This window comes from Rhodopirellula sp. UBA1907 (assembly GCF_002337565.1).
GTDB classification, from domain to species: Bacteria; Planctomycetota; Planctomycetia; order Pirellulales; family Pirellulaceae; genus Rhodopirellula; species Rhodopirellula europaea.
The window spans coordinates 75,116-132,786 of record NZ_DDGH01000098.1; the positions used below are offsets into that span (position 1 = coordinate 75,116).

General features: G+C 54.7%; 50 protein-coding genes. 32 read left to right on the plus strand and 18 right to left on the minus strand.

Annotated elements, in window-relative coordinates; translation table 11 throughout:
• The first annotated feature begins 122 nt into the window (after window positions 1-122).
• Window positions 123-986, plus strand: coding sequence for an AraC family transcriptional regulator (locus B2R17_RS23830; RefSeq protein WP_008668088.1), 864 nt, complete (start codon window positions 123-125; stop codon window positions 984-986).
• 17 nt (window positions 987-1,003) lie between these two features.
• Here the strand turns inward: B2R17_RS23830 and B2R17_RS23835 are convergent, their stop codons facing one another.
• A complete protein-coding gene (locus tag B2R17_RS23835) occupies window positions 1,004-1,894 on the minus strand; it encodes an alpha/beta hydrolase (protein WP_286765979.1) in 891 nt (296 codons plus the stop codon).
• 175 nt (window positions 1,895-2,069) lie between these two features.
• Between B2R17_RS23835 and B2R17_RS23840 the strand changes: the two genes are divergently transcribed.
• From B2R17_RS23840 to B2R17_RS23860, 5 genes are all read left to right on the plus strand, one after another.
• Window positions 2,070-3,125 carry an ROK family protein gene (locus B2R17_RS23840; protein ID WP_286765980.1) on the plus strand — a complete coding sequence of 352 codons (1,056 nt, stop codon included), beginning with the start codon at window positions 2,070-2,072 and terminating at the stop codon, window positions 3,123-3,125.
• 43 nt (window positions 3,126-3,168) lie between these two features.
• Window positions 3,169-5,082 (plus strand): glucosamine-6-phosphate deaminase, encoded by a 1,914-nt coding sequence (locus tag B2R17_RS23845; protein ID WP_286765981.1) that lies wholly within the window; start codon window positions 3,169-3,171, stop codon window positions 5,080-5,082.
• A gap of 71 nt (window positions 5,083-5,153) precedes the next feature.
• Window positions 5,154-5,318: a hypothetical protein gene (locus B2R17_RS23850; RefSeq protein ID WP_008668094.1), complete on the plus strand. Its 165-nt coding sequence runs from the start codon at window positions 5,154-5,156 to the stop codon at window positions 5,316-5,318.
• A gap of 133 nt (window positions 5,319-5,451) precedes the next feature.
• Entirely contained in the window at window positions 5,452-5,928 is a 477-nt protein-coding gene (locus tag B2R17_RS23855; protein ID WP_286765982.1) for a hypothetical protein, read from the plus strand.
• Between the two features lie 14 nt (window positions 5,929-5,942).
• Window positions 5,943-6,482, plus strand: a complete 540-nt coding sequence (locus B2R17_RS23860; protein WP_286765983.1) for a hypothetical protein — start codon at window positions 5,943-5,945, stop codon at window positions 6,480-6,482.
• A 252-nt stretch (window positions 6,483-6,734) separates the two neighbouring features.
• Here the strand turns inward: B2R17_RS23860 and B2R17_RS23865 are convergent, their stop codons facing one another.
• The 3 genes from B2R17_RS23865 to B2R17_RS23875 form a co-directional block, all read right to left on the minus strand.
• Window positions 6,735-7,106 carry a GxxExxY protein gene (locus B2R17_RS23865; protein ID WP_286765984.1) on the minus strand — a complete coding sequence of 124 codons (372 nt, stop codon included), beginning with the start codon at window positions 7,104-7,106 and terminating at the stop codon, window positions 6,735-6,737.
• 243 nt (window positions 7,107-7,349) lie between these two features.
• On the minus strand, window positions 7,350-10,874 hold the full coding sequence (locus tag B2R17_RS23870; RefSeq protein WP_286765985.1) for a DUF1583 domain-containing protein: 3,525 nt from the start codon (window positions 10,872-10,874) through the stop codon (window positions 7,350-7,352).
• 201 nt (window positions 10,875-11,075) lie between these two features.
• Window positions 11,076-11,327 (minus strand): hypothetical protein, encoded by a 252-nt coding sequence (locus tag B2R17_RS23875; protein ID WP_286765986.1) that lies wholly within the window; start codon window positions 11,325-11,327, stop codon window positions 11,076-11,078.
• On the opposite strand from B2R17_RS23875, the gene B2R17_RS23880 reads away from it, so the two are divergent.
• The 12 genes from B2R17_RS23880 (at window position 11,326) to B2R17_RS23935 (ending at window position 24,100) form a co-directional block, all read left to right on the plus strand.
• Window positions 11,326-11,529 carry a hypothetical protein gene (locus B2R17_RS23880; protein ID WP_286765987.1) on the plus strand — a complete coding sequence of 68 codons (204 nt, stop codon included), beginning with the start codon at window positions 11,326-11,328 and terminating at the stop codon, window positions 11,527-11,529. The genes B2R17_RS23875 and B2R17_RS23880 overlap by 2 nt on opposite strands.
• Window positions 11,530-11,686: 157 nt before the next feature.
• Complete coding sequence (locus B2R17_RS23885; RefSeq protein WP_286765988.1) at window positions 11,687-12,217, plus strand: hypothetical protein; 531 nt, start codon at window positions 11,687-11,689, stop codon at window positions 12,215-12,217.
• 51 nt (window positions 12,218-12,268) lie between these two features.
• Window positions 12,269-13,231, plus strand: a complete 963-nt coding sequence (locus B2R17_RS23890) for an alpha/beta hydrolase family protein (protein WP_286765989.1) — start codon at window positions 12,269-12,271, stop codon at window positions 13,229-13,231.
• Window positions 13,232-13,346: 115 nt separating this feature from the next.
• Complete coding sequence (locus B2R17_RS23895) at window positions 13,347-13,751, plus strand: hypothetical protein (RefSeq protein ID WP_286765990.1); 405 nt, start codon at window positions 13,347-13,349, stop codon at window positions 13,749-13,751.
• Between the two features lie 172 nt (window positions 13,752-13,923).
• Complete coding sequence (locus B2R17_RS23900; RefSeq protein ID WP_008668118.1) at window positions 13,924-15,858, plus strand: cation:proton antiporter; 1,935 nt, start codon at window positions 13,924-13,926, stop codon at window positions 15,856-15,858.
• Window positions 15,855-16,514, plus strand: a complete 660-nt coding sequence (locus B2R17_RS23905) for a hypothetical protein (RefSeq protein ID WP_008668120.1) — start codon at window positions 15,855-15,857, stop codon at window positions 16,512-16,514. Before B2R17_RS23900 ends, B2R17_RS23905 begins: the two co-directional genes overlap by 4 nt.
• A gap of 743 nt (window positions 16,515-17,257) precedes the next feature.
• Window positions 17,258-18,910 carry a GumC family protein gene (locus tag B2R17_RS23910; RefSeq protein WP_286765991.1) on the plus strand — a complete coding sequence of 551 codons (1,653 nt, stop codon included), beginning with the start codon at window positions 17,258-17,260 and terminating at the stop codon, window positions 18,908-18,910.
• Between the two features lie 154 nt (window positions 18,911-19,064).
• Window positions 19,065-20,384, plus strand: a complete 1,320-nt coding sequence (locus tag B2R17_RS23915; protein ID WP_339886849.1) for a glycosyltransferase — start codon at window positions 19,065-19,067, stop codon at window positions 20,382-20,384.
• The gene (locus B2R17_RS23920; RefSeq protein ID WP_286765992.1) at window positions 20,377-21,105 is read left to right on the plus strand and encodes a polysaccharide deacetylase family protein; all 729 of its coding nucleotides are present in this window, start codon (window positions 20,377-20,379) and stop codon (window positions 21,103-21,105) included. The genes B2R17_RS23915 and B2R17_RS23920 overlap by 8 nt, the downstream gene beginning before the upstream one ends.
• Window positions 21,106-21,224: 119 nt before the next feature.
• Complete coding sequence (gene sufU, locus B2R17_RS23925) at window positions 21,225-21,659, plus strand: Fe-S cluster assembly sulfur transfer protein SufU (protein WP_286765993.1); 435 nt, start codon at window positions 21,225-21,227, stop codon at window positions 21,657-21,659.
• Between the two features lie 73 nt (window positions 21,660-21,732).
• The gene (gene xseA / locus B2R17_RS23930) at window positions 21,733-23,061 is read left to right on the plus strand and encodes an exodeoxyribonuclease VII large subunit (protein ID WP_286765994.1); all 1,329 of its coding nucleotides are present in this window, start codon (window positions 21,733-21,735) and stop codon (window positions 23,059-23,061) included.
• A gap of 40 nt (window positions 23,062-23,101) precedes the next feature.
• The gene (locus B2R17_RS23935; RefSeq protein WP_286765995.1) at window positions 23,102-24,100 is read left to right on the plus strand and encodes a Kelch repeat-containing protein; all 999 of its coding nucleotides are present in this window, start codon (window positions 23,102-23,104) and stop codon (window positions 24,098-24,100) included.
• A 544-nt stretch (window positions 24,101-24,644) separates the two neighbouring features.
• Here the strand turns inward: B2R17_RS23935 and B2R17_RS23940 are convergent.
• The 5 genes from B2R17_RS23940 to B2R17_RS23960 all read right to left on the minus strand — a co-directional run bounded on the left by B2R17_RS23940 (window position 24,645) and on the right by B2R17_RS23960 (window position 31,134).
• A complete protein-coding gene (locus tag B2R17_RS23940) occupies window positions 24,645-25,376 on the minus strand; it encodes a polysaccharide lyase family 7 protein (protein WP_286765996.1) in 732 nt (243 codons plus the stop codon).
• A 154-nt stretch (window positions 25,377-25,530) separates the two neighbouring features.
• Entirely contained in the window at window positions 25,531-26,547 is a 1,017-nt protein-coding gene (locus tag B2R17_RS23945) for a TolB family protein (protein ID WP_286765997.1), read from the minus strand.
• A gap of 200 nt (window positions 26,548-26,747) precedes the next feature.
• A complete protein-coding gene (locus B2R17_RS23950) occupies window positions 26,748-28,586 on the minus strand; it encodes a putative bifunctional diguanylate cyclase/phosphodiesterase (RefSeq protein ID WP_286765998.1) in 1,839 nt (612 codons plus the stop codon).
• A complete protein-coding gene (locus B2R17_RS23955) occupies window positions 28,583-30,538 on the minus strand; it encodes a PAS domain-containing protein (protein WP_286765999.1) in 1,956 nt (651 codons plus the stop codon). Before B2R17_RS23955 ends, B2R17_RS23950 begins: the two co-directional genes overlap by 4 nt.
• A gap of 2 nt (window positions 30,539-30,540) precedes the next feature.
• Complete coding sequence (locus B2R17_RS23960; protein ID WP_286766000.1) at window positions 30,541-31,134, minus strand: RedB; 594 nt, start codon at window positions 31,132-31,134, stop codon at window positions 30,541-30,543.
• A gap of 417 nt (window positions 31,135-31,551) precedes the next feature.
• On the opposite strand from B2R17_RS23960, the gene B2R17_RS23965 reads away from it, so the two are divergent.
• A complete protein-coding gene (locus tag B2R17_RS23965) occupies window positions 31,552-32,367 on the plus strand; it encodes an HPP family protein (protein WP_339886851.1) in 816 nt (271 codons plus the stop codon).
• Between the two features lie 295 nt (window positions 32,368-32,662).
• On the opposite strand, the gene B2R17_RS23970 is transcribed toward B2R17_RS23965, so the two are convergent.
• A complete protein-coding gene (locus B2R17_RS23970) occupies window positions 32,663-34,084 on the minus strand; it encodes a sigma-54-dependent transcriptional regulator (protein WP_286766002.1) in 1,422 nt (473 codons plus the stop codon).
• Window positions 34,081-35,313 carry a two-component system sensor histidine kinase NtrB gene (locus tag B2R17_RS23975; RefSeq protein ID WP_286766003.1) on the minus strand — a complete coding sequence of 411 codons (1,233 nt, stop codon included), beginning with the start codon at window positions 35,311-35,313 and terminating at the stop codon, window positions 34,081-34,083. The genes B2R17_RS23970 and B2R17_RS23975 overlap by 4 nt, the downstream gene beginning before the upstream one ends.
• 554 nt (window positions 35,314-35,867) lie before the next feature.
• On the opposite strand from B2R17_RS23975, the gene B2R17_RS23980 reads away from it, so the two are divergent.
• Together B2R17_RS23980 and nhaA are read left to right on the plus strand one after the other, a co-directional pair.
• A complete protein-coding gene (locus tag B2R17_RS23980; protein ID WP_039961913.1) occupies window positions 35,868-36,155 on the plus strand; it encodes a hypothetical protein in 288 nt (95 codons plus the stop codon).
• Between the two features lie 50 nt (window positions 36,156-36,205).
• Window positions 36,206-37,528 carry a Na+/H+ antiporter NhaA gene (gene nhaA / locus B2R17_RS23985; RefSeq protein ID WP_286766004.1) on the plus strand — a complete coding sequence of 441 codons (1,323 nt, stop codon included), beginning with the start codon at window positions 36,206-36,208 and terminating at the stop codon, window positions 37,526-37,528.
• 96 nt (window positions 37,529-37,624) lie between these two features.
• Here nhaA and B2R17_RS23990 read toward each other — a convergent pair whose 3' ends face one another.
• Window positions 37,625-37,807: a hypothetical protein gene (locus B2R17_RS23990; RefSeq protein ID WP_008657045.1), complete on the minus strand. Its 183-nt coding sequence runs from the start codon at window positions 37,805-37,807 to the stop codon at window positions 37,625-37,627.
• Between the two features lie 198 nt (window positions 37,808-38,005).
• Between B2R17_RS23990 and B2R17_RS23995 the strand changes: the two genes are divergently transcribed.
• Complete coding sequence (locus B2R17_RS23995; RefSeq protein WP_286766005.1) at window positions 38,006-38,602, plus strand: c-type heme family protein; 597 nt, start codon at window positions 38,006-38,008, stop codon at window positions 38,600-38,602.
• Between the two features lie 132 nt (window positions 38,603-38,734).
• Here the strand turns inward: B2R17_RS23995 and B2R17_RS24000 are convergent, their stop codons facing one another.
• On the minus strand, window positions 38,735-39,577 hold the full coding sequence (locus B2R17_RS24000; RefSeq protein ID WP_008657049.1) for a transglutaminase-like domain-containing protein: 843 nt from the start codon (window positions 39,575-39,577) through the stop codon (window positions 38,735-38,737).
• Window positions 39,578-39,932: 355 nt separating this feature from the next.
• Here B2R17_RS24000 and B2R17_RS24005 point away from each other — a divergent pair, with 355 nt between their 5' ends.
• Both B2R17_RS24005 and B2R17_RS24010 read left to right on the plus strand, forming a co-directional pair.
• Window positions 39,933-40,490 carry a carboxymuconolactone decarboxylase family protein gene (locus tag B2R17_RS24005; RefSeq protein ID WP_286766006.1) on the plus strand — a complete coding sequence of 186 codons (558 nt, stop codon included), beginning with the start codon at window positions 39,933-39,935 and terminating at the stop codon, window positions 40,488-40,490.
• A 110-nt stretch (window positions 40,491-40,600) separates the two neighbouring features.
• A complete protein-coding gene (locus B2R17_RS24010; RefSeq protein WP_286766007.1) occupies window positions 40,601-41,350 on the plus strand; it encodes an SDR family oxidoreductase in 750 nt (249 codons plus the stop codon).
• Window positions 41,351-41,413: 63 nt separating this feature from the next.
• Here B2R17_RS24010 and B2R17_RS24015 read toward each other — a convergent pair whose 3' ends face one another.
• Window positions 41,414-42,214 carry a sigma factor gene (locus B2R17_RS24015; RefSeq protein WP_286766008.1) on the minus strand — a complete coding sequence of 267 codons (801 nt, stop codon included), beginning with the start codon at window positions 42,212-42,214 and terminating at the stop codon, window positions 41,414-41,416.
• A 313-nt stretch (window positions 42,215-42,527) separates the two neighbouring features.
• Between B2R17_RS24015 and B2R17_RS24020 the strand changes: the two genes are divergently transcribed.
• The 4 genes from B2R17_RS24020 (at window position 42,528) to B2R17_RS24035 (ending at window position 47,019) form a co-directional block, all read left to right on the plus strand.
• The gene (locus B2R17_RS24020) at window positions 42,528-43,817 is read left to right on the plus strand and encodes a 3-keto-disaccharide hydrolase (RefSeq protein WP_286766009.1); all 1,290 of its coding nucleotides are present in this window, start codon (window positions 42,528-42,530) and stop codon (window positions 43,815-43,817) included.
• 82 nt (window positions 43,818-43,899) lie between these two features.
• On the plus strand, window positions 43,900-44,649 hold the full coding sequence (locus tag B2R17_RS24025; RefSeq protein WP_286766010.1) for a rhamnogalacturonan acetylesterase: 750 nt from the start codon (window positions 43,900-43,902) through the stop codon (window positions 44,647-44,649).
• Entirely contained in the window at window positions 44,646-46,664 is a 2,019-nt protein-coding gene (locus B2R17_RS24030) for a lactonase family protein (protein ID WP_286766011.1), read from the plus strand. Before B2R17_RS24025 ends, B2R17_RS24030 begins: the two co-directional genes overlap by 4 nt.
• A 157-nt stretch (window positions 46,665-46,821) precedes the next feature.
• Window positions 46,822-47,019: a cold-shock protein gene (locus tag B2R17_RS24035; protein ID WP_037198672.1), complete on the plus strand. Its 198-nt coding sequence runs from the start codon at window positions 46,822-46,824 to the stop codon at window positions 47,017-47,019.
• A gap of 332 nt (window positions 47,020-47,351) precedes the next feature.
• Here B2R17_RS24035 and B2R17_RS24040 read toward each other — a convergent pair whose 3' ends face one another.
• Complete coding sequence (locus tag B2R17_RS24040) at window positions 47,352-48,692, minus strand: Gfo/Idh/MocA family oxidoreductase (protein ID WP_286766012.1); 1,341 nt, start codon at window positions 48,690-48,692, stop codon at window positions 47,352-47,354.
• A gap of 506 nt (window positions 48,693-49,198) precedes the next feature.
• Between B2R17_RS24040 and B2R17_RS24045 the strand changes: the two genes are divergently transcribed.
• The 4 genes from B2R17_RS24045 (at window position 49,199) to B2R17_RS24060 (ending at window position 54,601) form a co-directional block, all read left to right on the plus strand.
• Window positions 49,199-50,167, plus strand: a complete 969-nt coding sequence (locus tag B2R17_RS24045) for an FAD:protein FMN transferase (RefSeq protein ID WP_286766013.1) — start codon at window positions 49,199-49,201, stop codon at window positions 50,165-50,167.
• Between the two features lie 198 nt (window positions 50,168-50,365).
• Window positions 50,366-50,887: a hypothetical protein gene (locus B2R17_RS24050; RefSeq protein WP_286766014.1), complete on the plus strand. Its 522-nt coding sequence runs from the start codon at window positions 50,366-50,368 to the stop codon at window positions 50,885-50,887.
• Between the two features lie 43 nt (window positions 50,888-50,930).
• Complete coding sequence (gene speA, locus B2R17_RS24055; protein WP_037252186.1) at window positions 50,931-52,937, plus strand: biosynthetic arginine decarboxylase; 2,007 nt, start codon at window positions 50,931-50,933, stop codon at window positions 52,935-52,937.
• Between the two features lie 89 nt (window positions 52,938-53,026).
• Entirely contained in the window at window positions 53,027-54,601 is a 1,575-nt protein-coding gene (locus B2R17_RS24060; protein ID WP_286766015.1) for a bifunctional GNAT family N-acetyltransferase/carbon-nitrogen hydrolase family protein, read from the plus strand.
• A gap of 138 nt (window positions 54,602-54,739) precedes the next feature.
• Here B2R17_RS24060 and B2R17_RS24065 read toward each other — a convergent pair whose 3' ends face one another.
• The 3 genes from B2R17_RS24065 to B2R17_RS24075 all read right to left on the minus strand — a co-directional run bounded on the left by B2R17_RS24065 (window position 54,740) and on the right by B2R17_RS24075 (window position 57,570).
• A complete protein-coding gene (locus B2R17_RS24065) occupies window positions 54,740-55,498 on the minus strand; it encodes a hypothetical protein (protein ID WP_286766016.1) in 759 nt (252 codons plus the stop codon).
• A 170-nt stretch (window positions 55,499-55,668) separates the two neighbouring features.
• Window positions 55,669-57,063 carry a beta-ketoacyl-[acyl-carrier-protein] synthase family protein gene (locus tag B2R17_RS24070; protein ID WP_286766017.1) on the minus strand — a complete coding sequence of 465 codons (1,395 nt, stop codon included), beginning with the start codon at window positions 57,061-57,063 and terminating at the stop codon, window positions 55,669-55,671.
• 87 nt (window positions 57,064-57,150) lie between these two features.
• Window positions 57,151-57,570: an OsmC family protein gene (locus tag B2R17_RS24075; protein ID WP_008657073.1), complete on the minus strand. Its 420-nt coding sequence runs from the start codon at window positions 57,568-57,570 to the stop codon at window positions 57,151-57,153.
• Between the last annotated feature and the right edge of the window lie 101 nt (window positions 57,571-57,671).

Genomic DNA, 57,671 nt, shown 5'->3' on the forward strand with positions numbered 1-57,671 from the left:
GGCTTTGGCGGGGGAGTTGAAATGAAAAAGGCCGTCGCGAAGAATCTATACACCTAATTTCTACACAAATTGGGTGACGGAGCACACTTTAATGTGAGTTTCGATCACTCAGGGACAACGTGATGGAAGATATCCAGACTCCGGAATTCGTCTCCAAACAAACGGTCGAAGCCTCGCATTTCTACTTGGATCTGGATCCAGATAGTTCGAGTCGTTTCACCGTCGTTTGTGGTGGGGTGGAGCGGACGTCCCTGGATTACGTCGTCGAACGCAGCAATTTCCCGTTTTGGGGGCTGGAGATCGTCGACCAAGGCGAGGGCAAGCTGCAACTCGAGAATGAGTGGTTTGATTTGAAGCGAGGCACCGTGTTTGCCTACGGCCCCGGGGTTCGGCACCGAATCGAAAACAGCTCGAAGACCGGTATGCGGAAGTACTACCTGGACATGTTCGGTACCGATGCGAAGAGCCTTTTGCTGGAAGCGAACCTGCTTCGCGGATACCCGTTGCAGGTCCGGAACGTGAAAGAGTTGACCGATCTGTTCTCGATTATTTCAACGGAAGGCAAGGACGATCAATTTCGATCTCGCGACATCGTTTCGTTGATCACTCGAGCAATGATCATCAAGATCGCGCAGCGGAAGTCGACGACCGAAGGCGATTCGCCCAAAGCGTTCGAAGTTTACGAAGACATCCGCCAGTACATGGAAGACAACTTTCGTGATCTAACATCGATCGCCCAAGTCGCCGAACAGTGCGGCTACACGACCGTTTACGTTTCGCGGCTATTCAAGCGATACGCCTCACGAGGTGCGTACCAGTACTTGTTGCGACTGAGAATGAACTACGCCGCGGACCTGTTGTTCACCCAAGGAATGAAGGTCCGCGACGTTGCCGAGATGCTGCAATTCGCCGATGCGTTTCAGTTTTCACGAGCGTTCAAGCGTGTCTATGGCGTGCCGCCGAGTCAGTTGAAACGCTCTCGTTGAAGTGACGACGCTTGGCATCATTTTTGAGTCAGTAAATCACGGTCGGTCAACCATTCCAGCATTCGTTCCGGCCAACGTCCCGCGGCGGTGTTGTTGTTCTCGCGGAAACCAAACCCGTGACCGGCTTCGCTGTAGACGTGCATCTCGCAAGGCACGTTCGCTTCCTTGTACTTCAAGTAGACCTTCGCCATCCCGAATGCGATGTCTTCCCGATCGTGAAAGCCAAACGCGATGAACGCCGGTGGCATGCCTTCCGAAACAGTGAACGTGTCGGATTTGCCCGGGTAGATCAACCCTTGGAAATCGGGGCGGCTGCTCACACGTTCGATCGGATCAGATGAATCGGGGTTCCCGGACTGCGGATGCATCGCCGAGTATGCGGCCAACTCTCCGCCGGCGGAAAAGCCAAGGATCCCGATGCGGTTTGGATCCAAGTTCCATTCCTTTGATTTGGAACGAATCAATCGGATGGCTCGACGAGTGTCGTCCATCGCATGGCCTTCCAGCGTGTAGTCGGAATTGGGCTCGCGGCAAAGTCGGTATCGCATCACGAAGGCGGCTACCCCGCATTCGGCAAACCACTTCGCCAGCGAATCGCCTTCGTGGCCGAGGCATAGTTTGCTGTGACCTCCGCCCGGCGCGATCAAAATTGCGTTTCCGGTGGAGGCTTCTTTGCTCGGCAGATAGGGAGTGATTGACGGATGGTGAACGTTGGAGACGTTTGTGCCGGTCACGACTTCGGGTTCATGCATGCGGTCTTTGGATCCCGGCGCCCCGTCTTTCCACAACGGAATCCTTTGAGGTGCTTCATCGGCAAAGGCAAACGAGGTGAAAACAACGCAAACAGCAATCGTTGCGGCGATGGCGGTTCGCAACTGCGGTGTGGATGATTCGGGGAAACGATTCATCAGCTTTCCTGCACAAGGTGGGGCATCGGAAGGACAAAGGAGGGGATCGAGATTGTAGTCCACACAAAACTCGCCGATCCAGCTTGACGTTCAATTAAACTGTTAGCCACAGAAGTTTCGACCGTCGCATTTTGCAGTCTTCACAAGCATTCCAATTGGGGCCCAGCCCTCGCCAATGAATTTCGCGTCCACCAAAGAATCGAACCACAACAACGGCGATGATTCGGATAGAGGAACGTGGGTGCTTGGCATCGATCTTGGCGGAACCACGATCAAGTTCGGTCTTTTTCGCGGCGACAAGCTGATCTGGCGAAATCACATCCGAACGGATGACTTTGAATCGCCCGAGGCCGCATTTCAGTCATGCCGAGACAGTGTCGAACGCACGCTCAAGGAATCCTCGCAAACGTTGGAGGATTTGCATGCGATCGGATTGGCGATGGCGGGTGTGCTGGATCCAAAAGCGGAAGCCTTGGCGGAAACCGCGAATTTGCATCGTTGGCATCATCTGAATTTTCGCCAGCAACTTGCCGATGTTTTTCAGAAACCGGTTGCTCTATTGAACGATGCTGACGCGGCGGCATTGGCTGAGTCGGCCCATGGATTGTGCCGTGCGAACTCATTGGTGTTGCTGACGCTCGGCACCGGAGTGGGAGGCGGCGTCATCCTGGATGGACGTCCCATCCGTGGTGCGAATGGATGCGGTGGAGAGATTGGTCACGCAACGATTGATTTTTCCAACGACGCTCGAATGTGTGGTTGCGGCTTTCCTGGGCACCTGGAAGCCTATGCCGGATCGGCCGGCGTGATTCAAACGGCGAACGAGATTCTGAAGCAAACCGACGCCGCAAGTGCGCTTCGGGGAATGAAGTCACTGACGCCACTTGCGATCGCGAATGCCGCGGCCGATGGGGACGCGGTTGCGATCCGTGTCATTCACCAAACCGGAGTCGTGATCGGTCGAGCGATCGCGATGTTTTCCCACGTCGTGGATCCCGACGTTGTGCTTTTGGGCGGAGCGATGACGTTTGGTGGCCCGGGAACTGATACGGGCAAGCAGCTTTTGCAGTCGATCCGGGAGGAGTGTTTCCCGCGGACCTTGGTGCAAATCAGCTCGCATCTGAAGATCGAATTTGCCACCTTGGGCAACGATGCCGGGATCGTCGGTGCGGCTCACTATTCTCGGCAAGTTGCCGGCGAGACCTCTTGGCCCGGAACCGCTATAAGATAGCGTCGCCGAATTCCACTTCGCTGAACCGACCAAGAGAAACATCATGTCTGGAACGGACGCCACGCACCTGGTTCCACAATCGCCCAAGAACAAAATTGCCTACCGGGTTTATCCCGAGTCGACCGACGCGAGTGCCGCCGTCGCTCATGAGATCGCCGACCTGATCCGTAAACGTGCCGCCGAATCGCGAATGGCGGTGTTGGGATTGGTCGCCGGCTCATCTCCCGTCAACGTGTACGCCGAGCTGATTCGGCTTCACCGCGAAGAAAACCTGTCAATGGCGAACGTGATCACGTTCAACTTGGACGAGTACTACCCGATGAGTCCGGATTGCTTGCAGAGCCATGCCCGCTTCATGCAAGAGCACCTGTTTGACCACGTTGACATTCGCCCTGAGAACATCCATTTGCCCGATGGCACTCAGCCCGTCGAGACCATCGCGGATGGGTGTGCCGCTTATGATCAAGAATTGATGGACGCCGGTGGCATCGACATCCAATTGCTCGGGATCGGACGGACCGGGCACATTGGTTTCAATGAACCTGGGTCGGGCACCGATTCTCAGACGCGAATGATCACGCTCGATGGAATGACTCGGATCGATTCGGCCAGCCATTTCTTTGGCGTTGAAAATGTGCCTCGGCGAGCCATCACGATGGGTGTCTCCACGATCCTGCAAGCTCGCAAGATTTTCCTATTGGCGTTTGGCGAAGGCAAATCATCGATCATCGCACGAACCATCGAAGGTGAGCTCGCTCCTTCGGTTCCCGCGACTTCGTTGCAAGAACACGCCGACGCGGAATTGATACTCGACCGAGCGGCGGCGGCTCAGTTGACTGTCATTCAATCACCATGGTTGGTCGGTAAAGTCATTTGGGATGACACCATGGTCCGCCGTGCTGTGATTGATCTGTCTCAGTCGTTGCAAAAGCCCGTCTTGATGCTCGTTGATGGAGACTACAACGAGAACGGATTGCAGGATCTTCTCGCCGAACATGGATCGGCCTATGAAATCAATCTTCGCGTCTTCCGACATTTGCAAAGCACAATCACGGGATGGCCAGCCGGCAAACCAGACCAGCCCGGCGTGGTGTTTCCCAAGCGGATCATTCTGTTCTCACCTCACCCCGATGATGACGTGATCTCGATGGGAGGCACTTTGACTCGCCTCGCCGGTCAGGGACATGAAGTGCATGTTGCGTATCAAACGTCCGGCAACATCGCCGTGTTTGATGGAGATGCGATTCGATTCGCCAAGTTTGCTCACGAATTTTGCAAAGAGTTCGACTTGCTCACACCGCCGGTGGTCAACTTGACCAAACGGATGATCGAGTTCTTGGGAACGAAGGATCACGGCGAGGTCGACATCCCTGAGATGCAGCGACTGAAAGGATTGATCCGCCGTGGTGAAGCCGAAGAGGGAGCGATTGTTTGTGGTGTTCCTGCCGAGCGATTGCATTTTCTGGAGTTGCCGTTCTACGAAACCGGTGTGGTTCGGAAGAGTCCCATCAGCGACGCCGACATTCAGATCACCGTGGACCTCCTTCGCGAAGTCCAGCCTCATCAAATTTATGCCGCGGGAGATCTGAGTGACCCGCACGGAACGCACCGAACCTGCCTGGACATCCTGCTGGCCGCTTGTGAACGATGCCAAGACGACGAATGGATGAGCGAGTGCGTGGTTTGGCTTTACCGCGGTGCTTGGCAAGAATGGGCACCTCATGAGATTGAAATGGCCGTGCCGTTGAGCCCTCAAGAAGTCGATCGAAAGCGTGCGGCCATTTTCAAGCACGAATCGCAAAAAGACCGAGCCCTGTTCCCCGGTGCCGATGCTCGTGAGTTCTGGCAACGAGCCGAAGCTCGCAACGCCCACACCGCCCGCACCTACGATCAACTCGGTTTGGCACAATACCAGGCCATCGAAGGTTTTGTAGAATACAAGCGGCCCCAGGGTTGAGGTTTCAAGCGGAGACGCACTACGAACCTCGCCTCTGATGACTCTTGCCGAGTGAATACGCAGAAAACCGCATGCTTCTTCGAGACATCAATCGATCTTACGTGGGCCAAATTCTGGTCGTCGCCATTGGCGGCATCACCTACCTCCAATTCGGATCCATGGCTGGTCTCTTGGTTGCGTTGATCGGGTTCGTTGTTGTGGTAATTCGGCTCATTCAGCAATTCCTGCGTGTGTGAGGATCCGATTTATGCCGGAGGCTTCGATTTCGATGCTGAATCTACAAAGGCGGTTTCGTGATGGAGACCTGCAGCCAAGCGAGACCCTCCAGGTAGATCAAGAAGGTTGCTCCTGCGGTCATGTGACTGATCCATGACTGGACGAGCAAAGCGACGTCTGTTTGTTTGGACCGCGAATGCGATTTGCGTTTGCGTCGCAATCCTGCTCATTTCGGCGTTGTTCCTGACATCGGCACGATGGAGCGGCCGATTCATGCTTCGGATCAATGTCAAATTGCCACCTGCGATCGAACGGGATTCGCTGATGTACATGCCGTGCCGGGACAAGCAGACTGCGGAGTGGCTTTGCAGACCTGGCAATCAAGTGACAGAAGGATTTGAACTGCCGTATCAGCGAACGGCGGACTATGACGTCGTTTCCGTGTCGATCGGGGGAAAGTCCAGTGTCCTTCGAATCTTCGATACTTATCACCAGCCTGACTCGGTCGTCTTGCAGTATGACCAGGAAACAAAATCTGGCTTAAAGGACTCGTGTCGAATTCACTTTCCGGTCCCGATGGGACGCGGTGATCGTTCCGTCTCGATCGATTTGACGCAGGCAGACAAGTGATCCGATTGCTTTCCGTGCCTGTCTTTCTGTTATTGGCTTGTGCGCTGTCTGGCGTCTACGGGATGATTCACAATCAGGTTTCGTATTCGATTTCGCCGGAGTATTTCACGAAGCTCAAATTCGAACAATTTGGAGTTTCGCACAGTACGCCAGAGCGACTTGGAGCAGCCGTTGTCGGATGGCACGCATCATGGTGGATGGGGCCCTTCATCGGGCTCTTCCTGATCCCGGCTGGAATGCTTGTCCGCAGCGATCGTGGATACGTGCTCGCGGTGCTCCGTGCATTCGTTGCGGTGCTCGCGACAACAACGCTGGTTGGTGCGGCTGGGTTGCTACTCGCGGTTGTTTTTGCGAGGGCCGACCCGGAACTTGATTCAATGCTGCGTGATGCGATGATCGCTGATCCAATCGCATTCCGTCGAACCGCGGCTCTTCACAACGCGAGCTATATCGGCGGGCTTCTCGGAATCTTTGCAGGTTGGGCAAGCATTCTTAAGTCTTTCCTGCGTGAGAACGTTCGACTGAACTTTCGGCCGCGAAAGGTTGAAGGATGAAGCGGAAGAGTTGTTCGCTTCGAACGCTGTTTTGGTGCGTGACACAGACGGTGTTTGTATTTGCACTTAAACAGTTTGCATCGCCGGTGCATCTTCGAAACTCGGAACGCGACACCGATTTCACCTTCTGTAATCGGTGTTCATCCCATTCATCTGTGGCCGAAACACACGAACGCCTGTCACGTTTGGAATCCGAAAACGTTGCTGTTCATGCGATCGTTTTTGCCGCAGATGAATTGAGATGAACACGGATTAGAGGCGGAATCGTTTGATTTCTACGCGGGGTTTCCCAAAATTCAGCAGCAGGCAAATTGGCAATCCTGTTGCCTTCAAGTAGTTCAGGCACTGGGCGGTGAATGCGGCGTTGATCTCCTTGACCGCTTTGAGTTCCACAATCACCGCATTGGAAACGAGCAGGTCTGCGAAATACTCACCGACAACGACTTGCTCGTAATGCACTTTGATTGGGGCCTGCTGAATCACATCAAGACCATGTTTCCGCAGTTCGTAAGCGAGGGCGTTTTCGTACACCTTTTCCAAGAATCCGCACCCAAGAGTGTTCGAAACTTGGAACGCGCAGCCGATAATGTCCGCGGTCAACGCATCGAGTCGATCATCGATCATCTGTGTTCATCCCATTTATCTGTGGCCGATATTCACGACCGCTGTCCAGTTTCGTATTGAAATAGCTGGTTGTTGTACGAGCGTTTTTGTCACAGATGAATAGGATGAACACGGATCAGAGGCGGAAGTTCCTGCGGGAGCATGGCGGCGAAAATAGGTTGGATCGCGGCGATTGGGGTTGAGTAGCGATCTTGAATGATCGATGCAGGATACGAATTGCTGCGGTGCGAGAATTGCGCTGCTTTATCGAACCGGGGACTGGTTTGATGGTGTGCCTGATTCGTATTCCCAAGGGACAAGACGAGGGTCAGGTCTGGCGGTGATGGCGAGCCATTTTCCGTCTTGGGATACATTGACGCCTGAGATTTGCCGATTGGTGGGTTGATTAGGCCATGGCTTTGGATTGCCGGGGTTGGTGATGTCGACCGCATGCAATTCGTTACGCCGCGTTTCGACGGACAACATCGGGAATAGGAGATGACGACTGTCGGACGTCCATGCAAAATCACCGCCGACTTTTGCGGGCGTTGGGATGACCTGAAGGCGGCTTGGGTTGGACAATGTGACGACGGCGAGTTCGTCGTTCGAGTTGTCGCGGCGTCGTCCCTTGATCGCGATTTGCTTGCCGTCCGGTGACCAACTCATGTTCCAGTAGATGTAGCTGTACCGAGTCGCATCTGGACCTTGCAGAATGGATTTGCTTGACGACGTGTTGAGATCCCAAATGAAAAGACTGCCACGTCTGCTGTAGGAGAGGAGGTTTGGAATCGGTGACCACTGGATTCCCCAACCGCTCGGATCCAGGATGGTGCGATTGGAACCATCAGCGTCCATGATTCCAACGCCCTGACGAGCAGCCGAAAACGCGATTCGTTTTCCATCGGGGGAAAACGTCGGCATGGAACCGAATCCTAAGTCCACCGGATCGCCGCCGACTTTTTCGACTCGCATCAACCGAGCGGTCAAGGTGCTACTGGCCTGTTGATCGTAGGCGATTTGCGTTCCATCGGGTGACCATTCTGGTGACCCAACATGCAATAGCGTTTCATTCGGCTCTGCCAGATCTCGAAGCTCTGTTCCATCGATGCGAACAACTGATAGAACCGGTTTTGGATCCGACGATGGCGAAACCAATAACTCCTCGGCCCGAAGGGTGAGACTCTTCCATTTCGCCGACGTCGTCCCGCCGCCTTTCGCGATGCAAACGAGCTGGACGCCACCGATGGGAACCTCCTCCGCTGATGCGGTCTCTTGATGAAGCAACTGCCAATGATCGGATTCTTCCTCGGCAAACAGAAAGTAGACATCGTCATCACGCCTTGCGATTCGCAACCTGCCAGAGATCGATTCGTTGATGCGCCTGTCCGTTTGGAATCGCATCGTCCCATCTGGATGAGTCAGGTTGATGGAACCCATCAGGTGCCTTCCGTGGCCATCGGCATATCCCGTCGCGGCGATCAGTTTTCGGGACATGGAATCATCCAACGAAATCGCAACCGCCACACGAGCGATGTCGGCCGTCTTGGGGATCACCGCTTGGGTAAACTCCGCAACGACGTCGAAATCCCCACGCATCGAAAATCTTGGGGCGGCGGCAAGTTGCTTCCAGGGCCCCACGGACGCCGCAGTTAACCGCAAACCACCATCCGCTTCTGTTGCTCCGGCACTTTGGCGAATGGTGGTCGCATTGAAATAGCGGGTCGTCGCATGAACGTCTTCAAAGTCATGATGAAAGGCGGAGGTCATCTCATTCAGTGACGCGTGTAGCTGGTACGGAACTGGATCGGCCAACTCTTGTGGCTCGGACAATTGTTTCGGCCAATTGCCTCGTAGCGTCAGCCCTTGTGCTCTAAGCTCCTCGCGATCGGCAAAGTGAAACAAGCCGAAGGTGCGATCACTTTCGGTGTCCAATGGACGCAGGTAGATGAGCTGGTCGTTCAGTGAAAGCTTGATCGTTTGATCGACCAATTGCAGTTCGACGTGGTTCCACTGCGACGGCATCAATGGGACGGTTCCCCCGTGACGCTGGTAGTCTGACAAAAACTCCATGTTGTCGGGACGCAGCTGAGTGCGATCGAAGCATCCGTCGGTGATCCAGTGTTCGGCGACGCCTTCGTCTGAAATGAGAAACGCAAGGCGATCGAGTGCGGGATACGCACTCACCTGCCCCGGATCGTAGAAGAATTCGTATTCCACGCGATCACCATCCAATAGCGGGCGGAAGTATCGAAGCAAGCTCTCGCAGTGGGACTGGTCCAAGTCCTCTCGCTTTGGATCAACAATCAGCGTGTCGCCGCGTGCAGTGTCGACGCGTTTCCACTGGCCTTTGTATTCAGGGCGTGAGGCACCGTAGTAGTCGGTCCATCCAGCCAGGCCTCGTGATGTCAGCATGGGGACAGCGTCTGGAATTTCGGGAGCACCGCCGATGTGAAGGTCCCTGAAATGTGCATTGGCCGTGTACCAGCATCGCATCGCCAACCAAGGTGCGGCGTTGGTCGCGACGGATTCCATCTGCACTGGGCGACCATTCAAGTGGACGGTTTGAATTTCGTCTTTGATGATCGATCGATAGTGAATCCAACGATCAAGTTTCTCAAAGGGCTCGTTCAGTTCGATTTCGTCGAGTCCCCAACTGAATACACCGCTTCGAAAGTGAGTGTTCCGCAGACCGGGACCGACAAACCGTCCAGCCACCAAAATTTGACCCAGCTTGTTCGCGGCAAGGTTTGCCTCGATGCTGTAGCTGCCTTTCAAAGGTGTCGCTAACGCCAAGAACTCGTTGTGGCTGCCACCGCGGTTAGAAACGACGCCTGATTCGTCTTGAACCCACTCAGCGAGGAGATCTCCGTTTCCTCGGGTGGACGCGGTCGCTTCGTGAATCGGAATCCATTCTTGTTGATAGTCCGCGGTCCACTTGTAGGTCTTTCGAACCGCCTCGTCGGTCGATGCCCATTGCTTGTCGAAGAGTTCTGTCCGGATGCGTCGTATTTGGCCGACGAATGAATTGGGAAGATCCGATTGATTGCGAGCAACGCAGGTTTGATAGAGAAGAGAAACCAGTTCTCCCAATGCTGGAGATTCAGAAAGCTGGCTGGTTCCTCGATGAGCCACCAAAGCGGCCGGCCAAAGTTCAGCGAGTGAATTCTTGGTCGCTTTGGACATGAGTTCGTGGAGCACGACGATGGACTCTTCGGTCCGGGGGCCGTTGCCTCGCTCCATATCAATCAGTGCCAACATCGCTTGACGCGCACGTTCATCGTTTGGCGAATTCACAGCGGCCAACTCCACTCGCTGACGCAATTCAGGCAACTTCTTTTGCTGCTTGGCTAGGTTCAACGCGTCGTAGACCGGCGAGACGATCTGGGATTCGTGAGTTTGAAAGCCGGAATCGCTTCGGACCCTCGGAGAAGGGTTGGTTGGGGACGATGCACCCGATACCCGAAAGCTCGCGTGAGATCGCGAAGGCAAAATCCACTCAAGGAGGGAATCCAAGCGCTCCTGGGCTGGAAGTGCTGACGTGATTCTTCGGATTTCCAACACATCTTCGGCAAACAGGTCTGATCCGAACAGCAATTCTCGGACGTGTTCGTCCAGTTTGGTGATCGAGGTTCCTGGTCTAGGGTTCTTGTCCGTAGACGTTGATTGGAACGACGCCGATTGGTTGGTGCGTTGTCCGAAAGCGTCGGATAGAAAGCAGACTTGAGCCACCGCAAGCACCGCGAAGATGACAAGTCGGGCGAGCACAAACGCTTGAATCGCAAAACGCATGTTATTGCCAAATGAAGGTGGGAAATGATTCAGCGATTGAACCAATGAACGGTTCGGTTGCGGGGATTCATCGTACCACCTGCTTGTTTCTGTCGCTCAACTCGAAGATTTTGTTGTAGCACCGCATCGTTTTGCTGTACGTACGGCTAGCTTCACGATCGGCTAAGTTGTCGGTCGCTGCTCAACGCCATTCTCTAGGAATCAGTCGCTAACAACTCCACTGCGATCCTTGCATACCAAGACCAATCCGTATCGTACGCCGGAAACAACGCCGGTCGCTTCGCCTGAGTCGGGAAGCACGAAGTGTCCTGTCTGCGACCATCCGATCGCACGATTGCGATTCGTCTTTCCTCGATGCAAATGTGATGTGTGCGGAAGGCGTCTTCGGCTGAAGAATTCATGGAAGGCAAGTTCGCTATCGACGCTGACCGCAATCGCTTGCTTTGTATCCATGCTCTACTTTCGAGCGTTGCCGACAAACAAACCAATTTTGTTTGGGGTTCACGCATTCTTATTTCTATGCCTCGGCACGATTTGGTTCCATCTGTTTGGAAAGCCAGCACTCAGCACTTGGAAGGGCGCCGCATCGCGAACGGTCCTTGAGCGAGAACGCAGGCAATTCCAAGACGAGTCAGGTGCCGTCGACGCTGACTAGCCACAGAAGAGCGTCCGGCGATACTGCGCTGGTACGATTCAATACACAAAATGCTTGCGGTTGATGCTTCCAAGGTCAAAGATGAGGTAGCCAGCGTCTAGCGATTAGAATTCCAGCGATTGAATAACACGTCACCTCCATGAAGGAAGGAATCAAAATGCGACGCCCGATTGCAAACCTATGCGTTTGTTTGATGCTTGTCGGTTCTGCGATGAACGCGGCCGCCGCGCCCGTCGGTTTGATGGGCACGATTGTTCGGTGGCAGTATCCCAAAGCATCCATCAATCATGCAAAGGGTTCAGACGCGGCGACGATCGATGCGGAGGGCAATCGAACCGTGCCTTCCACTGTGTTTGAAGCAAACATGACGACGGAAGCGTCGGTGGCACAAGTCATCCAGTACTATCATGAAATGTTGACGCGAAATCCGAAGAATGATGAGAAGGTCGGCATTCAACCGGATAAGGGACGTTCGGTATTGTTCCGTGATGAGTCAAAGGGACGGCCGTTCGAACTTCACGTGATCCTGGTGAATTCAGAGACCACATCTACCACGTTGATTGTCTCGCGAGGAGCGGACGAAGAGCAAACTCAAATCACTTGGAAACAATACAGCCGTTACCCGATCTCATCCAACGCGAAAACGCCAGCTGCGCCTGCTGAAGCTAGCAACGCCGACGGCAAATAGCTTGCCTCGATTCAGTACCGACTCCGGCCTCGTCAACGTAGGAACACGAGTATGAAACTTTGGACACTGCTCGGCTTAGCCACAGTCACGGCGCTGCTTCCAGTTACTGCGCAGTGCGAAACCGAGGTGGCTGTCGAATTATTGCGTTTCGAACCGAAGGACGAGGAGCGAGACCGCGAGGTACCGATCAAGGTTTACTGGAACGGTGAACCGGAACCCAAACCGGTTGTTTTATTCTCGCACGGACTTGGTGGTTCGCGAGAGAACAATGCTTATCTCGGCGAGTACTGGGCATCGGCTGGTTACGTCGCCGTGTTCATGCAGCACGCGGGGAGTGACGAAAAGGTTTGGAAGACCGCCCGTCCGCTGCAGCGAATGGCGGCACTCAAGTCAGCGGCGAGTTTGCAAAGTTCGCAAGATCGGATCAAAGATGTTTCCTTCGTGATCGATCAGTTGACTGCGTGGAACGAGAAGGCTTCTCATCCGCTACACAATCGGATGGACTTGGAGCACATTGGGATGAGTGGTCACAGTTTTGGGGCGGTCACGACGCTCGCGGTGGCAGGTCAGAAGCTGCCGCTGAATCGGAGCTTCGAAGAAGAGCGAATCGACGCATTTGTGGCTTTCAGTCCTCAGCCGGGCAAGGGACTTCCCGCGGACCGAGGTTTCGGTCACTTGGCGAAACCGATGTTGTGCATGATGGGGACGGAGGATGCCAGTCCGATTGATCCGTCTTTTGATCCCGCCAAACGACGAGAGGTGTATTCTGCTTTGCCGAAGGGCGACAAGTACGAGTTGGTTCTGGATGGTGCGGAGCACTCGGCATTTGGAGACAACCGTGGGCTGCGTTCCAGGAATCGAAACCCGAAGCATCACCCGGCGATTCAGCAAATCAGTCTGCGGTTTTGGGACGCTTATTTGAAGGGCGACGATTCGGCGAAGCAATGGTTGCAATCCAATCGGCCGCTGTCCGCAACCGGGTTGGGTGATGTCGACGTTTGGAGCTGGAAGTGACGGCGAAGTTTTATTCTCGCTCTCCAAACGATCCGTCTTGATTTGGGGCGGTCGATTTTGCTAGCGGTGCAGTTCGAGGATTCTCGCACGTGTTCCCGCGAAATTTGGTCGCATCATGCTGGCTCGATACCACCGTTTTCTAATCGCTTCCCTGTTCGTTTGTCTTGGTTTGGCTGTCGCTGACGCACCGTCCGCTCAGGCTCAGATCACCACTCGCACTCAACTCGGAACGCAGGGCGATTCCACAGCAAAGCTGTACGAGCGGCTGGTCAATCGTTTGCACGCGACGACCCAGCCCCAGCAGGATTACTTGCTCGAGATCACGAAGCGAGTGAACGAGCGAAAGCTGGATTTGCGACTGGTCGTTGCGATCGAACGATATTCGATCCGCCGCGACTCGCATTATCCCTTTCCGTTCTTTGAGCGAGCCCTGAAATATGAAGCCGCCAAACGCGGCATCACGTTGCCTTCGATCAAGTTGTACCAGGACCAACCCATTGTGACCGTCCCGACCTATTGAGGACGGAGCTTTGGGTTGCAGGTCGGTTTTGACAGTTGGCAAGCGAATTTGGGTGAACATTCAGCCCGCAGTGGCTGATCCATCGGCGTCGGTGCTGTCCGACGCCCGCATCGGCAGATATCCTGTGAGCGGTTCACGTATCTTCTCCATCTAAAGCCGACGCATCCGCCACATGGATTTTTTGATTTACCTCGCCCTCGTGCCCGCCCTTGGTGTGACGGCACAATGGCTGGCGTGGCGAACGAAGTTGCCCAGCATTCTGTTGCTGCTTCTGTTCGGGGTTTGCTTGGGCCACTTTGTTGTCCAACCCGATAGCTTGCTGGCTGATTTAACGGGCGGTGACGAAACGGCCGGTCCGAACATCTTGTTCCCGTTGGTGTCGCTGTCGGTCGCGATCATCATGTTCGAAGGTGGGCTGACGCTCAAACTCAGCGAGCTTCGCGAATCGGGTTCCTCGTCGCTGCGACTGTGTACGGTTGGTGCCGCGTTGGCTTTCGTCGGCAACACGCTGGCAATCCACTGGATACTCGGCTTCGCATGGCACCTCAGTTTTCTGTTGGGGGCGATCTTGGTCGTGACAGGGCCAACGGTAATCGGACCATTGCTGCGACAGGTCAAACCGAGTCGTCGCGTTGCATCGACGTTGAAATGGGAAGGGATCGTGATCGATCCCATCGGTGCGGTTTTGGCCGTTCTGGTCTACGAAGAAGTGGTGCTGGCCCAATCCGCACCCCACTTTTCCAGCGCCTTGAAGTCGCTTGCCATCACGGGAGCAATTGGCGTTGGTTTGGGTGTCGCTGGTGGTGCGTTGTTGACTCAAGCCCTTCGCCGTTACTGGGTCCCCGATCATTTGCACGGAGTGACGGCACTTTCGCTGGCGTTGTTGCTGTTCGCACTGAGCAACATGATTGCTCACGAGTCCGGGCTGATCGTCGTGACGGTTCTCGGCATTTGGTTGACCAATCAAAAGCACTTTGACGTCGAGCACATCATTGAGCTGAAGGAAAACCTTCGCACGTTGTTGATCGGCTGTTTGTTCATCGTGCTAGGCTCTCGAGTCAACCTGACCGACTTGGCGACAATTGGTCTGCCGGGAATCGGGTTGATCTTCGCTTTGATCTTCATCGTGCGACCAGTGTCGGTGTATCTGTCATTGTTGCGTAGTCCGCTGAACTATCGCGAGCAAACGTTCATCGCCGGTTTGGCTCCGCGAGGGATTGTTGCCGCGGCGGTGAGCAGCGTGTTTGCGTTGTCGATGGAAAGTCGAACGGACCTGGACATCCCGGGATCGGATCAATTGGCGACGGTCACCTTCCTGGTGATCATCGGAACGGTCGCGGTTTACGGAATCGCCGCGGCACCACTGGCGCGTTTGCTGAAGCTGGCCGAAGAAACCAGCCGAGGTGTCTTGATCGCGGGTGCGGACGCTTGGGTGAGAGATTTCGCGGCCGAGTTGAAGGCGGCTGGAGTTCCTGTTTTGCTGGTGGATACCAACTACAACAAAATCAGCCAAGCTCGAATGGCGGGGCTTCGAGGCGAATGCGCCAACATCCTGAACGAACACGCCCGGGAAGATTTGGATTTGGCCGGCATCGGTCGTTTGCTCGCGATGACGCCCAACGACGAAGTCAACTCGCTCGCCCTTCGTGAATGCCGCACGTTGTTTGATTCCTCTCGTTTGTATCAGTTGACGTTTAAAAGCAAGAACACCGCCGGCCGTCGTGGGTTGACCAAGAACTTGATGGGACGGGAACTGTTCGGCGAAGGTTTGACATTCACCCGCTTGTCCGAGATGCATGCGGCGGGCGCGAGTTTGAAAACGACCAAGTTGACTGAGTCATTCTCGTTCGCCGATTTTCAGGAAAAGTATGGCGAGGTCACGACGGTGTTGTGTGCGATCACATCGGAAGGCGGCCTCAACATCAACACTGTCGACGCACCGTTGGTTCCCGCGGCGGGGCAGACGATTTTGGCGTTGGTGAGCAGCACGCCGGTCCCGGACAAACACGCAGTGAAGGCTTCCAAGAAACGTACAGAGTCTAGCCAGTCTGAGGATGCCCAAAAGAATGATGAGGCGTCGTCCAGCGACGGGGAGGCCAAAGCGTGATCGATCCGTTTGTCTTAACCGTCGTCTTTCTGCCAGTCATCGGGTATCTGTTGCTGCTCGCGTTGATTCGCGTGAGCGGCCGAGTGCTGGTGACAACTGGCGGTCGTGATCTGTCCGCGCTCTTTTTCGCGATGGCTGGCATGGTAGCCATTGGCCCGATGCAACTATTCTTTCCCGGTGCATCGGCGGCTTTGCTCGGACCGTACGTTTGGTTGCCGATGTTGTTGCTCTACGTGCTGATCTGCGGATTGGTGGTTTTGACACGAGAGCCTCGGTTGGTTGTCTACGGTCGGACCGCGAATGAGCTTTATCCTGCTTTGCTGCGTAGCGCCCAAGCGATTGATTCGTCCGCGGTCGGCGACGAGAAAAACGTTCAGGTTCATCTGCCTCAATTTGGCGCCCACCTGAGAATCGAAGGGCATCAAGGATTTGACTGCGTGAGCGTCTTGGCTTTCGAGCCGATGTTGCCGCTATCGTTCTGGAATCATTTGCTCGGCCAACTGCGTGTCCAGGTGAGAGGAATTTCGCCACCCTCACCGCGCCGTGGATGGGCAGCACTCTTTGTCGCGTTGGCAATGTTGTTCTTGCTGGCTCGGTCGGTGATGGGACGAGGCGACCAATTCGTCGAAGGTTTTCGCGAATGGCTGATTCGGTGAGCGTTTGAGTAGACGATCTTGCGCTGAAACCGGGCTCGGCGACAGCTTCTTTCGCGAGACGACACGCGTCGAAAACGATCGAGACAGTTTGGCGTGAAGCTCACAAAATCAAAGATTCGCATCAGATCCGCCAAGTAAATGGCCGATCAACCTTGCTGCATGGGCAACTGAGCCTAAAATGCACACAGCAGACCTTTTGAGGTCTGTTAGGTGCAGTCACATAACACCGGCAGAGGGTTCATTTTTCGGGCACGCCTGAATCACTCAAAGACTTGTGCAGTAGCACGTCGAGATTCACGCGTTTCTCCCAGCGGCTTCACTCTTGCCGCCGAGTGGCTGTAACCGAATTGGACCGGCAGGTCGGATCGATGGATCCAGCCTGTCGGTTTTTTTATGCGCCGACGGAAGCGAACCATTCAGATTCCCGCCGTTTTCGGCATTCGCGAGTTTGCGGGATGGCGTGGCATTCGACGCGTCATGGATGGTTTTGAAGGCAATTCGTGGTCCTTTGTCGCCGTTTGCCCGCGAGCGAGGGGCGGAGAATGATGCTTCAATCGCCTTTGATGCAGCAAAAATCAGTGTCGGGCTCGCTTGCCCCTCTCGTTACTCGCACAACGGATTAGACTGGGGCGGTCGGATTCTGGGGGTGGAATCCCATTTCGATTCCATGACGACGTTGCCCGCTGCGGCCGCGATCGTTTCGCTCTTTGCAACCGTTCCCGTATCTTGCTGCATCTCGCGACATGAATGAACGCTCCTTTTCCGAAGCCGATCATTTTCGCCCTTTGCGATTGAGTGATCTCTGGCGTGCAATCTATCGCCATCGATGGTCGGTCGTCGTTTGGACGCTGCTCTTGCTGCCCATGCTGGCGTTTTGCGTCTTCCTGATTCCGGCCCAGTTCGATTCTTATTCACAACTGCTGATCCGGTTGGGACGCGGTGCCGTGTCGATGGATCAAACCGCAACGCTCTCGCCGACCGTTTCGCTGCAAGACAGCCGAGCATCGCAGGTCAACAGCGTTCGCGAAATGTTGCAATCTCGCGCGATCGCTCAGAAGGTTGTCAGTGAAGTCGGCGTCGACCGAGTCTTGGAGCCGCACAGCTTGCTTTCCAAGTCGATGCAACGTCTCGGTTCGTTTCTACCAGGCGGCGACACCAAACCCATGGGCGACCTGTCCGCTGAACAAGTGGATGCCCAGATCGCGGAAGAGATGGCGATCAAAAAATTCCAAGAGTCAATGAACCTGTTCATGGCAAAGGATGCCTACACGATTGACTTGGAAGTTCGTACCGAGGATCCATTCCTTTCGCGAGATTTGCTGAAGGCTTTGGTTGAGGTATATCGCGAACATCATGCGATGGCCCATAGCTCGTTGGGCTCGTCAGAGTTCTTCGAAGAGCAATCCAAAATTGCTTACAAGCGAGCGATGGATGCAAAGGAAAAACTTCGCATCGCGAAAACGGAACGCGGGATCATCGACATTGGTTCGGCTCAGTCGGCGCTTCGATCTTTGCTCAGTCAAGTCGAAAGCAACCTGGTCGATGTCGAACACGAACTGGCATCGATGAGCTCCCAGCGAGATAGATTGGTAGAGCAGATCGAACAGCAACCGGAAACCCTGCAAACGCAAACCATTCGAGGAATCCCGAAGGCGACTGGGGACTCGATGCGGCAAGCGTTGTACGACCTAGAGGTGCGGTACAAAGAACAATCGGTCAAGCTCAGCGAAGACCATCCCAAGTTGAAGGTGCTTCGAGAGCAGTTGGCCGCTGCGACCGAGATTGCTCAAGCGGAACAAGGCGAGCGACCTCAGACGACCGAGTCCACCAACCCGTTGCGGCAAGCGTTGATGATGTCGTGGCAGCAAACCAGCACAACTCTTGCTGGGTTGGAATCCAAACGTGACAATTTGAAGTCGCAAGCCGAGTCGCTGCATGAAGAGCTCGAGAAGCTTAACCGCGACGAAGTTCATCTGGCTGAACTTAGTTGGGAAACCAACTTGGCCGAAGCCGAGTATCTGCGGACGGCGGAAAATCGCGACAATGCTCGGCTGATTGATCGGTTGTCGTCGGGGGCGGTCAGTGAAATCGCGGTGGTTCAGGAACCGTCACTGGGATTGAAAAAAGTCAAACCAAAACGGTCGATTCTTTTGGTCTTGTCGGCGATGTTGGCGTTCGGATTTGGCATCGTCCAGGCATTGCTCCGCGGCCTGCTTCTGTCGCCTCATTCGGCCGATCTGGACGCGAGCCGAAACCCGCCGACTCGCCGTCGAAGTGATGCGGGACACGGCCGGTATCGAAGCTCAGACAGTGGTCGCGGATTCAACAAGCCACCTGAATCGGAGCCCGCGGTAGAATCCCAGGAAAACGGTGGGTTGACGGCGGTCCCTCGTTGAACGAATTTTTCCGTAGAATGGTGAGACCTTTGCTCGTTTGCCCCAACTTCCTCGCTGACCCACGGCGCCCATCATCGCCATCCGCATCCTAGCCGTTCACAGCTATTACCGCCTTCGTGGCGGCGAGGATGTTGTATTTGATGCGGAGACTCAGCTGCTGGAATCGTTCGGCCACGATGTCACTCGATTCACGCGAATGAATGACTCGATGTCGGACGCCGGTCCTCTGGTGAACGCTCGAAAGACGATTTGGAATCACGGCATTGCTGACGAAATTCGCGACGTGGTGAAGTCCAAGGAAATCGATGTGGTTCATTTCCACAACACATTTCCCGCGATGTCACCGGCTGCGATCAAGTCCGCTCATGATGCGGGTGCCGCCACCGTGCTGACGCTGCACAATTCGCGAATTTTGTGTCCCAAAGCGGTTTGCTTCCGCGATGGGCAACCTTGCACAGTCTGCGTTTCGAAGGGCTTTGCGATGCCCGCCATTCGGAACGCCTGTTTTCATGAGAGCAGATTGGCCTCGGGCGTTGTCGCGATTCAGAATTGGCTGCATCGAACTCGCAAGACCTATCAGCGGTCACTCAACCTAGCCATCGCACCAACCGAGTTCGTGAAGAAACGATACGAGGATTCGGGGCATCCGATGCCACCGATCGTCGTCAAACCTCACTTCGTCGAATCCAATTTGCCGCTCGGGGAAGGCGACGGTGGCTACGCGTTGTTCGTAGGTCGTTTGAGCGAAGAGAAGGGATTGAAGGTTTTGTTGGACGCTTGGGATCGTTTGACCCAGCCCATTCCGCTGAAGATCATCGGCGATGGACCGCTTCAGCACATGTTGGATATGCCGCGAGACAACGTTGAGTATCTCGGACGATTGGCTCAAGACGCGGTCTACAAAACGATGGCGGACGCGGCGATGTTGATTTTGCCCTCGCACTGTGCCGAGTCGTTTGGTCGTGTCGTCGTCGAAGCCTTTGCGTGTGGAACACCAGTTGTGTGTGCGAACCAAGGCGGGCAAGCTGAGTTGGTGCACCCTGGCGTCGGTGCTTTGTTCGAAAGCGGAAACGCGAGCGAGTTGGCATCGGTGGTTGATCGTTTCGTTGAGAACGCGGAAGAAACCATTGCGATGCGTGAAACGGCTCGTTCGGAGTATGTTTCCAAGTACACCGACGAGATCAATCATGCTCAACTACTCGACATCTATCATCAGGCGTTGATCCTGCGTGGACGAACCGATGTGAGCCGGGTGACAGATCCAAATTTGCGAATCGATCCAAAGCACGCTGGGCCAACGTCACTCACGGGTGCGCCATCGAGCGAATCCGAACACGCGAATCTTCCGCTCAATCCATCATCGACCTTTGACAACGAACATGCCTCCCAATCCGAACAGCCCCATGACACCGAATCGTTGCGTGGTCACGACGAGCTGGGACGACGGGCATCCTCTGGATCAACGCTTGGCTGACCTTTTGGGACGCTATGGATTGGCGGCCACGTTCTACATCCCTCGTAAATCTCAACTGGAGACCATGCCAGAAGAGAAAATTCGTGAGCTCAGCCAGCGGTTTGAAATTGGTGCCCACACGATGGATCATCTGGCGTTGACGACGCTCCCCGATGTGGAAGCCGAACGCCAGATTCATGACAGCGGTGTTTGGGTGGCTGATGTGACCGGTCGGGCGTGCGAGATGTTTTGCCCGCCGCTTGGCAAGTTTCAACGAGAGCATGTCAACGCGATTGCACGCCATGGTTTCACTGGATATCGAACGGTGGAATTGCTGCAGTGCGATCCGCCCAAACGTCGGGTGAGAGGCGATTACGTTCGCGGCGACAAAGGATGGGAGTTGTCATCCATGACGACTTCCGTGCAGGCTCATCCACATACGAGGGCGGCGTATCTTCGCAACGCGATGAAGCGAGCCGCTTGGGGACCTTTCCAGCGAGCTTGGAGACTGGCGGGAAAGACGACTTGGGTTGGGATGGCCGAGGTGATGTTAGAAGAAGCGATCAAGACGGGCGGGGTGTTCCATCTATGGGGCCATAGCTGGGAAATCGAAGCCAACGAACAATGGCAAAACCTCGAACAAGCGTTTGAGATGTTGGCCGACGCGGTTCAATCGGGACGTGCCGTCACCGCGACCAATGGGGAAATCTGTTCGTGTGAAAACCCCGCTTCCCTTTTTTAACAACTCGCATAGAGTTAATTTGGCGTCGGGCGAAATCAGACGCTCCGCCAGGAGGTTTCATCGTCGCCAGACAATGAAGCGACTCCACCGACCGCGAACACGCGACCCATCATTCGAAAATGCCGAACGAGCAGGACATCTACGAAGAACACGTGATGGATCACTACGAAGATCCGTTTCACCGCGGGACTTTGGAATCCGCCAGCCACATGCATGAGGGGAACAACCCACAGTGTGGCGATCGGATTGTGATCACGTTGAAGTTGGACGATTCAGAGAAGCTCACTGAGGCTTGGTTCGAAGGCGAAGGTTGCGTGATCAGCCAAGCTTCCGCGTCGATGCTGCTCGAATTGATGGAAGGTAAAACAATTGAAGAGGTGAAGTCATTCACGGCAGAACAGATGTTGGAATTATTCGGTTCCAAGTTGACACCGGATCGCCAAAAATGCTGTTTGTTGTCTTGGGATGCCTTGCAGTCCGCGTTGAACTCCCAGTCCGACGATGACTTTGATTCGGTGGCGCCGAGCGGCCCATCGCTTGGGGAAGAACAGTGAACGTGAGTATCTCCTACGTGTCATTTGACATCGCGAAAAAGAGTCCTCGTTTTTGCGTGAGCCGATCGAAGGCATGAGCGATCCCACTCAGTTTTCGTTGTTTGATTCCGACGATGACAAACCCGCGAAGGTCACCGCACCGAAACGCAAAACCGCCAGGAAGAAGCGTAGTTCTTCCAGCAGCGACGATGCGATTTCGATCAGCGAACTGACGCGTCAAATCAAATCGACGGTCGAATCGGGGTTTCCGGGCGTTTGGGTCGCCGGTGAGATCACCGACATCGCACGTCCACGAAGCGGTCACCTGTATTTCACGCTGAAGGATGAACGCTCGCAAATTCGAGGCGTGATGTGGCGAAGTGTTGCCGAACGATTGCCCTTTGAACTGGATGACGGTCAAAGCGTTCTCTGCATGGGCGATGTGGAGGTCTACGCGGCGCGAGGCTCTTATCAACTGGTCGTTCGCAAATGCCAACCTCAAGGCATGGGCGCGTTGCAACTCGCGTTTGCTCAACTGCAGGCGAAGCTACAAGCCGAAGGTTTGTTCGAACCGGAGCGAAAACGTTTGCTGCCGCGAGTTCCGCGGCGTGTCGCGATTGTGACCAGCCCCACCGGTGCAGCGATCCAGGATTTCTTGCAAGCCGCCGCGCAGCGCCACGCGGGCATCGAAATTGTGCTCATCCCCGCCAGCGTCCAAGGACCGGGAAGCGTCGAGTCGTTGATTGACGGGATGCGAGCGGCCCACCGGATGCGGCCCCAACCCGATGTCTTGATTGTCTCTCGCGGTGGCGGATCACTGGAGGATCTCTGGTCATTCAACGATGAGCAATTGGTCCGGGCGATTGCGGCATCGAGAATCCCGACGGTCTCGGCGGTTGGACACGAAATCGATGTCACCCTTGCGGATTTGGTCGCCGACGTTCGAGCGTTGACCCCGACCGACGCGGCGTCGCGTGTCTTGCCGGATCGCGAATCAATGGTTGCGGCACTGGATGCACTTGGTCAGATGATGGCGACCAACTTGTTCCGGCGGATTCACTCCGAGCGTCAACGATTGGAAAACTGGGAATCTCGCCCGATTTTTCAGAACCCGTTTGAGATGGTTCATGATCGCAGCCGAGAGCTCGACGATTGGGACGAACGTGGACTATCCGCGATTTGGCGACGGCTGGAAAAAGCTCAAGCGAAACTTGCGACCGTCGCGGCGGCACAATCCGCCTTGTCACCGCTCGCCGTGCTTGCTCGTGGTTATAGCGTGACGCAAAACGATGCCGGAAAGGTTGTCCGTACCACCGACGATGTTCAGCCGGGCGAGACGCTGCGCACACGGCTGACTGATGGTGATGTCATCTCAGTCGTTTCTCGGCGCGAATCGAAAATAAACACACCCGAGTCGGCTTAGCCGTCGTCGGTCCAATCATTCCCACCAACCCAACTCGAACATGATGCGTTCATTGCTCTGCATACTGTTTCTGATTTCCTCGGCCGTGTCGCTACTCGCGGATTCGCCGGATTCGAAAAAGCGTGCTTGGGAAACCATCGAAACGAACGGCCATCCAACCGCGCGTCATGAGGCGGCGCTGGTCGGTTTTCAGAACAAGCTTTATTTGCTGGGTGGTCGCCGCATCAATCCGGTTGATGTCTACGATCCCGCGACCAACGTTTGGACGGCGAAGTCCGAAACACCATTGGAATTGCATCACTTCCAAGGAGTCATTGTAGAAGACGCGATCTATCTGATGGGAGCGATGACCGGGCCTTATCCGAGAGAGACTCCCCTTGAGAAAGTCGTTGTCTATCATCCTTCCGAGGATCGTTTCGATTTTGTTCATTCGATTCCGGAATCACGTCGCCGCGGAGGAGCGGGGGCAATCTTTTACGATGGTTGGATCTATCTGATAGGCGGGATTACCAACGGTCATGTTGATGGTTGCCGTCGTTGGTTTGATCGCTACGACCCCAAAACGGGCGTGTGGGAAATCCTGCCTGATGCACCGCATGAAAGAGACCATTTTCAAGCCGCAATCATTGGCAATCGTTTGTACGCCGCGGGCGGGCGAGTGACATCAAAACGTGATAACGCGGTTTTCTCACAAACGATCAGCAAGCTCGATGTTTATGAATTTGACGCTGGCAAATGGCTATCGCCCGACCAGTGCCCGGATCTTCCGACCCAGCGTGCGGGCAACAGCGTCATCGCGATCGATGGAAAGTTGGTCGTCGGTTGCGGTGAGAGTGCCGATCAAAAACAGGCTCATGACGAGGTCGAAGTTTTCGACCCCGAAACAAAAACCTGGTCAGCATGGCCGTCTATGAACCAAGGGCGACATGGCACAGGATTGGTTCAAATTGGCGAAGCGTTGTACACCGCATCAGGAAGTGGCAATCGCGGCGGCGGGCCCGAACTTGAATCGACCGAACGGTTGTTGCTTAAGGAGTAGACTTCAACACCGGAGGCGTATTCATTGCCTTCGCTGACGATTGCTTGCTGCATCGACTGGTTGAATCGCGGCGGGCATCTTGCCAGCAATCGGTTTGTGTGGTGCAAGCTTACCGTTCATCAGCACAGGGTAACGGCTGTGCTTTGGCATCGGTCCCACCCAACCATGCCCAATACGATTCGGCGTTGGCACTGGATCAAAGTGGACCCGATACTGAACGACCCAGTACCAGCGATCATTGTCAGATCGTATCAGAGTGGCTCCCGCGAGATCAAAAACGAATGTGTCAGTCCTGCCATCGGGTGCAATTCGTTTATGAAAATTGTACGCAATCTGAATAGCATCCGCGGCTGATACGGGGATTGGTCCGGCTCCAGGCTTCCATGCCGGTGTTGATTCCAAGGTTTCTTCGGTCACTGAGAAAACCAATTCGGAGCCAACGGGCCGAAACTGCTTTGCTTGCAACGACGAACTGGTCAACAGGACCAAAAGACAAGTGAGGGTTGGTCTCATCAGAACTACCCAATCGTGAAAGTTTCGGAGGCTATTTGACTTCGGTATCTATCTCATCGAGTTGAAGCATCGAGATGACGACCTCGCCATAGGAGTCAGCGTCGTCTCCCTTCTCCAAATTGGATTGGGTGTAGCAACCCGCTTTGAAGTAGCACCCATCACGTGATACCGTCCAATCCATCTGCTCTTCGCCGTTGTAAGAGACTCGGACGTGTCCGTCCCCAGCTTCAATCCGCAGATCGAACTTGGTTCCCAATTGGTAGTGACGATCCATCATCACTTCGCCGACATCGTTGCGTTCGACGAACAACTTCTCGCCTTCCAAACGCACCATCATCAAGTCGTCGTCCGCGTCGTGAATTTGGGCGCACACGACATGCTGCTTCTTTCGCGGGGTCGCGGTGATGGCGACCCGCATGGTCATCGTGTGGATTGTTCTGTCGTCCGTGCTCCAGTCTGCCCGGCTGACTCGGTCGGGAGCCATCTCGCGAAGCTCTGAACGAGGAAAACTGGATCCCTTCGTGGTGACGCCGCCGCAGTGAGCGCGGAAGACGACTCCGCCCCGTTCTGTGACGTGAAAATATTCCGGGTGCGAGAAACTGGCCAACTCAGGTTGGCGAATCTCCAGCGGTGTTCCCCGTTTTTTTGACTCGATTGGCAATGTCAAACGCCACCGCGAGAGATCGAGAGCGTCGGCAGGCGTCTCCGCCACAACCGTTGGCATCGAAATCACAAACAAGCAAACAGCCAGTAGCAAACGCATATGTTGACTCGGGTGAGATGACCAATTGGCGAACGAAGAACGTCCACCTGAGATCGTTCATGGTACTCAACTGAGAGTCGCGACTGATGGCGGTGATCAATTCTCAACTGCGAGAAACAAGCTGACTCGGTATGCCCGTTGTGAAGGTGCCGAGTCACTGGGATCGAAACGAAACGATCAGATGATTTCCGTCCGGCGTGTGGATCGGATCTGACGTGGAAACGTTCTCCGGGATTCCATCGAACGTTTGCGGTGTTTCAAGGAGGTCGATTGAGACCGCGATCGGAAAGATTCGGTCACCGACTGTGCCGGCCATCAGGAATGAGTCACCGTTTGGGTTCCAATTGTACGAACTTCCGTGCAGCAGCCCCGCGTCCATCGTGTCACCGGTTCGAACCACCAGGCTCGAGATACCTTCGTCGACTTGGATCACCCCGGTCGCCAGCTCATTCGTGTCTTTGAGGGGTCCGCCAAATACCACGCGACGTGAATTATCTTTTGCCCACTCGAATTGGACACTCAATTCCCCAAAGGGCGAGTCATCAGGCGAAAAGATGTTGGTGGTCGTTTCACTTTCAATATCAAATAGACGCAAGCACGATTTCGGAACTGTAAGACCGTTCTCGTTTTCGCCCCCAAAAAACACAATCGATTTGCCGTCCGGTGACCAACGTCCACCCCACGCCCCTCGATGGGCAACCATCATCCGATTGCCACCATCGATATCCATGATCCAGATTGACGTTCCCTCCGCACCATCGGTGTTCGTGTAGCGTCGCGGACGGCTGAAAACCAAACGTTTCCCGTCGGGTGAAAACGACGGCAAAGAACCGTCGATGATATTGGTTGTCTTTTGTCCATCAAAGTCGACAATGACGATCTTGGACTCTTGCCGTGTCCTCTTGGGATCGCTCGTCCACGCGTCAAAAGCAATCCATTTCCCATCGGCCGAGATCTCGGGTTTTCCCTGGCTATCGAAACGCTCTTTCAGTTCTTCGTCCAAAACCAGCGGTCGAATCGGCGTTCCGTCTGGTTTGCAGAGATGCAGGATTTGGCGTTCGGGCTGGGTTGGATCGACATCCAAAGCATCGTTTCCACTCGCAAAGAATGGCGACGCGAGCAGTCCAAACAGCGAGCAGCAAATACAGATAGACTGACGTAGGTGACGCACGGTATCCCATTCCTTCAAGTTTGAGTGCTAGGCTGAATCACCATTTCACGCAGCCCGGGGGCGGGGTGCGGAAACGGCCCTGCAGAGCCGCAGTCTATCAACTTGTGGACGTCCGTTGGGACGGGGATGTGTTTTTTCGCCCGTTTTGGCGGGTTCCGCGAATCGTCAGGCGAAATTCGCGGCGATGCCGGTGCGACTTATCAACGACTGCCTGTCAGAGCGGTTTGATCGAAGTGCGTTGCCAGGATCTCTGCTGGTGGAATAGGACGGCCATAGAGATAGCCTTGGACCTCGGTGAAGCCGTGCTCCATCACACATCGCATTTGCTGCTCGGTCTCAATGCCTTCGGCCGTGGTGGCCATGCCCAAGCATTTGCCCAGATTGGCAATGGTGCTGACGATCGCCATCGCATCGGCTTGGTTGAGGTTTTGGACGAATGAACGGTCCATTTTCAGCTTGTCGAATCGGAATTGTCGCAGGTAGCTGAGCGATGAATAGCCGGTGCCGAAGTCGTCCAGCGCGATGCGAACACCTTGGGAACGAAGTGCGTGCAGCTGATCCAATGCATCCAGGCTTTCGCCCAAGAGCACTGACTCGGTGATTTCGATTTCGAGCCGTTCGCCTGCGATGCCAGATTGTTCGATCGCTGCCGCGACGCTCTTTGGTAGCGTCCCGCCTCGAAATTGAATCGCTGACACGTTGACCGCGACTCGAATATGATCGGGCCAGTTGCAGGCTTCTTTGCAAGCTTCCAGAAGCACCCAGTCACCGATTTGTCGAATCAGACCGGTTTCCTCCGCCAACGGGATGAAGTCCAAAGGAGGAACCAGCCCGCGTTCTGGATGCTCCCAGCGAAGCAACGCTTCGAACGAGCAGACTTCATTGGTGTTCGGGACCAACAAGGGTTGGAAGTGGAGGATGAACTCGTCGTTGGCAATCGCCGCACGCAGATTCGCTTCCATCGTTTGACGCTGACGCAGCAGCTGGTCCATCCCTTTTTCAAAGTATCGAGCGCAATCACGTCCGTCCGCTTTGGCTCGATACATTGCGATGTCAGCATTGCGAATCAACTCATCCGCGTCGCAATTCTCATCCGGCGAACCGCAAATGCCGATGCTGGCCGTCACACTGAATGGCACGCCATCCAACAACACAGGCTCGGCAACCGAAGCTTGGATGCCGTCGGCGATGGATTCGATGGATCGTTGAGTCGGATTGTGGTCCAGCACAACCGCGAATTCGTCACCACCCAAGCGTGCAACCAGCCCAGCTGCTCCAACGACAGCGGACAATCGTTGTCCAACAATTCGGATCAGCTCATCGCCGGCTGGGTGTCCCAATGTGTCGTTGATCAATTTGAATTGATCGAGGTCGATGAGCAAGACGGCTGGCCGTTGCGAACCTGCATTTGCAAGAGCGTCACGCAAGCGGTCGTTGAACTTGATTCGATTGGCCAGTCCAGTCAAACCATCGTGCAGTGCAACTCGCTCCAGCTCAGCGGTGCGAACTCGTACCAGTTCTTCAAGCTCACGATGTTTCAGCCCGGCGGCGCGTGCCGAGTCCCACTTGCAGGTCAACGCGACGGCGATCTGAAGGACTTCGACATCGTCAAAGGGCTTCTTAAGAATCAACAGGTTCTCTGTATGCCCCAATACTGACACAGCGTGTTCCCAGGAATGGTCGCTGTAGGCGGTGCAAATGACGATCTGCAATTCGGAGTCAATCTTCCAAAGTTCAGCGATGGTCTGCAGCCCGTCCATTCCAGGCGGCATCCGCATGTCGACAAAGGCAAGCGAATAGCGATCGTCTTTGTCGACCGCTGACTCGACCATTTTCACGGCATCCAATCCTTGGTGCGCTGAATCAAATCGCAGCCCATCCTGCTGACCTTCCTCTGACACGTCGTCCATATCGAAGTCATCGATGTCGGGCAATTCAGTTGGCCGAGGCGTGAAGATTTTTCGAAAGTCCGCGTGGATCGAAGGATTGTCGTCAACAATCAACACTCGGTGCGACCTGCTCAATTTCAAAGTATTCATACAGCTAGCTCGGTGTTCTTGGTGCTTGTTTGTTCGTTTTGGACAATTGGCAAATTCAAATCAAAGCGGGCCCCGCATCCAGGACCTTCACTGAACGCGGTCAATTGGCCACCCATTTCGCCAGCGGTGTTCGCACTGCTGTGCAAGCCGAACCCGTGGCCTTCCGTTTTGGTGGTGTACCCGTGTTGAAAGATCTGTTGCAGGTTTTCAACTGGAATTCCAATCCCGTTGTCGATCACGGAGATTGTGTTGGAGCCTTCCTGACGGGTTGCGCGGACAATGATTTGCGGATCGGGAATCTTGTGCTCAACCAAGGAATCTTTCGCGTTCTTGATCAGGTTGATAACGATCTGCAAAAAGCGATGTTTGTCGGTCAAGATCAACCGGTCAGCCTCATCCAAATCCAACGAAATCTTGATGTCGTGATTCATCAAGGACGCCTTGTTCGCGGATAGTGCATCTTCGATCAGACCACGTAAATCGAGTTCTTGAATCATCTCGGACGAGCTGGCCATGGATTGCTGAGCGGAAACGATCTCCTTGATGTGCTCGATGTTCTTGACCAAGTCGGTCAGTTCACCATCGATCGTTTGACGCTCTCCACTGAGTGCGTGGGTGACCCGTTGGACGTAAGCGGGAATCTTCTTTCCGCGTTGATCTGATGTCACGAACTCTGGGAAGGTGCTCTCGTGTTCTGCGATCAACGCCGACACCTTCTCCAGGTTGGCCAACGCACTCTTGGAGCACTGGTTGCGAATAACCGAGACCGAAACGTTGACGCTGTTGAGAATGTTGCCGACGTTGTGGAGAACACCAGTCGCGATCTCCGCCATTCCCGCTTGCCGCGAAGCATCAAGCAATTCCTGGTTCAAGCGAACCTTTTCTTGTTCCTGTTGAACTCGCTCCGTCGCATCCGCTTCGATGGCGATGAACCGTCGAACGACACCATCTGCGTCATGAATGGGACGGACTTCGATGTCTACCCAGTACGGTTCGGCGTTCTTTCGATAGTTGATGGTTTGGACATTGAAACCGGATCGGCTCGCGATTGCATCACGCATCACCAAGCAAACCTTTGGATCGGTCTGCGGACCATGCAGGAAGTCCGAAGGGCGTTTGCCGATGACTTCGTCGGCTGAGTAGCCCGTGATTCGCGTGAACCCTTCGTTCACCCACTCGATCGTCGCGTCAGCATCCGTGATGATGACCGCGTTGTCGGTGTACCGAGCGACGAGAGCAAGCTTCTCTGTCTCCGCCGTCTTTTCGGCCAGTAAGTCATATGCTTCGGATAGCTCTTTGGTGCGTTCAGCGACCTGTTGATCGACCGACCGTTTTGCAAGTTCAATTTCCGTTTGACGAACGCAAAGCTCCCAAACTTCTTTGCGAAGTCGGTAGCATCCGGGGGCCAGAAACGCGACTTCGAACACTACCCAAGCAGCGTGTTCGATCCATCGATAGGGGCTCTCGGTCATGATGCCGAACACCGACAACGGGTAGAAGACGCCTCGGACAAAGTGATCCAAAGCGACAACCGCCGTCGCGCTGATGAGAATCCGCCAATCGCGATAAATGCTGAGGATTGCCAGCGATGCAAAGACGTGAAAATGCGTTTCGATCCGTCCACCCGAAAGGTGGATCAGAAGGGCCGACCAAAGCATTTGCACGACCGCGACAACGTGGCGTGTCGATGCTTCACGCGGAAACATCCGCATCCACAAAATCGCGAATCCGGACAAGGACATTCCGATCAAAAACGCTGCCCAAACGTGAACGTGGACTTCGTTGCGTTGTCCAATCCATGTCAGTGGCGAAAGGAACGCGGCGAATGCCAATCCCAACGCCCATTGTCCGATCATGATCCAGGTCATGAAACGGTGGACCCACAAGCATTCATGCTCGTAGCGTTTTTGGAACAGTTCGTTTGTTGCTGCGATGCCCGCTGGACTTTGCATGATCAGGCACCTTCGCTGGGGCTAACGATCGCACATCCAAAGACCGGCCATTTAACACGCTGGTTTGATTCGCCGTTGATGCTGTTCAGGAACGCGGCACCGGAGTCGCAGCTTCCCTCGTGCCCACGTGACGGTGTGATACCACCACTGAAACTCAGCCTTGCGTCGTTGTAGACGAGCACATGTCCCGATGTTGCGACATCAAACTGCCGAGATGCTTTCGCGTCATGGTCAGCAACAATGGATACATTGCCAAACGACCGCAATTTGTCTGTCGTTTCCGATTCAATCCAGCTATCAACTTCGCCGGATGGAATGAATGCGTATGCGACGATGTTTGGTTGCGACGCGAATGATGCGATCATCCTTTCCATGCATCGAATCGTCGCTCGCGTGCATGGGCAATGCGGATGATAGAAGATCAAAACCGTTGTTTGATCAGCACCTCGGAATGGTTCCTCGCCTGACAAGCTGCACGGCAACAACTCCGGCACGGACTGGCCAACTTTGCCTGGTTGGCTGGAGTACGACACCAGCTGTGTCATTCCTATCAACCCTGGCAAGAGCAGCATTGAAAGAGCAATTTTCCAACCCATGGATGCGATCGACCTAACGACGAGACACTGTTCGATTCGGGCAGGCTGACGTCCATGCTGGTCGCTAAAGATCGTTGCGTGCCCACTCTATTGAGTAAGAACTTTGCACGTGGCAAACGACGTGGTTGGTGCGGATTGCGTTGTGACTAGCAGATGGACCATTTCGGAGGCCGATCTGGACGATCATATCGACGTTGCTACCTTTGCCGCGGGACAGAACCACCCGCGATGCAGTGCGTGAATCCCGCCACAACCGATGGTTCGATTGTAGAGTCGTTTGGACTACACCTCGCTCTGCGGCTTGACGCAAAACCAGTTTCGCCTAGTCTGACTGGCCGACCAGCGCAGTGACCCACCATGAGCGGACATGGCGTGGCAATGCGTCTGGGACGTTACGCATTTGAAGCTGATTCCCACATGCTAGGAAGCAGATGGTTAGGCGTTGAACTTGTTGAAGTCAGCCTGCATGAGAAATTGATCTCGGCAGTTGGATCTGCCTGCGCGATCTACTGTGTCTTCTACGTCACCAACCTCTGCCTACCCGGCCTGGCAGCGACGGGCGTGATTGCGTCGATGGGAGCCAGCGCGGTGCTGTTGTATGCGGTTCCGCATGGACCGTTGTCTCAACCTTGGCCCCTGGTCGCGGGGCATACGCTCTCGGCATGCATTGGTGTGACGTGCTACCAATGGATCAGCCACCCGGCATTGGCGACAGCACTCGCGGTCGGAATCTCCATCGGACTGATGTACCAACTGCGTTGCATTCATCCGCCAGGAGGGGCGACCGCGTTCACCGCAGTCATGGGCGGCGAAGCCATTCACGAGCTTGGTTACATGTACGTCTTTTGCCCGATTCTGCTGAACGTGGCGTTGATGCTAACGCTTGCCGTGGTGATCAACGCACCGTTCCGTTGGCGACGCTATCCGGCCGGTTTGTTTCAGTCTGAACGTGCTGACGACGCTCAGCAACGTGTTGGCTCGGCCCCGTCGCACGAACAAGTGTTGGCAGCCATTCGTTCACTCGACTCGTTTGTCGACGTGAGCGAAGAAGATCTGATCCGACTCGTGCGTGAGTTGGGCAGTGCCGATGAATTGCTGTTCAAATTAAACGAGCATTCTCAGCACAAGGTTTCGTTGAGTGAAACAGAGAAACGCTCGATCGAACTCACCGAGCAACCGGACGAGATCCTGAAGCGAAGGCTATCCGGCAACTCGGATCAAATGCTGCGATAGCGGCCTGTTGATTTAGTCGCATACCGAATGACAACAGTTAGCCGTTGGGCGTTGGCGTTTGACTAACCGCCGCTAAGGACTGAGTCGAAAATAAGTGGCATAGGCTTCCAGCCTGTCATTGCCCGGACCGCAGGCTGGAAGCCTATGCCACATTTCAATCCGACACTTGTTCTTCGCTCGTTGCGAACGCGGTACGGTTCATGAAATCAGCAGCCCGTTCACCCCGGTTCCCAGCATTGATTTGACGATCATTCAACTTTTCTGCAATTGCCGATCAAACCCACCGACGCAAACATCACTTGCGAAAATCGTTTGCATCGATGTGGTGTCGTTTGAGAAGCTTGTTCATGCCTTGGCGTGACAGCCCTGCTTGACGTGCTGCGCTGGCGATCACGCCGTGATGCTTTCCGAGAAGCTGAATCAGGTATGCTCGGTCGGCGGTGTCGAGAGCCTCATCGCGAGAAACTTCGGCGAGATCAAGTGTTTCGGAAGGTTTCTCGTTGATCGAATCACGAAGCGGTTTCGGCAGGTCACTCGCCTCGATTACAGGGCCTTTTGCAAGAGCCAATGACCGTTCGACCACATTTCGAAGTTCACGAATGTTTCCGGGCCATCGATAGCTTCGGAAACACTCCAAAGTTTCGTCGGCGAACGAAATGGGATTGTCACCGGTTGGTTGATGTTTCTGCAGAAACGCATTGGCCAGCAGGATCACATCCTCGCCACGATCTCGCAGCGGCGGCAACTCGATGTGCACTACCGCCAAACGGTAGTAGAGATCATGCCGAAACCGTTCAGCATCAACTTCCTGCTGCAAGTCACGATTCGTGGCACAAACGAATCGGGTGTCGACCCGGATCGGTTGACTGTCACCGACCGGCGTGAAAGTTTGCTCCTGAATGACTCTCAACAGCTTGGCTTGCGACGACAACGGCAACTCGCCGAGTTCGTCGATAAAGGCGGTGCCTCCGTCGCAAGCTCGCAGTAGCCCAGCTTGGTCTTTCACGGCACCGGTGAACGATCCTTTGATATGGCCAAACAGAGCGGACTCGAACAGCGACTCTGGAATTGAGGTGCAATCGATCACCTGCATCGCATTTTCTCGCCGATGACTCCGGCAATGGATCGCTTTCGCGATGACCTCTTTGCCCGTCCCGCTTTCTCCGGTGATCAGAACGTTGGTGTCGCTCATCGCCACACGTTCAACGATCTCCAGCACTTCCAGCATCTTGGGACTCTCACCGATGATGCCGAGATCTTTCGACCAAACCGGTGAATTCGCAGACGAGTGGTCATCGCTGGGTGACGGAGCCTCGCTATCTTCGATTGCTTTCCGATTGCCCGCCTGAGAGATTGATCGCTGGACTGCCGTGAGCAATTCTTCCAGCTTCACCGGTTTCAATAGGTAGTCGGTCACACCGAGTCGAACACTTTCGATTGCCGATGGCAGTGAAGGGGCTCCCGTCACGACGATCATGGGCACGTCGGAGTGTTTGGTGCGTCCTTCTTTCAACAGCTCAAACTTCAGATTGCCCGGCATGTTGAGGTCAGAAAGAATTAAATCGAATTTGTGTTCCTCCAACACCGAGATCGCATCGTTCGCGTCTTCGACGCATAGGCATTCGTACCCTTCTTCGCGAAGGAATTCCGCCGTTGTCTCCCGAAAGAGCGGTTCGTCGTCCGCAATCAAGATGCGTTGAGCGGTTGTTGTATTCAATTCTCTTCTGGCTCCATCTTCAGGCATCTCGGTAGTTGGACGCAAAACTCAGTTCCTTCATTTGGTTGGCTAGAAACGTCAATCGTTCCTCTCATCGCCTCGATCAGACCGCGGGTGACGGACAGCCCCAATCCCATGCCTTGTCCGACGGTCGTTGTCTTGGTGCTGAAAAATGGATCAAAGATCGAATCAATCACATCATCGGCGATCCCGCATCCACGATCGATCACTCGCAAGACCAACGTGTCGTCGTTCGCGGTCACGACCAACCGGACCTCCTGGCCCGGCGATGAAGCCTGGATCGCATTGTGCACCAGGTTCAATAGGATTTGCTTCAGTTCGCCTTCACGAAGCAAGACCTCATCCACGCCAAGCTCTTTTGAGGCAGGGAGCTCCGCCCGTTCCAGCTTGACCTTCACCTTGAATTTGCGTGACATCGGCAAAGCAAGCGACATCAGCTCTTCCAAACACCGACGAGCATTGAATACGTCGGCCTTTTGTTGACTCGGGCGATAGAGCTGAAACATTTGGTGCGTGATGCCACGGATTCGTTCAATCTCACCATCGATCAAATCGAGTTTGTCGTAGTGCTTCACATTGGATGGCAGATGCCGTTTCAAAAGTGCAAATGCGTTGCGAATCCCGGCCAGCGGGTTGTTGATCTCGTGAGCAACGCCGGCCGCAAGTTCTCCCAGCGCGGCCAGCTTCTCCATCTTGAGTCGATGCTTTTCTAGCTGAGCAATCTTGGCTGTCCGCATCTGTACCAAGTGTTCCAGTACGGCGTTCTGTTCCCGCAGTTGTTCCCGCATTTGACGACGCTCGGTCACATCGCGAAAACTTGCCCGGAAGCCAAGTGAATTGCCTTCGCGGTCAGTCATGGGCTGCCAAGATACGGCGACCCAGGAGGTGGATTGATCACGATGCAAGACTTTGAACTCGACGTTGTTGCCGGTGCTGCCCTTCGATGCTTCCTCCAGGTGACGCCCCATGCGTTCGCGGTCTTCTGCGGCAATCATCGGCAACGGATAGTCATCCATCGCGAGGCATTCTTTGGGTGTGTATCCGGTGAATCGCTCGACCGCTTGGTTCACCCACACAACCTGACCGTTGGCGGATTGCCAACTTTCCCAGTCCACCGTGCTTTCGGCGATTGCACGAAAGAACTCCGGCGGGATCGATTGCCCGCGATGAGGGAGGACTTGTGCCGGTAGGTCGTGTCTTTGCGTCATGAACTCATCGTAGTTGATATCGAGTCTTCACCGGCAAAATGGCGGGTGAACAAACGCCGTCACTGGATTGTTCCACTTTGCGAGGGAACATGGTTCGCAACAACCTTTCCGCCTAGCTCAATCGCGACGTGGGGGCGAGATATAGCAATGCAAGCTGACCGAGATCTACCCGGGGCAAGCGGGATTCGAATGAACTTCTACCGCAACATCACTTCGCTAAAGCAACGAAACTGACAACCGAAGTGGACACGCCGGAAACCCCGGTTGACGCTCCGGCTTCTCTCGTTGCGTTTCGAATTTCGGCTCCGAAAAAACAACCAGCTTCCGCTCGCGTCGTCGTACGCTCTTTTGCCCGCTTATATCTATGTCAAACATCGCCACCTGGTTCAGGCGGCATCATGGCGATGCTCGGAATGGTTCTGATCGGCATCCTACCTGCATCAGAGTCTTCGAAAGTGAATCCGGGTTCGGAAATCATTTCGGGAAAGCTCTTCGTTTGGGGCCAAACCGTTTTTCGAACCGTCGGAGGGAACTCTTACTGGAGGAGAAAGCCGATGCTGCCGGCATTGATTACCAGCCCGACGTCCCCAACGAATGAGGCGAAAGACGCCTCAGAAAAGACGGTCTATTTCATCGACGAATTAGGACCTGACATGTATGACAAGCAAAACACGCCGCCCAGCCAGCTTCTGACGGACGACGATGAAAAGAACTATGTCGTCGGAGTCATTTGCACCATGCTGGTTTTGCTGTTGCTGCCAGCGGCGATGATGTTTGTCTATCTGATCTTTTCCCCTGACGCATTCACCAACGGGATGACCGTGCGTCCTGATCTGCCATAGGTCGTATTCCCGCTCCATTTCTCGCCCAAGAGACCCCTCACACTGCTTGCATGAATCACATCGAAACTAGACTTCCGCTACCGATTCAACCCATTGATCGGTGGCTGCGTCCGTTTGCACGCTTCTTACACATCGAGGCGACCAGCGGGCTGGTGCTGATTTTGTGTACGGTGGTCGCCCTTGTCGCGGCGAACTCCTCTTGGGCGGAGAGCTATCTGGCGTTTTGGCACACCGATCTGACGATTGCCATCGGGGACATTGTCTTTCACCACTCCCTGCACCATGTCATCAATGACGGTTTGATGGCGGTGTTCTTCTTTGTGATCGGTTTGGAAGTCAAACGAGAGCTTGCTCATGGTTCCCTTTCGGATTTGAAACAAGCAACTCTGCCCATCGCCGCTGCGATCGGTGGGATGATTGTGCCGGCCACACTTTATGTTTCAATGCAGTACGGCCAACCTGGAATGCAAGGGTGGGGCATTCCAATGGCGACAGACATCGCATTTGTCGTTGGCTGTTTGGCGATCCTCGGTTCTCGCGTACCACACAGCCTTCGCGTGCTCTTGTTATCCCTCGCCATCGTCGATGACATTGGTGCAATTTTGGTGATCGCAGTCGGCTACACCGAGTCGCTGGACGGCCGCTATTTGTTCCTCGCTGCGGCTGCCGTCGGCGTGGTGCATCTGCTTTCGCGAATTGGAGTGCGTCGCTTTCCGCCGTATGTGATTGTCGGAATTCTTGCTTGGATTGCTCTTCACGAATCCGGCATTCACGCGACTCTGATCGGCGTGATCCTCGGGTTAATGACGCCTGCCACACCCACATTGGTTCCCGAACGGTTTCGTGAGTACTTGCACGAGAAGGAGCACGAATTCCAACCCAAGAAGTGGCGTCGCCGGTTGCACCGCGCCGAGGTGGTTCGAGAAGTCCAGCAACTCACTCGAGAAACGGTCTCGCCGCTGGAGTACTTGGAGTCATCGCTGCATCCATGGACCGCCTATGTGATCATGCCCGTTTTTGCCCTCGCCAACGCGGGAGTGTTGATTGAACCGGCCAATCTGGGCGACTCGGTCGCTATCGCGGTCGTGATTGGCTTGGTCGTCGGAAAACCACTCGGGATCGTGCTGTTCAGTTGGTTGGTGATTCGATTGGGCGTGGCACGTTTACCGAGCGGACTGAACTGGCCCATTTTGATATCGGGTAGCTTTCTCGCTGGGATCGGATTTACGATGGCATTGTTCATCGACGGCTTGGCGTTCGGAGACGATGGACTTGATACTGCCAAGACGGGTGTATTGGTCGGGTCCGCCATCAGTGCGATCGCTGGAATGGGGCTGCTCTTGTGGACTCTGCCAAAGCCAATTCGCGAATGAGTGAAGCTGGCGTCTCGCAAGATGATTTGAAATGGCGGAACGCTGCGATCGCAGGATCGATTTGCGGTCGCAGCGTTCCTACCGAAGGTCAGAGATTTAGAATGTCAACGAACGAAGCAGGATCGCAACCAAGAACAACAGCAAGAGAACGGTTTGTCCAAACAGGTAAACCGTTGGTGACTCGCAATTGGGTGCAACCAAACTCGTTTTGGTGACAACAATTTCTTCGTGGGGGTTTCGCATCAACATGGTTTCGATTCCAAGAATGAGAGAAGGCATTGCCCCGTCCGTGGTATCAACCTATTTCATTGCAAGCGTGATGCCGTCGCCTGGTATTCTGTGATTTTGCTTGGAAACACCGTGTATTCGCGTCAGAATGCTCTGCTTGCGATTCACCGATCCTTCCAATGCGTCAATCAACGTTTCCTCGCGTCAACCTTTCGCGACGCTTCTTCCTCCATTTGTCGAGGCAATCCCTTGAGGTCATTCACTCGCACGATCACGTTTACCGGCGCAATGATGCTGGGTTGGTTGCTGACTTCTGAGTTGGCAGTCAGTCAGACAAAGTCAATCGATGCTCCAGCGAAAAATGCGACGACGGCCAGCACGTCGGACGATAAGTCTTCGCGTGTTCATCCGAAAACGACGCTGGTTGAAGCGAGAACCCGTGCGGCCATCCTGCATGAGACGTTGCACGGAACTCTCCAGGTCATGCACCGCGACTTCTTCCGCGAAGACGAAGGGCTCAGCATCCCGTCTCGTTCCCTGGAAGATGTTTTTGCGGAGCTCGAGAAGAGCCACGGGATTCAATTGCGATGGATCGCGGTCGATTTGAAAGCGATGAATGTCGACAATGAACCCGAGACAGGCTTTGAAGAGCGAGCGGTGAAATCGCTGAAGACTGGTAAGCCGAGTTTCGATGAGACTGAGAAAGACGTCTACCGTTTCGCGGGAAGGATACGATTGTCCGCGACCTGCCTCAGTTGCCACGCTTCGCGGCGATCCAGCAATGACGATCGGGCGGCCGCTTTGGTGATCAGCATCCCGCTATCTCTGGATCCAAGTGATCCGTAATTGTTGAACGAGCATTGAAGCTGAAAACGCAATCAAATCTGGCATGGCTAATAGCGGCTGTTGCAACATTGGTCGCGATGCCAGGTGTTGAGATCGATCGGCTGAACTTACTCGCGGGAAGTGTCAAGTCGCTCAAGCAGAGCTGACTCCGGTTTGCACATTGTCAGGACTCAACCTTTCGTCCGTCGGGTTTGCATCCGTTGCCCACACGCCCATTCCCGTGCAATCGACTTCACCGCGGATGGTCGCGAAAGCTACGTCGGCTGCATCACGTCCGGTGCCGATTCGAACCAAGCCACCGACTGGTGCCAACCGAGTGGCATCAAAGAGGAACCAACGTCCGTCCAAGTAGGCTTCCATGAAACCGTGGAAGTCCGGCGGGACCAGATTGACCGCGTACCCGGACACGTATCGGGCAGGGATTCCCAACGCACGACACAAGCTGATAGCGACGTGCGCATAGTCTCGGCACACGCCCGCTCGTTGCAACAAGACATCGCAAGCGGTCGTCGTGGAATTGGTGCTGCCGGGGATGTAGGCAAGTTGCTCGAACGTCCAATTGCAAATCGCTGTGACGCGTGAATATCCGGGAACGAGGTGTCCGAACTCGTCAATCGCAAAACGATAGAGCTTGTCCGATTCGCAATATCGGCTCGGGTTGAGATACGAAAGAATGTCGCCGGGCAGCTTTTCGTAATCGGTTTCCATCAAGTCATTCGAGTCGACGGATTCCGTCTGCAGGCCCACGGTCGCCGCGTAGCGAATCTGCAGTTCTCCCGGAGGAGCGTTCAATCGAACGACCCGGTTACCCAGTGGGCTGACGTCGCATTCTTCGACCGGTGAAAACGGCAGCACCTCGAGCGACTCAGAAGTCACGATTTGGTGCGGATTTTTGGCGACAGAACAGTTCAAAAGGAAGATCGAGGGCGACTTCACGAGGTAGTTCAGTTGGCACCCGACATGGACGGTGTTCATTTCAGATCTTCGACGACGTTGAGAGACATGCGGAATCGCCTTCTATCGTACGAGGTGGACGAGACCGGCGAAGGAAGAATCCACCGCGGATTTTTGGGATTCGCCCAGGCGGATGGTGTCAATCGATTGCAAGGGGCCAGTCCAGTTCAGCCGGGCTCACCGATGACGGTTTCGAGCGCACTAGCGAACCCTCATTCCACGAGGTTTTTCTCGCGACTTGGTCGTCGAATGGCGGTCCGGCCATTCAAACATGCATTTTCCTGACACAACCGCAGTGGTTCACGCCCCGGAGGAACATGTTTCCTCTGATTTCCAGATCCCATTTGGACCGAGTGGTCAAAACTGAGGCAAGACGATGACTGATTTTCAAACACACACGATCGATTCCGCTCCGGAAGCCAGCAAACCACAACTGGAACACAGCCAGAAGGCATACGGATTTGTTCCGAATCTGCACGCCGCGATGGCGGAGTCGCCTGCGTTGTTGGAAGCCTATCGAACAATCGCGGGGATCTTTGATACGAAGACCAATCTGAATGCGACTGAGCGTCAGATCATCGCGATGACCAACAACCGGCTGAATGGATGCGAATACTGCATGGCCGCTCACACGTCGATCATGCAGTCGCTCAAGGTACCGGTCGACGTGATCGAGTCCTTGCGAACGGGCACACCGATCGCCGATCCAAAGCTCGAAGCACTTCGCGTCTTCGCTGAAAAGGTCAACGTCCAACGTGGTTGGATGGAAGACGGAGACATCGAAGCTTTGTTGGCGGTGGGCTACACAAACGCAACCGTTTTCGAGGTGATCGTGGGTACGGCCTACAAAGTGCTCTCGAATTACACCAATCACATCGCGGAAACGCCACTTGATGATGCCTTTTCAAAAAACGAATGGCACGCCGAAGCGTAGTTTGTGCGGTAGCACAGCAGACGGAAGATGCAACGCAAACAAGGCTGGTGCTATCAAGTGCCGCCGATTAATCAAGCTTGACAAAAACAAACACGGAAAAGGGTTTCGAGATGAATTTTGAAGTGAAAGACAAAGTCGTGCTGGTTACCGGAGCAAACCGCGGCATCGGCAAAGTGATTTTGGAAGAAGCCTTGAAACGCGGTGCTTCCAAAGTGTACGCCGCCGTCCGCAACAGCGACTCAGCCGATGACCTTGTGAACGAACACAGCGACCGAGTTGTCCCAGTCCAAGTGGACTTGGAGGATCCGGCATCCATCACCTCCGCCGCGAAAGTTGCAACCGACGTGGACCTCGTCATCAACAACGCTGGCGTCTTGAAGGTCAAGAATGCGCTGGATGACGACGCGATCGAAGCGTTGCAGTTTGAAATGAACGTGAATGTCTACGGTCTGATTCGTATGGTGCAAGCGTTTGCTCCCGTGTTGAAAGCAAACGGCGGAGGCGCGATCGCTCAACTGAACAGTGTGGCGTCGGTCAAAACGTTCGGAGACCTCACCACCTACTGCGCATCGAAATCGGCCAGCTATTCAATCACGCAAGGCTTGCGCGAAACTTTGCGTGACCAAGGCACACAGGTGGTCAGTGTCCATCCAGGTCCGATCGCGACCGAGATGGGCAAAAACGCTGGCTTCGAAGACGTTGGTGCACCGCCGGAATTGGTCGCCACCGCAATCTTTGATGCACTCGCGGAAGGACGCTTTCATGCTTGGCCCGATCCGATGGCACAGCAAATCGGGGAAGCCTACCAAAGCTTTGCAGAAAACGTGGTGGAAGCAGACATGCAAGAGGGCGTGGCCTGAGCCACGTCCATTTGTCACTTGATGTCAGCAACTCGGGCATGCCTCGTTCGCATGCCCTGTAGCTCACTTCCTGCGGGAGGCCTCCAGCTCATCTGGCTGGATCTCGCCGTCGCCGCTCGTGTCGATTTTTTGAAACATCCGCTCCGCATTCGAGATCGCTTCCTTCTTCGAAACGATCCCGTCACTGTCGCGGTCAATCTCTTTGGCGTGTCCCTTTAGAAATCCCGCCATTGCACTACGCGAACCGCCACGGCCAGAAAGTTCTGACTGGGTGAGTTGTCCATCGTTGTCGGTATCGTATCCAGCGAACGCTTTGGTCGCTCCTGCGTCGCGACGTCCTTCACCACCGCCCCGCTGTTGTGGCGTGTAATGTTCTGTTTCAGTTTTGCGAAGAGTCACGAATTGGAACGTCGCCGCGGCGTGATAGTGACGCTTGTCATGAGGACCTTTGTGCCTGTCAAAGTAGCGGCCCCGGATGACATCCATTTGGTGAACGGGCAGTGCATCAACACATTCATGCAGAGCGGCAAGTTTGTCGTCCCACGTGTCCCCCGCCAGCATGTTGATCGCTTCGAAATGCCGATCAACGACTGACAGCACTGACTCCTGCATCGCCAACGGGATGGTTTTCTGCTTTCGGTAGTGGGCCATCACAATGCGAGAAGCAATCCCACGAAGCCATGGGCCAAATGGACGTTCTCGATCGCACTCATCCAACTTTTGCCAAGCCACAATCATCGATTCCTGGAACAGGTCATCGATGATCGCTTCATCGCGAATCAGGCTGCGCAGATAGACCATCAGCATCCGCGAATTTTCGCGGGCCAGGATCTCAAACGCCAATCGTGTTTTCTGCTCTGTCAAACCTATCGCTCCCAACGAGTGAACACCAATACTGTCGATAGGGGACCGATTGGGGACAAAAATCCCTTCCGTTTTCCCGGATTGTCTTGGCTATTTGCGGTCCGACGAACCTCGATGTTCAGGCCGCACGTCTCGACACGCGGGTTGTGTAGAATGCGATCGGCTTTGCTGGATGCGAATAAGTCCCGTTCGATTTGCGAGCTATCTCGGCCTGGCAACGCTCACGGTCAGCGAGCGTCAATCGCGATACGAAATCGCTACGGTAAAAAGTTGCCGATATCGGCGAGCACCATCACTTCATAGAGAGACAACAATGAGAACGTGTTTTGCATTGACAATCACGACTTGGCTTTGCGCCACCATTGCCGTGACTGCGACGGCGAAGGAATCAGAGGACGGATTCGTCTCCCTGTTTAACGGCAAGGACCTGAGTGGCTGGGTCAAACGTGGTGGTTCAGCGAAGTATCGCGTTGAGGATGGTGCGATTGTCGGCGAATGCGTGCCCGACACGCCCGGCAATACATTCCTGTGCTCTGAGAAAGAATTTGGCGATTTTGTCTTGAAGCTTCGCTACAAATTTTTGGAAAGCGGAAATTCCGGCGTTCAATTCCGTTCTGCGTCGCGTGAAGAAGGAGAGCGTCAGCGGGTCTTTGGCTATCAGGCTGAAATGCGGCCCGGAGGCGACATGACCGGACGGATCTACGACGAAGGCCGTCGTGGGCACAAGCACGGAATCATTTGGCTGGACGCCTTCACACCGCAAGACCGTCTCGATGTGGCTCAGGAAAGCTGCCGAGAAGGTGAGTGGAACGAGCTCGAAATCCAGTGCGTGGGGCCGTCGATCAAGAGTTGGCTGAACGGGAAATTGGTCGTCGATATTTTTGATAGTTTCTCGATGAAGGGCTTCATCGGGCTACAAATTCATTCGGGCAAATCAGGTTCGGTGGCGTGGAAGGACATCCGCATCAAAGACTTGGGCGAAAGCCGTTGGCAATCATTTTTCGTCAAGAACGACGAACGAGGATACGAACTCGATGGTGCGAGGTTCGTCCTTCCTGAAGAATGGTCATTCACTGAAGAAGGCATCTTGCATGGCGTTCATTCGAAGAGCCAGGGGAAAGACGGTTTGGTCATTTCCGATGACAACTACGACAACTTCATCGCGCGGGTGACATATCGAATGCAAGGCGGCAACAGCGCGTTGTACTTCCGAGCAGAGGAAACCAGTGCACCGTGGGTGTTGCGTGGATTCCAAAATGAAATCGCGAACAATGGCAAGGACTCTGCTCTCTGGCATACCGCCGGAATCATCGAGGGGAAGACCATCCCAGGCCGCGGCTGGATCGTCACCAATGATGAGTTGGTCGAGAGGGTGCGCAACAAGGATGACCAATGGAATACAACCTGCACCGCCGCTTACGGCGATCGACTCGTTCAAACGCTGAATGGATTCTGCACGTCGGACATCATCGATGAAGAATGTGAGAAGACAGGCAAGCTCGGATTGCAAATGCATGGTGGCACCGACTGCGAAATGTTCTTCAAGGACTTTGAAGTCATGCCAATCACGAATGAGATGGCCGAGCTGATCGAGCGAGAGTGACATAACAACTCGCAGTTCATTCGCGTCTGTATCCTTTCCCGCACCACCAAGGAATCTCACCATCTCAACTACCAATCTCAAAATGCTCGGCTTCCTTGGCATACGTTGCCTAGTGGCCGCGTCGTTGCTCGTCTCGAGCGTCGTCGTAGCCCAGACGGATCAACTCGCTGCTTCACCTTCGTCTGAAAGCGACTCGATCACGATCGCTTTGATCGGTGACTCGACCGTCGAGGACTATTCGGGATGGGGCGTGGCTTTTCGGAAGCGATTCGGCGACCAAGCGGAGGTACTCAACTTCGCAAAAGGCGGAGCGAGTTCGAAAAGCTGGTACGACGGCAATCGTATGCCGCCGGTCTTGGACGCAAAGCCGGACTACGTGCTGATCCAGTTCGGACACAATGACCAGCCAGGAAAAGGTCCGAAGCGAGAAACCGATCCCGCCACGACCTATCGCGACCAGCTGAAACGCTACGTCGCGGAAGTGAAGTCGATCGGCGCGATTCCGATCATCGTCAGTTCGGTGACGAGACGTCGTTTCGATGAGAACGACCAGATTCGAACGACGCTGGGACCATGGGCTGCCGCAGCGCAGGAGGTTGCAACGGATTTGGACGTGCCGTTCGTTGATTTGCACAAAAGAAGCATCGAACTTCACAACAAAATCGGACCGCAGGCCAGCATGAAGTTCAATTTCAAGGAAGGCGACCTGACCCACTTCAACGAAAAGGGATGCGAAGCGATGGCCGACCTCGTCATCGACGAGCTGCAATCCGAGGTGCCCAGTTTGACCAAGTATTTGAAAACGTCGTCATCCCGTACAGACAAACAATGAATCGCCAGATCCTGTTCCTTCGACCATCTCGCCGCCCGATGTTCCGAATCGTTTTGCTGCTGATTGCGTTTGTGTGCTCCGGTACGCTGCGAGCTGAGGATGAGCCGAACGGGGCGCCCGCAAATCGACCTCTGATGGCCTACGTCGGAACGTTTAGCTCACCGCTTGGCGATGTTCCACCAACGCAAGTGGATCTACCTGCCGGAAATGGCCGAGGAATTCACCTTTTTGAAGTTGATCGCAATAGCGGTGCTTTGAAGACGGCCGGGACGTTTGATTTGGGCGTCAGTCCGGATTGTTTGGTGGTCAATGCGGCTGGGAATCGTTTGTACTCAAGCAATGAAACGGATCGCTTTGGAGACGCGAAACAAGGATCCGTCAGTTCGTTCGCGATTGATCGTCGCGATGGTCAATTGACGTTGTTGAATACGGTTGCTTCGGAAGGCGACGGGCCCACGTATGTCAGCATTCATCCGTCGGGACGCTATCTCTTCGTCGCGAATTATTTCAGTGGATCGATCGCGGTATTGCCCATTCTTTCGGACGGACGTTTGGGCAATGCGACTGACGTCCAACGCGGCGAAGGAAACGTCGGGCCCACCAAGGCAACCAACGCTCCGCCGGGAAGCTTCGCAATCAGTGGTCACGATGGCTCGCATGCACACATGATTCAATCCGATGCAACGGGACGCTATGTCCTGCATGTGGATTTGGGAATGGACCGAATCTTTGTTTGGAAGTTCGACGCTACCACAGGGAAGCTATCCGCCAACACGCCAGCGAGCGTGTCCTTGCCTCCGGGAGATGGACCACGGCATTTCGATTTTCATCCCAATGGACGCTGGATGTATTCGATCCAAGAAGAAGGATCCACGATCGTGCTACTTGACTACGACTCGGACGCTGGGCGTTTGACTCAGCGTCAAACCGTATCCTCCTTGCCGCCTGGCTTCCAAGGCAGCAACTTCTGCTCCGAGATTTTGGTTTCTGACGACGGACGTTTTGTCTACGCCGGCAATCGACTTCACGACAGCATCGGAATTTTCGCGATCGAATCAGATGGAACATTGCGGCAGGTTGGCAACGAATGGACTCGTGGTGACTACCCCCGCAGCTTCAACTTTGATCCTAGCGCTCGTTTTCTTTACGTATGCAATCAACGCGCGGACAACGTCACGGCATTTCGAATCGACCGAGACTCTGGGTTGCTGGAGTTCACCGGGAACTATGCCTCGGTCGGCAATCCGTCTTGCATCACCTTTGTAGATCTCGCTGAAAATCATCAGTCGTTTCATGAGATACGCCGTGTTGCCGCACCCGAAGCCCATCAGGCGGCGGCGGTGGATGAGACTTCGTTTTATGCGATCTCCAATCGAGCGATCGCTCGGTACGATAAACAATCCGGCAAGCGTGTCGCTCGCTGGGATGCTCCTAACGGATCGGAAATCAAGCATTTCAACAGCGGAATCGTCAAAGATGGAAGGCTGTATTGTGCGAATTCCAATTGGCCGACCAAGCCGCTGAAGAATTCGATTGAGATATTTGACGCCAAACGCATGGAGCATTTGCAGTCAAAGCCATTCGCTGAAACGGAAGGAGCGATCAACTGGGTCGATCGACATGACGGAGTTTGGTGGGTTGCATTCGCGTTTTATGGCGAAACGGAAGTTCGTCGGACCAAGTTGGTTCGATACGACAAACAGTGGAAAGAAACCGGCGAATGGACATTTCCCGAATCGGTGATTCAGCGGTTTTTGCCAATGAGCAATTCAGGTGGCTGCTTCGGGCCGAATGGAGATTTGTACGTCACCGGCCATGATCACGCTGAACTTTATCTTCTCGACATTCCGACCAACGGAAGCGAACTCAAACACGTGGCGACTGTGCCAGCACCGATCGCCGGACAGGGAATTGCTTGGGATTTTGATGATTTAGGAGTCTTATTGGGGATAAATCGTGCGAGCCATGAAGTCGTCTTTATGCGTTCCACCGGGGCGATTGAACCGCTTCGGTGAGATGGCGGCCGAGGAAATTTCAATGAATTACCGATTGGTCCCCACTTTATGCCCGTTAGGTGAGCAACATCTGTTACGATGCCCGCGGCAGTCGACAAGCTAAGACAACTTCGTCTCCGGCATCGGCTGCCAAGAACTCTTTTGAATAGATTGAAAAATGGCAGAAGGTACGATCAAACGTCTCACCGACAAAGGCTTCGGTTTCATTGACGTTGGCAGCTCGAAGGACTTGTTCTTTCACTCGTCCAGCGTTGAAGGCGTGAACTTCGATGACCTCCGCGAAGGTCAACAAGTCACGTTCAACGAAGCACGTGGCGAAAAAGGGCCTTGTGCAGAAAACGTCCAAGTTCAGTAATTGACTCGGGTTAGTCACCCAGCTTCCTGTTCTGTCGTGAGCGCATTCCGCGGACGACATTCGAGCGGGAACACACCAAGACTGTAAAATACACAACGGCATTTGGCTTGATGAGCCAAATGCCGTTTTTTTTTGCGTGTTGGTTTTCTGCAGACTTCGCTGCAAACGATCGATTAAAAACAGGCTGAATGCCGCGTGTATTTGTCATGGCCGCCACAATCCATTGCCGGCCAACCAACTGTCCGTTCGTCACTCCAAGAGAATGGAAAACCCGCAGCGGTTGATTCTGCGGACACCGAGCAGCTAGTTGGGCCGATTCGTTGGAGGCTTTCCTACACGGTGTAGTACTCTTCCCAGCCTTTTCGTGGGGCATTTCCCTTCAAGAGTTCGTTGGCTCGTTCGTTGTTGGTGATCTCTCGCTTTTCAGCGTCGAACTTCAGGGTGCCGCCGAGACGTTGAGCGATGCAGCCCAGCATAAAGACTTGCGTCAACGGACCTGATACCGCGAACTTCGAGTTGCATTCCTCTTTGCCCATTGCTGCGAGCAAGAAGTTCTTCATGTGGCTGTGGTTCGTTTCGCCGGCCGGGATCTCTGGAGTTTTGACAGAGTCGGACAAAATGCTGAGCTTGGCGTTGTGAGTGCCGCCCAGGAAGGTCCGATCGTCGCTGTACATCACCTTGCCACATGCCGGCATTGATTTGCCTTCACCAAGTTCCTTTGGACGCGGTGGCTGGTTTTTGACGCCGTCGTACCAGTTGATTGACATCGCGGGCATTCCCGGACCACGTTCGGCAAACTCGAATGCGATGGTGGTAGCCATTGGGTAGATGAAATCGTTCGGGCCTTCCAACTTGTCCGCGCGGATCTCGTACGGCAGTCTCAAGTCAAGGAAACGATGGATGCTGTCCAATGTGTGAGGTCCCCAATCACCGAAGGCACCGTTGCCGTAGTCGTACCAACCACGCCAGTTGCCATTGTCGAGTCGATCACTGTAGCTCTGCATCGGTGCGGTTGCGGTCCACACATCCCAGTTCATTCCGGCGGGCATTTTCTCCGCAGCGGGATATCCGGTCACGTTTCCCCATGGATGCCAACGTCGTCCTTTGTTCATGCAAGCGTCGACACGGCGGACGTTTTTGATAATGCGTTCTTCCACCCATGTTTTGAACTGCATGCGTTGTGAAGAGGAGTGACCTTGGTTGCCCATTTGGCAGATGCCGTTGTGCTTCTTTTCAGCCGCAATCAGCAGTTCGCATTCTTCGAATGTGTGCGCAAGCGGTTTCTCGACGTAGACCGCAACGCCTTCCGAGATGGCTCGCATTGAAATTGGAAAGTGCGTGTGGTCGGGTGTACCGACCGTGCAGGCGTCAATCTTGCCACCCATCTCATCGAACATCTTGCGGAAGTCGTCATAGACCTTCGCTTCAGGATGTTGTTGTTTGAAACGATTGGTACGTGACGGGTCGGCATCGCAAAGGGCAACGACGTTGACCATGCCAGATTTGACCGCGTCGTTGCCAATGGCGGCTCCCCGATTGGTGCAACCGATGATTGCCAAGTTCACCTTGTCTTTGCTCTCAGCGGCCTGCGTCGATTGAATGCCAAGAGTCCCGATGCCGGCGGTTGCGACGGTGGCCTTTTTCAAGAAAGAACGACGGCTCGCGTTTGTCATCGTGTTGGTCACTGCAGTGGGGTCCGAATTGATGGAGAATGGTGGGACGGGAGTTCCAATTTAGTGTCGACCATGATACCTAAACGGCGACAGACTTGCTGTCGGTTGGTTCAGGGGCAAAACCGGGGCTGCGCGTGATATTTGAATGACAATTGAGCCTGCCGGAAGATTCCGGGGGCCCTTTGCCTAAACGGCGGCTGCGATAATTCGCAGTACAAATGAACCAGGTGAAGCTTCGAGACACTCTTCTCTGTGCGGAACCTCTTCTAACGCCGGAGTTGGAGGACGGCGTCCGGCGATCAAGGGGGTTTCTCAATGGGATGGTCTTGGTCGTATCATGTGCGGCCGGCGGTAGATTCGCCGGGTGTTTGCACGGTTGATCCGGTGACACGCTGAGACTGTGGTCAACGTCATGGGCTGAAGGACTTGGGAGTCTTTCCCCGCCGCTTCACTGATACGCCAAGCATTTGTGGGACTTTGAATTGTTGGAATTGAAGCATCGTGCGATGGCGTGCGACTTTGTGGTGCTGGTGCCGGACGAGAATCAACGTGTAGGCAATCGGTCTGCCGCTGATGCGGTGCTGCGTCACTTGGAAGCGATTGAAGAGATCGAGAACTCGCTGACGGTCTATCGGGGCGACAGCGAAATCGCTCGGGTCAATGCGTTGGCATATGAAAAGCCTGTTCATTTGAAGCCCGCCACGTTCAAGCTTCTGCAGAAAGCAAACGCCCTCGCTGAACGCACCCAGGGAGCGTTCGACATTACGGCGGGACCTCTCGTGGAGACTTGGGGGTTCACCAAGCGTGAAGGTCGAAAGCCAAAACCGGACGAGATCGAATCGGCTCGGGAACGCGTTGGTTGGAAGCATCTGATCCTGGATGTTGAAAGTCGCACCGCACGATTTGCCGTCGAGGGCATGTCGCTGAACATGGGGGCGATCGGCAAAGGGCACGCGATCGATGTTCTCGCCGCGGCGCTGCGGGCCGAAGGCATGCGTGACTTTCTCATCCATGCTGGGCACAGCAGCGTTCTGGCGGCGGGCGACCAACAACCATTTGCGGATCCAGAAGAGAATGAGCTTGATCATGACGCAGATAGGCCCAAGGGATGGCTGGTTGGTGTCTCTCATCCGACCCGGCCGGGGAAACGCTTGGGCGGACTTTGGCTTCGCGACGAGGCGTTGTCGACCAGTGGAAGTGGAAAACAGTTTTTCCATCATCAAGGCAAACGATACGGGCATGTCATCGATCCACGGACGGGATACCCCGCTGGCCAGTGGCTGTCGTTGACGCTGACGACGACTCACGCGGTGGACGCGGATGCCCTTTCAACGGCTTTGTTTGTCATGGGAAAAGACGACGCAGAAGCGTATGCTACCGAGCACGGGATCGGATTGATCTTGGTCAGTGCCGGGAAACGCAAGGAGGAGGTCCTGTTGGACAAGTCGGGCCCCTTGATCTGGCACAACACTTGAGCACCCCCGGGATTCATTCGGGTGGGAATTTCCCGTGGCCAGCGTTTGATGCTTCGGGCTGGTTCGGCGCCCAGTGAAAAGGCGTCGCGCATCATTGCGATGATACTGAACGTTGTTCGCACCGACGCCCGAATCGAAATCGTGCCACAAAATCGTTGACACTTCCTACGTCTGCTTTGTTTTCGCTGATACGTCTTCATGTCTGATTCTTCAACCAACAGCAACGCGACAACCGTTTCTGAGCCTGATAGCAATCAGGCAGTCCATGAGCCACCGCGGTCGATCGCGCCGACACCCCAGCTTTCCACCCGCGGGTTGTTCATTGCTCTCGCGACGGTTTGTTTTGTCCCGCTGTTTGGGCTCAGTATTTACGCGGTGATCTTTGGAAAGGCGAGCGAGCATGAATTGCCAGTCGAGATCCTGATCGACCGACGTCCGCTGATGACCGTTGAGGGCAACTCGCAGTTGATGGACGATGTGGTTGTCGTCACCAACGAAGCTGATTTCGAGATCCCCAACATCACGATGAACCTGAATGGACAGTACTTTCTGTACCAGGACAAACCGCTCGCGGTGGGAGAAACGTTGGTGCTGCGTCAGGCGGCTTTTGCGACCAAGAGCAGCCAATTTTGGGTGCCGGGACGCTATCCGATCACAGAAATTACCGTAACTGGGAAGTTGCCCACTGGTGCGAGAGGCGTGAAAGAGGTGCAATTCTGAATCTGACGTTTCAAACGCAAACCTCTTTCACATGGAATTCTGGGTGAGCTCGGTTTTGGATCCCAAATGGACTCGCAGCGACGCGTCCGATATTTACGACATCGACCGCTGGGGCGCTGGATACTTTTCGATCTCGGACGCCGGCACAGTGCTGGTTTCCCCTGATCGGGATCCGTCCCAAAGCATCGACTTGAAGGAGTTGGTTGACCGTTTGGGGCAGCGGAACCTGGACCTTCCGATTCTGCTGCGTTTCAACGGGATTCTTCGTGATCGGTTGCGTGAGCTCGATCGTTGTTTCAAAAACGCGATTCATGATCACAAGTATCAAAGCCGCTATCGCTGCGTCTTTCCAATCAAAGTCAACCAGCAACGCGAAGTGGTCCAGCAGATCGTCAGCGAAGGCGCCCGGTTGGGTTTTGGAATCGAAGCGGGAAGCAAACCGGAATTGGTTGCCGCCGTGGCGATGGGCGATTCCAACGTACCGGTCGTTTGCAACGGATTTAAAGACGAAGAATTCATTCGGTTGGCATTGCTCGCACAGCGATTGGGCCGAAACGTTCTGCCTGTCGTCGAAAAGGTCAGCGAGCTGGATTTGATTTTGGACGTCGCGAAGGACATCGGCGTGCGTCCGACGATCGGGATGCGAGTCAAACTGGCGACTCGCGGAAGTGGACGCTGGCAAGCGAGCGGTGGATACCGCAGCAAGTTCGGTCTCACCGTCGCCGAACTGTTGGCTCAATTGGATCGTTTGATCGCGATGGACATGGGCGATTGCCTTCAGTTGCTGCACTTTCATGTCGGCAGTCAGATCGGAAACATTCGTCAGCTCAAATCGGCCATCTTGGAAGCAGCTCGAATCTATGTCGACTTGGTTCGCCGAGGTGCCGGAATGCGTTACCTCGACGTGGGCGGTGGACTCGGAGTCGACTATGACGGTTCGCGCAGCGACAGCGAATCGAGCATGAACTACACGATGCAGGAATACGCCAACGACGTCGTTTACCACACTCAAACGGTGTGCGACGAAGCGGGTGTCCCGCACCCGGAATTGATTTCGGAATCAGGTCGCGCCGTCGCTGCTCACCACAGCGTGTTGGTGATGGAAACATTGGGAGTGACATCTCAAGGCGTTGCCAACTTGCCGGCATGGGCCAAAGTCGAGGGCGAACCGGTCTCGCCCGATCACGGCGGGATCGAAATGGATTCCGTGGGCGCGATCGAAACTTCTGAAATGGAAGGTCCACCGGAATCGTACGAGCAACCGGTGCATGACCTGTGGGTGGGCTACGTCAACATGACGCAGGCCAATATGATGGAAACATTCCACGACGCGCAGGTGGCACTGGATTTGTGCATGAACCTGTTCAGCGGTGGCTACTTGCCATTGGAACAACGCGTCGCGGCGGAGAACTTGTACTTTGCGATTTGCCACCGAGTCCGTGAGTTGGCGGAATCGATGAAGGATCGCCCCGATGATTTGAAGCATCTCGATCGGATGTTGTCAGACATCTACTTCGCGAATTTTTCGTTGTTTCAGTCGATGCCTGATTCCTGGGCGATTGACCAGTTGTTCCCGATCATGCCAATCCACCGTTTGCTGGAAAAGCCAACGCGGCACGCGGTTTTAGGCGATATCACATGCGACAGCGACGGCAAGGTCGACGCGTTTGTATGTGGCGGAGGACGTCAACGGACTTTGATGCTTCATCCGCTGAAGTCCGGTGAACCGTATCAGTTGGCGGTCTTCATGGTTGGTGCTTACCAAGAAATCTTGGGTGATTTGCACAACCTGTTTGGTGACACGCACGCCGTTCACGTCGACATCGAAGATGGCGTGACCAAAGTCCGTTCGATCGTCAAAGGCGACACGGTCTCGGAAGTGTTGGGTTACGTCCAATACGAAGATCGAGAGTTGATCGAGAACCTGCAAGAGTCGGTGGAATCCGCGATTGGAAACGGGCACATCGATCATCAACAAGCAGGCGAGACGGTTGCGGCGTACGAACGCGCACTCAGTGGCTACACGTATTTGTCGACGCGGACGAAATAGTTCGTGGATCTGCTGTGGTTCCGTGGCAGGACAATTGCACGGTTCGTTGTTGAGTCGTTTTCTCCTCTCCGGTTCTTTGACTGGCCTTTATGTCGACACCCACCCCTGACTTTGATGTTTCCAATTTTGAACGTGAGCTGATTCTTCGGAACATGCGCATCGAGGACTATGACTCGATGGTTGCCATGCAAAAGGCGTGCTTCCCAGACATGCAACCATGGACGAAGGAGCAGGTCGAAAGCCAGTTGGCACATTTTCCAGAAGGGCAGATCGTCATCGAGTGTGACGGCAAGCTGGTCGCCAGCAGCAGTAGCTTGCTGTTGCACTACGACGACGACCTGGAATGGCACGATTACAAGAAGATCGCCGACAGCGGTTTCATTCGAAACCATCAGCCAACCGGCGACACGTTGTATGGCATCGAGATCATGGTGCATTCCGATTTTCGCGGGATGCGACTGTCTCGGCGACTTTACGATGCTCGAAAAGAGCTTTGTCGTTCGCGAAACATCGAGCAGATGATCGTTGGCGGCCGTATTCCCGGCTATCACTTGCACGCGGAGAAGATGAAGGCGTCCGAGTATATCGACCGCGTCATCGATAAAACGTTCTTTGATCCAGTTCTGACAGCTCAAATTGCGAACGGTTTTTCGCTGCAGGGTTTGATCCCAAACTACTTGCCGACTGATTTGCAGAGCTGCGGTTACGCGACGTTCTTGGAATGGCGGAACCTGGACTATGTCTCGGCTGGAAAACGCCGGTTCCGCCGGACGGTTCGGCCGGTGCGTATTGGCTCCGTTCAGTATCAAATGCGAGCGGTGAAGGACTTTGAAGAGTTCGCTCAGCAGGCTCGCTATTTCGTGGACGTGGCTGGCGACTACAAATGCGACTTTTTGTTGTTCCCGGAATTATTCACCACGCAGTTGCTTTCCTTTTTGCCGAACGAACGGCCGGGACAAGCCGCTCGAACGTTGGCTGAGTACACGCCGCAGTATTTGGAGTTGTTCAGTCACTTGGCGGTGAAATTCGACACCAACATTGTCGGTGGTTCGCACTTCGTGATCGAAGACGAAAAATTATACAACGTCGCATTCTTGTTCCACCGGGACGGCAGGATCGACAAGCAGTACAAGCTGCACATCACGCCGAGCGAACGTAAATGGTGGGGCGTCGCAGGCGGCCCTGGGATCGAAGTCCTTCAAACGGACTGCGGGCCGATCTGCATCCAGGTTTGCTATGACATTGAGTTTCCTGAACTCTCGCGTCTCGCGGTGGAGAAGGGAGCCCAAATCATCTTCGTACCATTCAACACCGACAACCGGCATGGCTACATGCGAGTTCGCACCTGCGCCGCTGCCCGTTGCGTCGAGAATCACGTGTATGTCGCGATCGCCGGTTGCACAGGCAATCTGCCATTCTGCGAGAACGCGGACATTCACTACGCTCAATCAGCCGTGCTGACGCCGTTGGATGTGACGTTCGCTCGCGAAGGGATTGGGGCGGAGGCCAACCCAAATATCGAGACCGTTGTCATCTACGACGTCGATCTTGAGTTGCTACGTCGACATCGTGAACAAGGCAGCGTTCAAAATTGGAACGATCGACGCCTGGACTTGTATCGTCTGACTGAGACGAAAACCGACTCGGGCGAGTCGCCGGGATGAGCTTCTTTGAAACAGCTCGCGGTATTCAAGAAGAAAGAGCGTGTGCGAAATGTTTCGCACACGCTCTTGATCGCTTGATTGCTTTGACCGATATGATTCAGCTTGTCTCGACGATGAGTCGCGTCGGCCTAGTTGGCTCTAGTAGAGCAGCAACTCGAAGCCGGCCTTCAGCACAACTGCATCATCGAAGCCCATGTTGGCTCCATCCCAAGTTGCGTAATCGCTGAGGTAGTCGATTCCGAGAACGGTTCGGCCAGGGATTCCGCACACGGTGATGTCATGTTTGACGTCGACACCGAACGTCGTGGTGAACTTGTTGTTCGTTCCGGTGGTCACACCATCGTTGCCAACGTACTTGCCATCGAGATCATACAGCCCCAAACGCAGGTCCACCCAAACTGGACGACGACCGAACACTGTTTCCCAACCAGCGACGACGACGGCACCGCGATACGAGTTGTCCAGCTCGTTGTCGCCAATCTCTTGTTTCCATTCCATTTGGCTGTATCCGGTACCAGCGGACAGATCGTGAACGCCGAATGTCCACGTGTCACGCATGATCGCATCGAAGCCATACATTTCTGTGTTGTCAGAAACGGCGTAGGTGAAATTGCCTTCCACGCTGGTTCGATAGCCCTCAAAGCGATGGTGACCGCGAATGTCAGTCAAGAAACCGACGGAATCGCCTGAGTCGCCTTGGTAGGTGGGCAACAATGGAGCCCAGATCGCTTTGCGACTGGTCAGCTCGGTACCGTCGACAGCCTGGGCCGAGGATGCCGACCAGGTCACCGATGCGAAGCCGAGCACGGCCACCGCAATCTTCAAAATGGAATCAAATCGTTTCTTTGTCATCGCGTCGCTCAGCTTGGCATTGGGAGGATGCACAGGAACGAACATGCCGTGGCTTGTCCGATATGACGCGAGGACCGCCTCACGCGTCTGTCTGAGTTGACTTCGGCTGCGATCCAGTGGACGCGACCAGAAAGTTTGAAGAATGGTCTCAAGTCCTGCTCAGAAGTCGACGCGTGACCCGTTTGTCGAAATCACAACGACGGATGCATTTTTCCTCAAGTCGCGGAAACGATGACAGCCGTCGCCGATCCGTGAGAGGTATGCGACAAGGCAATCACGTGAGGTCGCTTGAGCGGCCCCGATTTCTCAACGATATTCAGCGTGTCTGGACAATCCGACGCGTGTGCGACGGGCGGTGCCGTGCCTTGCTGAGCCGCAACCACCGCGGCGGTCAGTCCCAGCATTCCTGTCGCTGCACCGGTGTGACCCAACAACCCGATCGGCAGAGTCACCGGAATACCCGGCAGAGCTTTCGCAATCGCTTCGGCTTCTTGAGCATCAATGACCGGGTCACCCATCCCGTGGCCGACGACCAATCCAATGTCATCGGCGGTCAGTCCAGCGTCAGACAAGGCGCCCGCGATAGCGGCTTCGATGGCGGCGGCGGAACCCCGACCAGCATTCTCTTCGGAAGAACTGGTGAATCTGCCCTCTGCGAAAGCGGCTGAGGGGACGAATCGCGATGCCATTCCCACAACCTTCGCGATTGGTTTGCGGTTTCCCTGTTCAGCGGATTCGGCGGTTTCCAAAATGACGCAAGCCGCTCCTTCGCCACGCACGATTCCCTTGGCGTCTTTCGCGTGAGGTCGGCTGCTTCGTTCCACTTGTTCCGATGCACCGGTGAGTGGCTGATCCTCGGTGAACATGGTTCGCGTCGTGTTCATTCGCGAACCAGCCGCCGCGGCGACCATGACGTCCGCGATTCCACGTCGCAGATAGCCGCACGCTTCCAACACCGCATTGGGGCCGGACACATCGCCGACCGTCAGCGTGTTGTTGGGTCCGTGAGAATTGACCGCAATGCCCACGTGACACGCGGGCATGTTGGGAAGGTATTTCAGCATCCACAGCGGAGTGATCGAACGCATCGCGGCGTTGCCAAACTTCGATCGATCGATTTCGTTGGCTTCGGTTTTGCAAGCGGCAAAGGCATCCGCCAATTCTTCGGGATCGCCGTACAACATTTCGCTGCCAAAGACGGTACCGATCCGATCGACCACGATGCGACCGGAAATTTTGGCTTGGTCAGCAGGCTCGGCTGGCAACAGCGATGACAGTCCAGCATCCTCAATTGCCATTTGCGAAGCTGCGAACGATGTCTGGATTTCGCGACACATCACCTTCAAAGCTTTTCGCGGTTTGACGAAGAGCTTCGGATCAAAGCCGGTGATCGGTGCTCCAATTTCCACCGGCGACTCTTGCTTTGTATCGCCCTCGGATCCCTGAACAAACTTGTATCGTGCCGTCGCGTTTCGATCGCCAACGGTGGAGTCGACCAGTTCGATGACGCCACTGGCCGCGTTCAGCAGAGATTCCGTGAAGGCTTCCCGCCCCAAGCCGATTGATGAGACCACGCCGACGCCGGTGATCACGATGTCACTGCGGTTCATGAAAGAAATCGGTCAAAACAAGAGAAACGGGACAAGCGGGTGGCAGCAGTATGATCCGAGCGATGGAGTGAAACCAGACCGTGCCTGTCAATCTAGGTCGACAAAGTCGATTGGTGCATCAATGTCTGGATGCAAACTTTGATGAACGGGACACTTCCGCGCCGCGGCGACCAGTCGATCTCGCATCTCAGGTTGCAAATCCAACCCAGCGGGGAATGTGACCTTCGTTTTCAGGCTCGCGATTCGCCGAACGGGGGTGCTCGCCATTTCCTTTTCGACGCGAATGGTGGTCCCACTCAAGTCCAGCTCGTGTCGATCAGCAACCAATCCCATGATTGTCATCACGCAGGTTCCCAAAGCGGTCGCAACCAAGTCGGATGGCGAAAACGAGGAGCCTCGACCTCCATTGTCCGTGGGAGCGTCGGTGACCAATTTGGTGCCGCTCGGCCCGTGAGTCGCTTCGCAATGAAGTTGACCTTGGTAAACCGCTGTGATCTCGACTGACATTAGTCACTTTCGAATGAAATGGGCAATCACGGACAATCGTTCGAGTTTGATTGTCCAACAAAAAAAACGCGGACGGAATCAAAGTTCCGCCCGCGAGTTTG

Coding starts and splice junctions, on each gene's coding strand:
- B2R17_RS23830 (WP_008668088.1), top strand. CDS start 123: ATGGAAGATATCCAGACTCCGGAATTCGTCTCCAAACAAACGGTCGAA.
- B2R17_RS23835 (WP_286765979.1), bottom strand. CDS start 1,894: ATGAATCGTTTCCCCGAATCATCCACACCGCAGTTGCGAACCGCCATC.
- B2R17_RS23840 (WP_286765980.1), top strand. CDS start 2,070: ATGAATTTCGCGTCCACCAAAGAATCGAACCACAACAACGGCGATGAT.
- B2R17_RS23845 (WP_286765981.1), top strand. CDS start 3,169: ATGTCTGGAACGGACGCCACGCACCTGGTTCCACAATCGCCCAAGAAC.
- B2R17_RS23850 (WP_008668094.1), top strand. CDS start 5,154: ATGCTTCTTCGAGACATCAATCGATCTTACGTGGGCCAAATTCTGGTC.
- B2R17_RS23855 (WP_286765982.1), top strand. CDS start 5,452: ATGACTGGACGAGCAAAGCGACGTCTGTTTGTTTGGACCGCGAATGCG.
- B2R17_RS23865 (WP_286765984.1), bottom strand. CDS start 7,106: ATGATCGATGATCGACTCGATGCGTTGACCGCGGACATTATCGGCTGC.
- B2R17_RS23870 (WP_286765985.1), bottom strand. CDS start 10,874: ATGCGTTTTGCGATTCAAGCGTTTGTGCTCGCCCGACTTGTCATCTTC.
- B2R17_RS23880 (WP_286765987.1), top strand. CDS start 11,326: ATGCTCTACTTTCGAGCGTTGCCGACAAACAAACCAATTTTGTTTGGG.
- B2R17_RS23875 (WP_286765986.1), bottom strand. CDS start 11,327: ATGGATACAAAGCAAGCGATTGCGGTCAGCGTCGATAGCGAACTTGCC.
- B2R17_RS23885 (WP_286765988.1), top strand. CDS start 11,687: ATGCGACGCCCGATTGCAAACCTATGCGTTTGTTTGATGCTTGTCGGT.
- B2R17_RS23890 (WP_286765989.1), top strand. CDS start 12,269: ATGAAACTTTGGACACTGCTCGGCTTAGCCACAGTCACGGCGCTGCTT.
- B2R17_RS23895 (WP_286765990.1), top strand. CDS start 13,347: ATGCTGGCTCGATACCACCGTTTTCTAATCGCTTCCCTGTTCGTTTGT.
- B2R17_RS23900 (WP_008668118.1), top strand. CDS start 13,924: ATGGATTTTTTGATTTACCTCGCCCTCGTGCCCGCCCTTGGTGTGACG.
- B2R17_RS23910 (WP_286765991.1), top strand. CDS start 17,258: ATGAATGAACGCTCCTTTTCCGAAGCCGATCATTTTCGCCCTTTGCGA.
- sufU (WP_286765993.1), top strand. CDS start 21,225: ATGCCGAACGAGCAGGACATCTACGAAGAACACGTGATGGATCACTAC.
- xseA (WP_286765994.1), top strand. CDS start 21,733: ATGAGCGATCCCACTCAGTTTTCGTTGTTTGATTCCGACGATGACAAA.
- B2R17_RS23935 (WP_286765995.1), top strand. CDS start 23,102: ATGATGCGTTCATTGCTCTGCATACTGTTTCTGATTTCCTCGGCCGTG.
- B2R17_RS23940 (WP_286765996.1), bottom strand. CDS start 25,376: ATGCGTTTGCTACTGGCTGTTTGCTTGTTTGTGATTTCGATGCCAACG.
- B2R17_RS23950 (WP_286765998.1), bottom strand. CDS start 28,586: ATGAATACTTTGAAATTGAGCAGGTCGCACCGAGTGTTGATTGTTGAC.
- B2R17_RS23955 (WP_286765999.1), bottom strand. CDS start 30,538: ATGCAAAGTCCAGCGGGCATCGCAGCAACAAACGAACTGTTCCAAAAA.
- B2R17_RS23960 (WP_286766000.1), bottom strand. CDS start 31,134: ATGGGTTGGAAAATTGCTCTTTCAATGCTGCTCTTGCCAGGGTTGATA.
- B2R17_RS23965 (WP_339886851.1), top strand. CDS start 31,552: ATGCTAGGAAGCAGATGGTTAGGCGTTGAACTTGTTGAAGTCAGCCTG.
- B2R17_RS23975 (WP_286766003.1), bottom strand. CDS start 35,313: ATGACGCAAAGACACGACCTACCGGCACAAGTCCTCCCTCATCGCGGG.
- B2R17_RS23980 (WP_039961913.1), top strand. CDS start 35,868: ATGCTGCCGGCATTGATTACCAGCCCGACGTCCCCAACGAATGAGGCG.
- nhaA (WP_286766004.1), top strand. CDS start 36,206: ATGAATCACATCGAAACTAGACTTCCGCTACCGATTCAACCCATTGAT.
- B2R17_RS23990 (WP_008657045.1), bottom strand. CDS start 37,807: ATGCCTTCTCTCATTCTTGGAATCGAAACCATGTTGATGCGAAACCCC.
- B2R17_RS24000 (WP_008657049.1), bottom strand. CDS start 39,577: ATGAACACCGTCCATGTCGGGTGCCAACTGAACTACCTCGTGAAGTCG.
- B2R17_RS24005 (WP_286766006.1), top strand. CDS start 39,933: ATGACTGATTTTCAAACACACACGATCGATTCCGCTCCGGAAGCCAGC.
- B2R17_RS24010 (WP_286766007.1), top strand. CDS start 40,601: ATGAATTTTGAAGTGAAAGACAAAGTCGTGCTGGTTACCGGAGCAAAC.
- B2R17_RS24020 (WP_286766009.1), top strand. CDS start 42,528: ATGAGAACGTGTTTTGCATTGACAATCACGACTTGGCTTTGCGCCACC.
- B2R17_RS24025 (WP_286766010.1), top strand. CDS start 43,900: ATGCTCGGCTTCCTTGGCATACGTTGCCTAGTGGCCGCGTCGTTGCTC.
- B2R17_RS24030 (WP_286766011.1), top strand. CDS start 44,646: ATGAATCGCCAGATCCTGTTCCTTCGACCATCTCGCCGCCCGATGTTC.
- B2R17_RS24035 (WP_037198672.1), top strand. CDS start 46,822: ATGGCAGAAGGTACGATCAAACGTCTCACCGACAAAGGCTTCGGTTTC.
- B2R17_RS24040 (WP_286766012.1), bottom strand. CDS start 48,692: ATGACAAACGCGAGCCGTCGTTCTTTCTTGAAAAAGGCCACCGTCGCA.
- B2R17_RS24045 (WP_286766013.1), top strand. CDS start 49,199: ATGGCGTGCGACTTTGTGGTGCTGGTGCCGGACGAGAATCAACGTGTA.
- B2R17_RS24050 (WP_286766014.1), top strand. CDS start 50,366: ATGTCTGATTCTTCAACCAACAGCAACGCGACAACCGTTTCTGAGCCT.
- B2R17_RS24060 (WP_286766015.1), top strand. CDS start 53,027: ATGTCGACACCCACCCCTGACTTTGATGTTTCCAATTTTGAACGTGAG.
- B2R17_RS24065 (WP_286766016.1), bottom strand. CDS start 55,498: ATGTTCGTTCCTGTGCATCCTCCCAATGCCAAGCTGAGCGACGCGATG.
- B2R17_RS24070 (WP_286766017.1), bottom strand. CDS start 57,063: ATGAACCGCAGTGACATCGTGATCACCGGCGTCGGCGTGGTCTCATCA.
- B2R17_RS24075 (WP_008657073.1), bottom strand. CDS start 57,570: ATGTCAGTCGAGATCACAGCGGTTTACCAAGGTCAACTTCATTGCGAA.